The following is a 49,348-nucleotide window of genomic DNA, read 5'->3' as shown; positions in this document are numbered from 1 at the left end:
TCAAGGCGCACTGCCGGGGCCGTATCTTTATTTATTTCACCGGGATTGTAGGCAAAGACAGGCTTTTGCCCGGCCATGATGCTTTTATTCAGTTCATAATCCATCGCGGAGTACCTGTACTTTTGGTACCGCCGGTCGGCGGTCAGGATACGCTCATGGTATTCACCGGTTGCAACCTCATCGGAACGGAGGGGATACAGGTCAGCTATGGCCTGTGTAACTTCCTCCAAATGGCTGATGCTGTTTTTATTTTTTTCGATATAATCTTTTGCCCTCATGACCGCTTATAAAAAACAGGTTGTTAGATTGCAAATGTAAGGCTTTAATTTAAAATCATGTAAAACAGTACCCGTTATAAATAAAATATGTTATATCTTGCAACCGTTATTTTTGACGCTTGATTATGGCCGTACAGGGATGTCATGGAAAGGAAAAGAAAGGTAGTTGGTGGTATCGGAAAAGAAATGTATCTTTACAGACTTAATCTTTCCAGGCGAATGTTGTTTTCTGCATTTTTGTTACCCGGTTGTTACTCACTATTTTTAAAAAGCAGGCTTATGTATTTATTATCAATTGATTACAAATACCATTTACCTTTGTTACCTTTTTGACCCCGCTCGCCCAGACGTCCCGTCTGTGTGTTGCGTAGCAAACATTTTTGCCCTGTCAACAAGACACGGACTGGAAGTCCGCGCAAGCGGAGGAGTTTGACTCCGTCGATTTGCAATTCAATTGGCACATCGGCAAATTTACTAATCGGCACATTAGTTTTCTGTCAGATATGTCAGATTTTAACAAAATACCCGGTGCCGTCCTGTATTTCTCTGTATGACCAAAAACTCACAGAGTTTAATGGCTCTGCCCTTCCGGAGACCAAGAAGAAGAAACTTTACAATTCTTATGTTATTCAATAGCTGAACCATTACGTTAAAATATTGTTTTTATTATTATCTTTGTCTTAGTAGAATTTATCAAGCATTTTATGGCTCTAAAACAGTCCTTACAACTCAAGCAGCAACAGAAGCTTTCGCCTCTTCAGATGCAGGTTATTAAATTAACCGAGTTGCCTGTTATTGAGTTGGAAGAGCGAATAAAGCAGGAGCTCGAAGATAATCCGGCTCTTGAAGAAGGTCTTGAAGCGACAGATGACACATCGGATTTCGATGATGAGTACAATTCGGAAGACGATGGAAATATATCGCAGGAAGATCTGACTTTAGGTGACTATATGAATGAAGAAGAGATTCCTGATTATCAATTACGGGACAGCAATAGACAAGCCTCGGGTAAACAAGAAGAAATACCGTTCTCGGTAGCCGCTTCCCTGCACGAATACCTGATAGAGCAATTGGGCGAATGTGAATTGGAGAAGAATGATGAAAAAGTAGCCGAATATATTATTGGAAACATTGATGAAAACGGTTATCTTGACAGGTCTCTTTCTGCAATTTCGGATGACCTTATTTTTCAGCAGAACCTCGACATTTCCGTCTCTAAACTCGAAGAAATCCTAAAGATAATCCAGGACTTTGAGCCGGCAGGTATAGGAGCACGGAATCTGCAGGAATGCCTCCTTTTGCAATTAACCCGGAAAGAAAAATCAGATAATACAGAATTAGCTATAAAGATAATTGCAGATTATTTCGAAGAGTTCTCTAAAAGACATTATGATAAGATCATCAGGCAACTGGATATTGATGAGACTGGGCTGAAAGGTGCGATACAGGAAATTACCACGCTGAATCCCAAACCGGGGAATAACTGGGGAGATTCCATGTCCATAACCCTGAGTACCATCATTCCCGATTTTATCGTGGAAACATATAACGGAGAACTTCTGCTAAGCATGAACAATCGCAATATTCCCGACCTGAAGGTAAGCCGTGAATATTCCGACCTGCTCAAAGGGTATGCCGATAATAAGGAAAGCATGTCCGCCGACAGTAAGAATGCTGTTTTATTCGTAAAGCAGAAGCTGGATTCCGCCCGCTGGTTCATTGATGCTATCAAACAGAGGCAGGATACACTCCAGCGTACCATGCAGGCGATAATGGATATGCAGTACGACTTCTTCCTTACAGGGGATGAAGCCCAGTTGAAACCAATGATACTGAAAGATGTAGCTCAACGTACAGGATACGATATATCCACCATATCACGGGTGAGCAACAGTAAATATGTACAAACCAGTTTCGGGATTTACCCGCTTAAATACTTCTTTTCGGAATCGATGCAGACCGACACGGGCGAGGAAATTTCTTCCCGCGAAGTGAAAGCCATATTAAAAGAATGTATCGAACACGAAGACAAGAAGAAACCACTTACAGACGACAGGCTTTCAGAGATACTGAAAGAGAAGGGGTATATAATTGCCCGCCGTACTGTAGCTAAATACCGGGAACAGATGAACTTGCCTGTTGCCCGATTAAGAAAGGAAATATGATAGAAGAAACAGACAATGTGCCGGAGATAAGAAACAATCCCGCTAATGCCGGCGATAAGTACGGCTCCGGTAAATCGCCGTTCTCATATGAACCACCAAAAGAAAAAGAGCCACTTCTTGCCCGGATAATATCTATTATCCTGCATCCCTTTTTTATGGGAGTGTATAGTGTCTCACTTTTGTTTCTGTATACGGATTTCAGGCTGATCTTTGCCGGACAGTTCATGCGGTTTATCACTCCCGTATTTTTCCTTACATGCGTGATTCCCGCGAGTAGCATATACTTTTTGAGAAAAGCCGGGCTGATAAAAGATTATGACCTGAAAAACAGGAATGACAGGTTTATTCCTTTTGTCGCGGCGTTCTGTTCTTACGGCTTATTGATATACTACTTTGTGTCGGCCGGATTATATGCATGGTTTATCGGGATACTGGTTGCTCCTCCCGTTCTGATCGTTATAGCTGCCGTCACAACCAGATATTGGAAGATCAGTGCACATATGATGGGGATCGGAGCGCTGATTGGTTGCACTTTGTCAGTTTGTTACTACGTTAAAGGGCTGAATCCATTCATTTTGTTCATCATTTTGTTTATCTTAGCAGGGTGTTTGGGCGTGTCCCGGCTGACGCTTCAACGGCATACTCCCGGACAGGTATATACGGGCTTCTTGGTTGGTCTTATCGTTTCATACCTGTGTGTACTGGTGGGGGCATATTGGGGTGTTATCATGTTTATTAAGAACTTATAATTTATTAATACATAAATAAAGAGATTATGAATTTTCCTGAAAATCTGAAGTATTCAAAAGATCACGAGTGGATCAAAGTTGAAGGTGATAAAGCTGTAGTTGGTATTACAGAATTTGCTCAAAGCGAACTGGGTGAAATCGTTTATGTAGATGTTACTACCGAAGGGGAAACAATCGACAAAGACGGAGTATTCGGCAGCGTAGAAGCTGTAAAGACCGTTTCTGACCTGTTGATGCCTGTATCCGGAGAAGTACTCGAAGTAAATGCCGATCTGGAAGACAAGCCTGAATTGATTAACGAAGATCCATACGGAAAAGGCTGGATTATTAAAATTGCTGTAAGCGATGCTGCCCAGTTGGACAGTCTGCTTTCGGCAGCAGATTACAAAAAACTAATTGGTAAATAATTAAATGAAACCTATCGTAAGTATAATTATGGGAAGTACATCCGACCTTCCCGTAATGGAAAAAGCTGCAAAGTTTTTCGATGAAATGGAGATTCCATTCGAGATAAACGCTTTGTCGGCACACCGTACTCCCGAACGTGTAGAGGCTTTCGCTAAAGCAGCCCACGAACGCGGAATCAAAGTTATTATCGCGGCCGCCGGCATGGCAGCCCATCTTCCGGGTGTTATAGCTTCCATGACATCTATTCCTGTTATCGGAGTCCCTATCGATGCTTCGCTCGACGGAATGGACGCATTGCTGGCTATCGTGCAAATGCCTCCGGGAATACCTGTTGCCACAGTGGGTATCAATGGTTCCCAGAATGCAGCTATCCTTGCCCTGCAAATGATAGCTACGGGAGATGAAGACCTGCATAAGAAACTGATCGCTTACAAAGAAACCTTGAAAAGTAAAATTGAAAAGGCTAATGAAGATTTAGCCAAAGTTCAGTATAAGTTCAAGACGAATTAAGAAGCGGTCTCGTTCGAAGTAAAAGAAAGTAGAGGTGTACTTTCGGGTACACCTCTATTCTTATCACAAATCTATTACTTACTTATGCTACCTCCACCCGACTTGTGGGCATTGATAGTTTCGTATGTCAGTTTTTTGATATCAACATCGGCTCCCCCACTGCAACTGACAGAGATAACCTTCACCTTTCCCGATAGTTCTACATCGGCTCCGCCACTAACGGAAAGGCTTACGTCATCTGCACTGCCGATATTTATATTTGAATCGCTTCCGCCTGATGCTGCTATCTTGAGCTTATTCGCTCTTAAATCCTTGATATCAGAGTCGGAACCTCCGGAGAAAGCAAAATTTGCCTCATTTACATTCAACCGGTCTATCTCTATATCCGCACCGCCTGATGCTGCGATAGACAACGCTCCTTTATTATTCAATTCTTTCGCATTGAAATCCGAACCACCCGATATGGCTATCGCATCTAATGCAGGGGCAGAAACATAGGCGTATATTCTGGAGTTTTTCTTAAAACGCTCGCCGTCTTTCCGCTTCAGTTCGAGATTGCCATTACTTACTGTTATTTCAATTTTCGGCATATTCTCCGCATCGGTTTCAATCTCCAATGAGTGCGAGTTGCTTTGGGAAAAATAAATGTCTATACCTCCACTTACGGCAATCTTGTTAAATGAACTTACCGGTTTCTTTTCTTTTACAACTTGTGCCGATATACCTAAAGATATCACACAACACACTGCTAACAGGATAATACTTTTTACTTTCATAGTTCTTTCTGTTTTTAAGGTCACAGACCTATTTATTACTTTCAGCAATAATCAGTTACTATTTAATAATATTACATTAAACACCTTCTTTTGCTTACCTTATATCAATATCTGCATAATTATTGGACACTACTATAGTTGCAGTAGGCGTACCGCTTCCTATCTGGCCTTTCTTAGTCACCTTATTACTCTTTTCAATGGATTCGGTATATTTTACAGTATACTTTTTCGAGATATTGAGATCTCCGTATATAAGGCTTGCGTCAAATGTTGCAGACATATTCAATGGAAAACCTATTGAAACATCGCAGTAACTGCCTTTTACATTTATCGTTTTCACTTTAGGCGACATTCCCCTAATCGTGACATCGCCATAAGAACTGCGAATGTCGATATCGGACAGCAGGTTGTCTATAATTATATCTGCATACATCAGCTGCCCTGTCATACTGCCGATAGTACCTATTTTCATATCACCGTATGAGGAGGATTTAGGAATCACAAGGGTTTGTACGTTATTGAACCGGCAATCGTTATAGTTACCAGACGACTCTACTCTCTTTGCCTTCTCTATCCTGAAATCCGAATAAGATCCCGATATGTTAATATCCTGTGCTTCTCCTATTTTCACATCACTATACCGTGCTTTTACTGAGGCAGCCTTATTTAAAGCCTGTGCCGAGAGATCACTGTACGAAAGGTTCGCGTCGAGACTTCCGTTTAGTTTATCCAATTTCACATCGCCATAGTCCAGATTAATATTCAGAGATATATTTTTAGGAACAGCTATTATATAATTAATCTGAGGTTTCGAATTACTCCTGCCGGTATTATTCGTAGTGATGGAAAGAAGCTTATTGCTTGTTGTTATATTACATGAAGCGGATTGATCCCTCTTATCGAAATATTGTATCTCCAGATCTATCTGACTCGAATTTGATTCCTTGACTATTATATTTCCGTATTTATGGAAGAATTCGATCTCGGATATATTCGAAAAGCTCTTCTTTTCTATACGGGTAGGTGTACCTTCAGCACGTTGTTTAGTCCCTTTACTATCATAGCTAAAGGCATAAGCGGTGTATCCTTTGCCATCAACATTGAGATTCCTGAGACTTGACTTCGCTGTTTTAATACCCTCTTTTGCAGCGTTCATGGCCAGTGCTGTGATAGAATCTGTGTTTATATTGATGATGAAGTCGTTCAATGCCGTGATAGAGTCCATATTAAGATCGAGATTGGGTCCATTTAATTCCATGAACTGGCTTGAATCTATGTCTATTCCATCCAACACCTTATCCAGATTGAGATTCAGTTTCTTTTTGAATACTTTGACAGAGTCCTGAGGCTGATTACCTGTGCTTTCATTCGCAAATGTATGAAAGAGGGTAAGGCAGCATAAAACCGTTAATAATATATTCTTCTTCATCGTGTGTACATTTTTAGCATTTTGTGTATTTACCTAATTTTTCGTTTATACTTTCCAGTTTTTGTATATTTGTTTTATAGTGTTTCACCAGATAGCGTATTGCCATTTCCTGATTTTCATTTTTTGACATCTCATCCACAAAGGCCGTATTGTTGCTCATTATCTTCTCTATATCGCGAGTCAGCTGTGCCTGGTTTTCGGTATCGGTATAGGCCAGTTTACACATGATATCCGCAATCTGCTCCTCCATTTGCTGATTGTAATAATCGTTTGTCGCCCTGAATTCATCAGTTGCTATGGAGCTTTCAGTTGGCGGAGCCACTTCCAAGCTTTGTGGCGCATAGAATTTGACGGCTACTCCAATTAATATCGCAATGGAGGCGGCAATCGAAATATAGCTTATCAGGTTTACTCTTTTAGCAGGTTTCTTTTCAGCTTCCTGAATACCCATCTGCTTGTTAAGCAAAGCTTCGAATCGTTCTGTATGACCTGCCGATGGCTCCTTATCGTCAAATAGTTCTCTATTCTTTTCTATATATTCTTTTCTATCTTTCATCTCTCTCTCCTTTCAGATAAGTTCGATTAATCTTTGTTTTGCTCTCATATATTGTATACGGGCCGTACCCGGTGCTATGTTTAGTATTTCAGCGATCTCTTCATGATCATAACCCTCTATCAGATACAAATTTATAACCAGACGGCTCGATTCCGGTAATTTATCTATTGCTGACTTCACCTGACCTACTTTTGCCATTATTTGCTCCCAATCGGCATTATCGTCCGTGTCGGCAATGTCATAATTCATATTATCATGCAGCTCTGTCATTTCCATATTTCTCCTCCTCAGCTTGTCGATGGACGCGTTAATCGCTATTCGTACGAGCCAGGCCTCGAAAGGAACAGAGTCATTGTAATTATCCAGTCCCGAAAAAGCTTTCAGAAAAGCGTCCTGCATCGTATCTTCAGCCTCGGCAGGGTTACGGAGTACACGAAAGCATGTGTTGTAAACCCTTTTGTAAAAGGTTGTATACATTTGCATTTGCGCCCTGCGTTCGCCTTTCCTGCACTGCTCGATTATACCTGAGTCGAAACTTATCATTTACTAATCCTGTCACCCTTTCTATTTAGGTCTCACATCTGTTTACTGACGTCCTAAGCATAATAACAACTGATAGTTAACTCTGCTGAATATGGCATTAAACACTTTCCTTTAATTATATGTACGCAATAAAAAAAGAAGTGTTACAAATGAACTGATTTTTTTTAAGAAAAATAAAAATCCCTTACCTTATTCTTTCTATATAAAACCTGCCATGATATCAGTTCTCAGCTGATTGCCGTTACCTGCCCGGCTCCGGATATCACGCAAACTGCTTTTTCAGGGAGATTTATATCATCATAAATAGAGCAGAAAAAGAATAAAAACCCCAGGCTGTCATTAGGCCTGGGGTTTTTCAATGTTATAACTTTAATGTCTGTGTGAATCTACTATATTACTCAGGATTATTTCAAAACTTCAGAGTATTCCCCATCTCTTGTATTATTTAGCCCAAAACAATTTTATATAGGCATTATCTGTTCCACCCATAGCCTGTATCTGTGCATCATAATTTTTTGTATTATTACTTCTTTCGGAATCCGGATAACGAATCCGGAAAGGTAATGTTTTCAATAATTGAGCCGCCTGATCTTCCGGATAATATAACTGGGGGTATCCTGTACGACGCACTTCATTCCAAGCCTGGAACGGCTGCATATAACCAAAATTCAGCCATTTCTGAGTAATGATGGCTTCTTCTTTGTTAGAGGCGGCATCCCATGCCTTTTCTGCATAAGCCTGAATAACCGACTCTGCCGGCATGTCCATCTTTGTTCCGGTTTTGCTCGGGCTGATGGCATTCTCTTCGAAATAGAACTGTGCGGAGTGTAGAATCCCGTCAACAAACGCCGCTTTTGCATCGCCGCTGGCCCATCCTTTCTGATATGCTTCGGCTTTCAGGAAGTCTACTTCGGCCGCTGTAAAGATCGGGCTTATAAACTGTGTATTGTACATCACTGTAGTAGAGTCGATACGCGAATATACGCGCTCTGATTCCGGCTTCGCGGTGTTTACCTCTTGTTCGGCATACGTTTCGCGAGTAGAGAGTCCTTTATATTCTCCTGCCGCGTTCTTGGAATACATGATAGGCAGGCGCGGGTCATTTTCTCCCGAAACGGCGTTTGTTAATACATCTAACATGGCTTGTGATGCACGGCTCTGGTCAATATAGCCTGTCCGAAGATCATCCGGATTGAAAAAAGCTCCGGTATCTTTATCATTGGAATCCAGTTTAATAGTTTCGTTCAGGCTGGATACGAGGGGATAGCCACCACCCAGGATTTCAGCTATCACCTGCTTTCCTTTGGCAGATAAGTCACCCTGTGAAGCGACCCGTACGGCAAGGCGCAGGCGAAGCGAATTACAATACCTTTCCCATTTATCCAGATCGCCGTAATTGATAAAATCCTGCTTAGGCAAGGATGCAGACGCCTGTTTGTCCAGATTATCTTTTAAACTATGTATATCTGTATAAAGTTCGCCCAGACGGTCGAGCATCGTAGTATATATGTCCGTAGCCTTATCGTATGCCGGATAGCTGCCGGCCACATCACTGGTAATGGCAAGAAAACCGGCCTCTTTGAACGGCGCGTCGCCGAAAGTATCCACTATCTGCGATAAATGATCGTAAACAAATACTTCGGATAAATTCTTGAATACTCTATATATATCTTTTTCGCTGTCGCTTAACCCTTCATAGACATTCTGAAGTACACGAAACTGTGTCAGTGTATTATAGAAATGTATCCATCGGTCGTTAGCATAGCTGTCGTTAGCCGAATAAAGGGAACCTTGCGAATTCATAAATCCGAGTGTCTGGGCATATTTTCCCGTAACGGTATTATCCCATGTGTACATGCGCCAATAAGAATTGAACGTATAAACACGCCCTGTATAAAACACACCTGTCATCAGTTTGTCACAGGATGCTATATCGGTTTTTGACGGATCAGGGTATTTATCCGAATACTCGCTGTCGGCGCAGGAATAGAATGTGAGCGCCGCAACCAATACAATGAGAAATAAATATATTTTTTTCATATTGTTCTTTTTTTATTAATTAAAGAATTAGAAGCTGGCTCGTAACGAAATACCTACCGAGCGGGTTGTCGTAGTAGAACCTCCCAGGCTGGCCTGTGTTATCCAAGATGTACCGTCTGCTGCTTCAGCGTCCAGCATCGGCATGTTCTTGTAAACATAGAACAGGTTACGTCCGAATACGGATACCATTAAACTCTTACACTTGACTTTAGAAAGTATAGACTTCGGAAGATTATAACCTATTGACAATTCGCGGCATTTTACATAGGTATTATCAAATACGCCATGAGAATAATAAGTTACATCTGTCGGATCATAACCACCCCAGTTGTAAGTCCAATATGCCAGCTGGTCACCCGGAATCATTGTCGTATTAGCGCTTCCATCCGCTTTAACTCCTTGCAATATCACACCGTTATCATAAATCCTCTCTCCGTTAGGGCCTGCAGAACCTGTGAAAGGAACGACGTTACGATTGGCATCGAAGTAATAGGTCAGCCCTTTACCTTCTCCATCATGATAATCCAGACTTTCTTTAATCGCTCCCTGTCCCATCATATACTGGTAAGGCATATTCATTACCGCACCGCCTATGCGGTAATCGAACGAAGCATCGAGCACGAAATTCTTATAAGAGAAAGTAGTGGCGAAACCTCCGACCATCTTCGGCATGGCATTTCCCACTTTAACCGGTTTATCGGTCAGTTGATAGAAACCATCTTCACGGATAATATAATTACCTTTGTCATCTTTCTTAGGCGCCAAAGCATATATATCTCCGGCTGGTTCTCCTAATTTTGAATAAAGATACGCGGACCCGTTATCCCAGTTTGTATGTGTTATCTGGTCGATACCTTCCGCCAGCTTAACCACGGTATTTTTATTCCATGCAAAATTGGCGCGCACATCCCATCTCAGGTCACGTGTCAGAACCGGCGTACCGTACAGGGAAAGCTCAACGCCTCTGTTCTTCATGTCGCCGATATTTAATGTCATACTTGTTGCACCGGAAGATGCAGGCATGGTAGCATCCAAGATCATATCCTGTATTTTATTGGTATAATAAGAAAGTTCGAAACCTAAGCGATTGTTAAAGAATTTACTTTCCAATCCGAATTCCCATTCGAATTTCTTTTCGTTGCGGAGGTTGTAATTGCCCACTTTAGGATCGACACTATTATATATCCACTTACCGCCGACTGATTTTTGCGTATAGGCCTGAACGGCGTAATACGCCGGCGGTGGATTGCCCACAACGCCGTAAGAGGCGCGGATCTTGCCATAATCGTACCACGAAGGCATTTTATCTTTAAATAGTTCGGTGTAAATAATACTTCCACTCACAGATGGAAAATAGAATACATTCTTCTTGGGTGCCAGCGTGGATACTTTTTCCTGACGGAGTGTTCCTTCCAGGTAAGCCCAGCTATCGTATGACAGGTTTAATGTTCCGAAGTACGCGGTCTTCAACAGATTTAATTTACGCATTTCAGAAGATTTCGGTTCATTGCTGGCATTCAGGTGAAACCAGTTTTCTACCGAAAGCCCACCATTGGTATTGGCCCAGGTATTGAATTCTTTTTCCGTACGTCCCTGCCAGCCGACCATAGCGTTCATACCCAACTTATCAGTCAGGTTGGTATCATAATTCAACATAATGTCACCGTAGAAGATTTCATAGCGATTGTTACGCGCCATATAGTATCCTACGTTTTCGTTGATCAACCGAGAGTTCGCCGCCTGCTCTTTTTGCTCGATCTTTTCGGCAGTATAATCTGTTGCTATACGCCCTTTCAGAGTAAGACCCTTTACAATTTGCCAGCTTGGAGTAACATTTGCCAACAAGCGGTTGGTATTATTCAGATATTCCTTACTCAGGATATTCCAAAAATATTCGTCTACCAATGCATAAGGAGCCGGAGTCCATTCGAATCCTTCATCCGGAGTAATTTGATTAGCATCAGAATAAATCCGGTTCAGGTATCCTAAGCTTGTTCTTGTATGCTCGCGCAGGTACTTAACATCATCGAAAGGCCCCGCCATACCGCTAAAATTAGTCAATGTACGGCTGAGACGGTAAGGCGGATTTTTTTGGTCCTGGAGTATATAATTAACACCGTAACCGACTGAAATATTTTTCGTTACGTTATAATTACCTGTCAGGTTAAAATTATGCTTATGAAACGTGGAATTATACTGCGTAGGCAAATTGTCTATATAAGTATAAGAAAAGCGGAGATTGCCCTTTTCAGTAGCGTTTGTAACAGCCAGGTTGTATTGTTGGGTAAAGCCTGTACGGAATATTTCCGACCATGGATTATCATTTATCGGAGAGTACTTGCGTACTGTTCCGTCATAATAGATTACATCTTTACCATCATATTTCGGCCCCCAATACCTTGTCGTTGAAGACGCTCTTCTGTGGTTTACGCCATGTCTGTCATCCCAGCCATTAATCCTCCATCCTTCTTCATCGAGTCCGTTTGCCGCAGTGCGTTGATACCCATTAGCTCCCGGGCCATATTTAGTCTGATATTGGGGCATATAAGCCACCGGGTCCCATGTCAGACTGGCATTGAAGTCCACACCCAAACCCGTAGAACCCTTACCTGTTTTGGTCGTAATCATCACAACGCCGTTGGTCGCCTCCGAACCATACAAGGCAGAGGCCGCAGCACCTTTCAGTATAGACAGGCTTTCAATATCCTCGGGATTGATATCTGCCAAACCATTAGACGATATCCGCTGATTATCCCAGTAACCGCTCAGGTTAGCATCACCGTTATGGATAGGTACACCATCCACCACGACCAGAGGCATATTGGTCAGGTTCAGGGAATTCAGACCGCGTATATTGATAGAAATGGCACCTGCGATACCTCCCGGGGCTGTCTGGATACGCACGCCGGACGCTTTTCCATAAAGAGCGGCACCTAAAGTAGGCGCTGCCGCTTTTGTTAAGTCGCCTGCACTTATTGTACTGACCGAGTAGCCCAGTGCTTTCGCTTCTTTTCTAATACCCAAAGCTGTCACCACAACTTCATCCAGCTGAAGGGCATCTTCCTCGAGGGCCACATCAATTACCGATGAGGTTACAGTTACTTCCTGTGACTTATAACCGACAAAGGAAAAGACCAACACTGAATTTGTACCTGCTGATATAGCATACTTTCCGTCTATATCTGTCAAGGTACCATTAGTCGTTCCTTTCACTGTGACACTTGCCCCTATAATAGGCTCATTATTTATGTCTTTAACTACACCCGTTACTGTTTGAGCCTGAGCAAAGACATGGGAGCATAATAAGATACCGCACAACAGCAGTGCTTTACATACGCTCTTACTAATTTGGTTTTCTTTTAAGTAAACATTCATAATAAAAAAATTAGAGGTTACTCATTAATAATAGAGAAGTAATTACCGAATAAATCGTTTCTGAATCTGTAAAAATCTGTATCGACCCTACCTTACGTAACAAAGATCTTACCTTCTGAATGGAATACAGAAGGTAAGATCTTTGTTATCATATATATACATGCTAAAAAACCCGAATAACAATAATTCGAGTTGTATATCTTTAGGTAAGACTTGACTACTTATATTCTCTCTCTCTCTCTCTCTCTCTCTCTCTCTCTCTCTCTCTCTCTCTCTCTCTCTCTCTCTAGTTTATTTGCGTATAAAAACAAATCTAAAATGTTAAATTTTAAAGGTTTAACGTTTTCGATATGTAATCGATTAACCGTTATTATTGATTGTGAAATACAGGATATGAAACAATCCATCCTTTATTCTTATTTTTAAGGTTAATTCATTAATACAAATATACAAGTTAAATATGATTAAAAATAACAAATTATCGACAATTTACTAACACTATTTCGACATGAGTCATTTGCATAAAATCTGGCATATCTGGCAGAAAGCTAATGTGCCGATTGAATTGCAAATCGACGGAGTCAAAATCCCCCGCTGGCGCGGACTTCGATTCCGTGTCTTGTTGACGGGGCAAAAATGTTTGCTACGCAACACACAGACGGGACGTCTGCGCCAGCGGGATAAATATACGGGCCTCGGTCTAAAAAGCATAGATTCCTTAAAGCAACGCTTTGCCCTGTTGGAAAAATGCCTGCCCTATACGCATATCACACGCCCGCCCAGGATAAAGTGGGTTGAGTTCATTCCTCCCGAAGCGAGTAATAATGATGAATATTAAGCAGGGTTGATTTATACTTATGACAGGATTATCCATAGAAATTCGTGTTAAATCACATATACCAATAAACAAAATATCAGAAAAATAATGTACCTTTGTGCGCATTAAAAACAATAACTTATACTTGTTATTTTTATGCAAGAGAAAATCATTATCCTCGATTTCGGGTCACAAACCACCCAATTGATTGGTCGCAGAATCAGAGAATTAAATACTTACTGCGAAATTATCCCTTACAACAAGTTTCCTTTCGATGACAAAAGCGTAAAAGGCGTAATCCTGTCGGGAAGTCCTTTTTCGGTAAACGATGCTACCGCCTTTAAACCAGACATCAGCCAGATAAGAGGTAAATATCCGGTATTGGGTATTTGTTACGGAGCGCAATATATGGCCTATACATCGGGTGGGAAAGTGGAAAAAAGCGATTCCCGCGAATACGGACGGGCACATCTGACAAAGATTAAGTCCGGCGTTGCCCTGTTTGACGGAATATCTGAAGGTACTCAGGTATGGATGTCTCACGGAGACTCTATCACAGTAGTGCCGGAGAATTTCGAAATAGTAGCTAGCACAGCTGATGTACCGGCAGCAGCATATAAAATAAAAGGAGAGGAAACATGGGCCGTACAATTTCATCCTGAAGTTTACCATACTACAGACGGCACACGACTTTTAAGTAATTTCCTGAATATCTGCCATTCGAAAAGAGGATGGAGCCCTGCTTCTTTCATCGATTCCACAGTGGACCAATTGAAAGGGATGCTTGGAGACGATAAGGTGATCCTTGCCCTTTCGGGAGGTGTAGACTCTTCGGTCACTGCCGTTTTGCTGAATAAGGCTATCGGAAAGAACCTGACCTGCGTATTTGTAGATCACGGATTACTTCGCAAAAACGAATTTGAAAATGTATTAAGGGATTATGAACATCTCGGACTGAATGTAATAGGCATAGATGCCAAACAGCGTTTCTACAAAGAACTGGCCGGCGTGACCGACCCCGAACAGAAACGTAAGATCATAGGTAAAGGCTTTATTGATGTATTCGACGAAGAAGCGCATAAGCTTAAAGATATAAAATGGCTGGGCCAGGGAACTATTTACCCTGATATTATAGAGTCGCTTTCCATCACAGGCCATGTCATCAAATCGCATCACAATGTAGGCGGGCTACCGGAAAAAATGAACCTGAAGCTGGTAGAACCTCTGCGCCTGCTCTTCAAAGACGAAGTGCGCCGTGTAGGTCTGGAACTGGGCATGAAGGAAAACCTGATAAAACGCCATCCATTCCCTGGACCGGGGCTTGGCATCCGTATATTGGGAGATATTACTCCGGAAAAAGTAGAAGTAGTTCAGAATGCCGACGATATCTTTATCCGTATGCTTCGTGAACAAGGCTTCTATGATAAAGTATGGCAGGCGGGAGCAATTCTGTTGCCGATCAAATCGGTTGGGGTAATGGGTGATGAACGCACCTATGAAAATACAGTAGCTTTGCGTGCTGTGACTTCTACGGATGCGATGACTGCCGATTGGGCACATTTGCCATATGAATTTCTGGCTAAGGTATCAAATGAGATTATCAATAAAGTAAAGGGTGTAAACCGTGTCGTTTATGATATTTCATCAAAACCTCCTGCCACTATCGAGTGGGAGTAAAAAAACACAAGATATTTTCCTTAAAAAGTGTCTCCTGCAAAGGGGACATTTTTTTTTAAAAGCATCGGACTTAAAAGGTTCAGAGCTTCCTTTTCACCTGTTTATTTTGGACGGAATCCTAATATTTGTTTCATAATTCAATTTTTTCTTATTAATTTTAGTGTATTAACCTACACACTTGATATTCCATGACAAATTTAAAGAGGATCAGTCTGGTAATTATACCTGTATCAATACTCAATCCATATGGCTATGGACAAAAGGAACAAAATAAATCCCGTCCCAATATTATACATATAATGACAGACGATCATTCGTTCCAGACAATCAGCGCATATGGGCATCCGCTATCGAAAATAGCTACTACTCCCAATATAGACCGTCTCGCAAATGAAGGAATGTTATTCCGGCAAGCCTTTGTTGAGAATTCGCTGTCAACTCCCAGCCGGGCATGCCTTATGACTGGTTTATACAGCCATCAGAACGGACAACGCCAACTGGGAGCAGGCATTGATACAACTAAGATCTTCTTTTCCGAATTATTAACTCAGGCAGGTTATCAGACCGGAGTTGTCGGAAAATGGCATATGCAATGCGAGCCAAAAGGATTCAATTATTATTGTGTATTGAACGATCAGGGAGATTATTACAATCCCAGTTTCAAGACGAAGGAGTCTCAAGGTAAATATGTGCGTGAAGAGGGTTATGCAACTAACCTTATCACTACCCATTCCATAGAATTCATAGAAACCAGAGATAAAAACAAGCCTTTTGCCCTTTTGGTGCATCATAAAGCTCCCCACAGGAACTGGATGCCGGAAGCCAAATATTATGACCTGTATGAAGATGTAGAGTTTCCAAAGCCGGAAACATTCTATGATGATTACGAAAGCCGTTGTTCTGCGGCTAAGACTCAGGATATGACAATCGGCAAGACAATGACATTTATTTATGACCTTAAGCTGATTGAATTGAGAAATACTACCCCATATAATAAAGAGTGGAATAACGGCGGCCTACAACAAGCGATGAATCAGATGACTCCTGCACAACGCGAAGCCTGGGAAAATGCCTACCATCCCAAAAATATGGAATTTATCGACAGTAATCTATCCGGAGACGATCTGCTTAACTGGAAGTATCAGCGTTATATGAAAGATTATCTTCGATGTATAAAATCGATTGACGATGAAGTCGGACGTCTGATAGACTATCTTGAAAAAGAAGGGTTGATGGATAATACCATCATAGTCTATACCTCGGATCAGGGTTTCTATATGGGAGAACATGGATGGTTTGACAAACGTTTCATGTATGAGGAATCATTCAGAACTCCGCTTATCATACGTTATCCCAAAGCTGTCAAAGCAGGTACGAAGACCGATGCCCTGGTTCAGAATATAGATTTTGCACCTACATACCTGTCTTTGGCAGGAATAAAGAAACCGGCTGAAATGAGCGGTGTATCCCTTGAGGCTTTATTTAGCGGAAAAACGCCTGAACATTGGAGAAAAGATTTATACTACCATTATTACGACTATCCGGCAATCCACAATGTCCGCCGGCACGATGGAATCAGGACAGACAGGTATAAACTCATCCATTTTTATGGTAAAGGCGAAACCCGGAATGATGAAGACATTGATTGTAACGAATTATTCGATCTTAAGAATGATCCGAATGAACTGCATAATCTCTATGGTAAAAAAGGATATGAAAAGATAAGCCAGGAATTACAGGCTACTTTAGATAATTACAGAAAGAAGCTTAAAGTAGATGAATTCTAAGAACCTGTTTAAACTTTCCATCAAATTTTTACCATATATGAAGATGTATCACTCTACTCCCTGAAACTTAAAAGGTTCGGATGTTACAAAATTATCAGCGGTATTTCCCGCATAAGTTTTACCCCCGACCAAATCCAGTTTTCTTACAGGGGCTTTCTCCGAAAAATCGACATTCTGAAAATCTACCCAGAAAACATTCGGATATAAAGCAGACTCAAAGTAATATACTTTATGCTTCTGGTCTGCTACTGTTCTCCACCTGGTAGATGAAATGTTCGGTTCGTCAGGTGTACTTATCCCAAAAGGAACCGATGTATTCCGTATGACGCTGAATACGCTGGCAACAGCCAGTCTGGTATCATCTACTTTCGGAATTACGTTTATATAATAAGAAGCCCTTACAAATCTGTCGGCGGCACGGTTAGTCCCCGGAAGAAAAGTCAGGCCTCCAATACTTTTCCAGTATTCATTCAATGCCAGTTGCTGGTCGAATACGGGCGAATTCGTCATCACCTGATAGGATTTATCGTGATGTATCACCAACTTTCCGTTTATATATTCAAAAATAGCGCTATCACCGTCCGAATCTGACAGGGACAGGTGGAGAGTAGCCATTCTGGAACCATCGGGCATCATATCCGAAACGACTTCGAATGTCCCTTTTTCCATATATGCTACGGCTTCATTTACAGTAGCGAAATTGTCGAGTATATACTGCACCCATGCAGCGATCGACAAGCCCGGCTTCTTCTTATCCCATTCCGGATATGCCGACTCTGCAAGCCAGAGAAGATTGGCTACAAGACCTTTCTCGTTCATCCCGTCTGTACTGGCAATATCGTATGCAGAAGTAATCACGCTTCCATATTTCGATTTCCACTTCAAAGGGTTGCTGCCCACTTCACCGTTCCGTTCCATACCTCTGGGGAAGATCCACAGGTTACTCCTGCTGTCCTCTTTCCAGTCCATAGTTCTTGCAGTCAGTACCGTATTATTGAGTCCGTGATAGACTATACGGGTGCAAGCCTCGATTGCGCTGAATTGTGTAAATGCCAGAACCGCTGCCAATAGAACGATTCGTGTAATAGTTCTCTTCATAAATCTTTTAATCTGATTTGTTCATACTTTATATAGAGGAACAATCCCTGATGGCTAAAAGTTTATAATTGCAGTAAATATCCTATCTGTCGAAATGTAATCTTTCCCCTCTCATGTCGTAAACCACACCATCTTCAAAGGCAATCTTTCCATTCAGGAAAGTCTTTTCTATCGAAGTGGAGAATGTCTCCCCTTCCAGCGGCGCCCATTTACATTTATACAGGATATTATCTTTAGTGACAGTATAAGGTTTATTGGGATTCACCAATACCAAATCGGCAAAATATCCTTTACGGATATATCCCCGCTTATCTATCCTGAACATGGTGGCTGGCGCATGACACATTTTATTCACCGCTTGCTCTTTTGTTATTTTGCCTTTCTTGACCAACTCAAGCATCATTTGCAGCGAATGCTGAACCAAAGGTCCTCCCGACGCGGCTTTCAATGCACCGCCCTGTTTTTCTTCCAACAGGTGGGGTGCGTGGTCGGTCGCGATTACATCCAGTTTATTCTTCAGTAGTCCCTGCATCAGAGCACCCCTGTCCTGTCTGGTTTTCACCGCGGGATTCCATTTTATACGCGCGCCGTATCTGGAATAATCTTCATCCGAAAACCAGAGATGGTGAACACAAACTTCTCCGGTGATCTTCTTCTCCGTCAAGGGTTTTATATCGAATAAACTTATTTCTTTCTCGGTGGAAAGGTGTAAAATATGCAAACGGGTCTGGTATTTATCTGCCAGCTCGATAGCTTCGGCAGACGAGCGATAGCAGGCTTCGGCGCTACGGATAAGTGGATGATACTGAATCGGTATATCCTCTCCGAACTCGGATTTATATTTAGCCAGATTCTCCCGTATTATTTCTTCCTTTTCGCAATGGGTGGCAATGAGCATATCCACTTCGGCAAAAATGGATTGCAAGACCATTTTGTCATCCACAAGCATATTCCCTGTCGAAGAACCCATAAACACCTTTACCCCGCACACTTTTTTCGGATCGACTTTTTTCAGTTCTGTAATATTATCATTTGTAGCCCCCATATAGAAGGAATAATTGGCGAATGATTTTTCGGCAGCCAATTCAAATTTCTGCTCAAGGAGTTCAATTGTTGTCGTTTGCGGCTTAGTATTAGGCATTTCCATAAACGAGGTAACACCTCCGGCAATAGCCGCGCGACTCTCGCTGGCAATATCTCCTTTATGTGTCAATCCCGGTTCGCGGAAATGTACCTGATCGTCTATTACTCCGGGCATCAGCCATAATTCCCTGCCGTCAACAACCGTTGCATTGTTCAGTAGCCGGTCGGGAATCTCTTCCGTTCTGAATATCTCCGCTATAACATTGTTTTCTATCAATACCGAACCGATGAAAGATGTTCCTTCATTTATAATGGTCGCCTTGTGAATGAGTATCATGATTAAAAAAAATAAATGGTTTGATGCAAAGGTAGAAAAAAGAGTTTGTCGATGTATACGAAATATGCTAATCAGTTGAGATTAGAAGAACATTAAAACCCAACTACTGACCCGCACTGGTAAGCAATGAGTATTGAGTGACAAGTGAATTAAAGATCGGCAGAGCCAAAAGTGTAGAATGAAAAATGTTTTTTGCACTTTAGCGTCTTTGCGAGAGGCTTTTCACCACGGAGTAAAAGTTGTCATACTTACTTTTGACACGCCGTCCTCTCTACTTTTTCCGTTCATCACTTATGGCAGGCTGCTTGTTCACTGCCGTTTGAGTCGAATCAGCCGGTAGGGCAGGAGGTGTTTGTTGTTCTGCGGGGCTTGTTGCGTTCTGTTGCCTTTGTATTTGATCCTGATCCTGCTGAGCCTCGTTCCGTCTGAACCTTCTCGGCTTAAATGACTGGAACAGGCGCTTCAGTGTCGCCGCTTCTTTGTTGTAAATAATACCCACACCCTGTGTTGTAGGCGCCTGGCGGTAATATTTATCGTTGGTATGGCTATATGCTCTCAATGTCCATATTGTATTCAATTTATATTCCAGGTCGAAATTCCCGATAAAAGTATTATCTACACTCGATTGATCTGTGCGGTAGCCTAAGTCTGTTTTCAGTATCAGCCTGTCATCCCAGAAAGTACGGGAAACGTTTACCTGCATGTTCATGTCAGATAATGTACCGTCGTTCGACTCCACAGTAGCGCCTACCTGCCATTTATCCCCCAGCATATTACCTACCAGAGACGACATAACACTGGATAGGGCACCACCGGCGATACTGGTCCATATACCGTCGCCAAAGTTTGCCCCGCTACTCCCCGAACTCGAATAAAATGTACCCATAGCAATCAGGGATGCAAATTGCTTTATTTTTTGCTCGTCAGTGCTGATATAGGTGTTTACTCTTCGCTGTACATCATCATTTGCATCGGGTAAACTGATATTGTATGTCAGGTCCATGTTATCCATATTTCCTACGATACCCAGTACACAGTCGACAGATATTTTTGATGATGAATTATCCATCGCAAAACTGGGGTCCAGTGTCTCCAATGCCGCCCTGACCCTCCTGTAAGCTGTGATTTCGAAGCGGGTCTTCATCGGGTCTCCTATGAAATGCAGCTTGCTGCCGTTCTGTATTTTAAAGTCCAGTTTCTTTATATTTTGCAGGTTCAGTTTCACCGTTCCGTCTGTCAATGAATAATCGCCATATGCCGACATATTCTCATTCAGCATATTATAACTGAACGTAATGGAACCGTTTCCTTTTGCTTGCAACTCATCTCCCGTTACCGGATCTATGATGATGCCGATTGCCAGATCGGGGGTCACATCGAGTTTTACGGTCAGCTGTATGGGTAATGGTTGATCTTTGGCCCTGGCAACGATATCTTTGAGCGAGTTTTTCAGTTTTTCTTCCGGTACGTTGATATATACCACACTCTTATAGTCTGTCGCTTCCGAATGTTGAGGTAAAAGGATATTCAATATGGAATTCTTGTCATTCTTTATCTGCAAGTTTATATTGATACCGTCGTTAGTACCATCTATCTTTACATTACCTGAAGCGTAAACCCGCCCGTAGAAAAGGCTGTCAGTCCTGTGTTCGGTATTCAGCACCATGAGTTTGTCCATCCGCATATTAAGCGAATACTTCATGTTGTCGAAATTCTTGTGTGTAACGGTTGCGCTCACATTTGCCGTGTTCCCCTGGCTGTCTTTCAATATCAGATTGTCAAACCCTATTCTGTCGGGGCTTACCCTGATGGTATCGGATATTGTATAGGTTACATTGGTGTAATCTATACCTATCTGTGTGTCGTTAAACCCGAGGAATCCCCTCACAAGCGGAGCTTTGGTGTTACCTTCTATCATCAGGTTGGAACTGATGGTGCCATCTACCTTGTTGAGCATGTCGGAAACGAAAGGTTGCATCCAGCGCAGAGGCATCTTTTCCATCCTCAGCTGGAGGTCGAGTGAGTCCTGATTGGTATAGATAGTCCCGTCTATCTCCGCAAGGGTTTCTTCTGCCCTGACCAGCGCCGCCTGCATGGCCACCCCCCCGTATTCGTTGCTCCAGTGGCTGTCGAGGTCTATTGTGCCTAATGTGTCGGAGAAGATAACGATATCGGCTATCTGGAAGCCTTCTGTATATAGTTCTGGTTGGTCGAGTATATTTGTGAGCAGGACATCCCCGTGGATACATCCCCGGATGTTCTTCACATCGAATGCCTCGAGCAGGTCTCCTATCTCGGCATGGGTGAAGTAAACCCTGAGGCTATCGCTTTTTTCTCTCGAAATTACCCCATCTATATTGAAATACGGTTTTTTGTTCACACCCAGACCTACATTATGTATTTCGGTTCGCGTTCCTTCGTTCAGTATCTCGGCAGGCAGCAGGTTGAGAGCCAGCCTGTCCACCATGATGTCTGACGGAGTTATCTTGAGGGAAGATACAAGTTCATTCTTCTCATTCCTGCTAAAATCAGCCAGGGCTTCGATGTCCCCTTTTATATTTATATCGGTACTATCGCTGGTTACACTTACGAATGAATATATTGTGTCGCTCTGCCCGGTTGTATTAAGGGCGATATTATACTTGCCTTTGTTCATCAGTACACTACTGCCTCCGGAGATATTAAATTCCGTATCCAGGTTCACGACATTTATTATAGTGTTTTTGATCTCGGTTTCACCGAAGCGGAGATGCGGAATATTTCCTTTAACCGATAATTGCTTATCGATCGTATTGATCCGGCCGCTTATTGTGGCAGGGGTTATGACATTGACAGGCAATACGAATATTTCACCGAGTTTCTCTGTATTATTGGCAGTGATATTAAAGGTAAAGTCATTTTGTTCCTTCCTGACGTGTTTGGTTGCGGGGAAGATTGCAGGCAGGTATCCATTCATCAGATTTGAAAATTCATCGGAAAGGGACATAAATGAGTACCGGCCCGTAATATTCGCGGTGAACAGCGAAGAGGTCAACGCTATATATTTACTGTTATCCTCTTTTTTGCCGGCTTCCAACGTAAATTTTCCGGGTGTAAACGAAAAATTATCATCATGAAAATCAAGACTGTCGATAGTAGCCGTCCCTGTCATATTATCAATATCCAGGCCTTTGATGCTGCCATTCAGAGCCATGGTCAGACGGGGATTTACCCAGTCGGGATTTTTATAGAAAGGGTCTATCTGTAGCGAGTCTAGTCTGACCCGTACATTGATGTCAGGTACTTTAGCCTGGGACATATCGGCATCAACGAATATTTTTCCTATTTTCCAGTCGGCGCGGGCAGTCAATCCCATTTTTTGAGCATTGTAAAATCCGTTGAAAGGAACATTCTTCATCGTTTCTTTTTCTATTTGCAAAGCATCTATATTTCCCTGCATCTGTGCAGAGAGAGACTCTTTCTCAGTTTGCCTTGCTCTCAGGTCTATATGGGCGGAGAGGCTACCCAGTCCTGCCGTACCTCCGAGCAACCTGCCCAGATTGAAGTTACGTGTTCTCAGCCCGGCATTTACATTGAAGTTGGTAAATGTTGTATCCACACCACCGGTAGCGAGGAGCGAGACGAGCCCCTGCCTGCACCATGCTTCGGAATTGAGCTTAAACTTATTCAGTTGCCCTGTCAATGTTCCTTTCAGGAATATGTCTCCCATGTCTCTCAGTATATCGGGAGTCACAAATGTGGAATCGCCCAGTTTGGCAAAATCGGAAATTGCTTTGGGCGACGCTTTCAGTTTGTTGATTGAAAGATTTATATCCGAATTGCCGTATTGTTCATAACTGCCCAGACTGGCCAGCCCTTCAAGGACAAAATCATCGCCATAGGTGAGGTTTATATTTTCGATATTCACAGCAGGCAGCGTTCCCGATATATTGGTTTTCAGTGAAAGTCTGTTTCGCAGAAATTTGAGATTCGGCAGGAACGCGATTAAGTCTCCGGCTGATAATTCCGTGTCGTCGGTGCCTATTTCGAAAGCGCTGTTCGATAGGTTATATCTTACTTTAGTGGTTATCAGGTGAGAGTTAGGTAAGTTTAAGGAGAGGTTTTCTACCCAGAGTTGCGACTTGTCGGAGTATAAATGCCCTTTCAGGCTTTTGATTTCAACTCCCGACTTTTCTTTTGCCGACAGACTGTTGAGCGCGATGTCGAATTTGTCGGCATCTATCGAGTTCAGGTCTGCATTGGCATTTACATCATATAGTGATATATGCGATGCATTGAACATCTGCGGTGTCTCCGGCACAGACAATACGTCATAATTCAATCGACCGCGTTTCAGACTGACGTCTTCGAAGACCACTACCAGCGAGCTTTTGGTCGTATCCACTTTGGTGGTGTCGGCGCTCGAAAATGCATCTATTACAAACTGGAAGTTAAAGTCGCTTATGCTATCTTTCTGATTTACATTTATCAGGAAATTGTCTACCGTGATTCCTGTAATCGCCAGTTTATTGCTTTTGATAAATTCCCAAGGGCTGAGGCTTACGCTCAGGTCCTGCGCATAAAGCAACGTATCCCTGGCCTGATCTTCTATATAGATGCCTTTAAGGCTTACATTATTGAACAGACTTAGGCGGATCTCATCTATCGAGACCTCCGTTTTCATCGTCTCTTTCAGTTTGTTTACTGCAAAGTCCGCAACTTTTTGCTGCACATACGGTATGGAAAGGAGAACATATAAAAGCACATTAAGCCCGATAAGTCCGAGGACTATATACAGGAATATCCTGAAAAGCTTTTTAATCAGGCTTTTCTTCTTCGGGGTCTTTTGGGGTACTTGTTTTACGTCTTCTGTTTCCTCCATGCAGGACTATTTATTATTTTAGCCTTTCAGACCATTCTTCTTCATTGAATCCTACCAGTACAAAGTCATTCCCGATAACCAGCGGCCGTTTTACAACCATTCCGTTGGATGCGAGTATATCTATCAATTCACTCTCGGATGCGGACTTGACCTTTTCTTTCAGATTCTCTTCCTTATAAATCCTGCCTGAGGTATTAAAGAACTTTGCGATAGGCAATCCGCTCTTCTTTATCCATGCAGCCAGTTCTGTTTTTGTAGGGTTATCGGTTGTTATATCACGGCTTTGTACGGTCACATTGTTTTGTTTTAGCCACTTGGCCGCTTTCTGGCATGTGCCGCATTTTGGATATTGCAGGAATAGTTTTGTGTCCATTCTGATTTCTTTATTTTATTTTGACTAATTGCAAAATTAAGGATTTACTAATGATTAACGCAGATTGTACATTTAAAGTTCTTGTTTTTTAATAGGAACGTATAATATTTGTGTATTTTTGTGCCTAAATCTAAAATTAGCAGCATGATACAATCAATGACAGGTTTTGGAAAAGCCACAACCGAACTTGAAAAAAGAAAGGTTACAGTAGAAATAAAATCCCTTAACAGCAAACAACTGGATCTATCGGTCCGTATGCCAAACCTATACAAAGAACATGAAATGGAAGTCCGCAATATGCTTTCCCGTGAATTGGAACGTGGAAAAGTAGATTTCCTTATATATGTGGAGAATATCGGCAATGAAACAGCAAACCAGATCAACCACAATCTGCTCGAAGGATATTATAACCAGATAAAGGAATCGGCCCGTAAACTGGGAATAGATACTCCTGCCGATTGGTTTTCGACTTTACTTCGTTTACCGGACGTATTAAAATACGAATCGCAGGAAGTGGATGAAGCCGAATGGGCTGCCGTTTCGAAAACAATAAGTGAAGCGAAGAAGCAATTGCTTTCTTTCCGCAAACAGGAAGGGGCTATGCTGGAAAAACTGTTTGAAGAAAAAATAGCGAATATATCACGGCTTCTGACTGACATAGAACCACATGAAGCCGAACGTGTGGATAAAATAAAAACCCGTATTACAGAAGCCCTGCACAAAATAGAGGACTTCGATTATGACAAAAACCGTTTCGAGCAGGAAATGATCTATTATATCGAAAAACTGGATATAAACGAAGAAAAGGCACGTCTGACAAATCATCTGAGCTACTTCCTCGAAACAATGAAATCCGGTTCGGGTCAAGGCAAGAAGCTGGGTTTCATTTCTCAGGAAATGGGACGTGAGATAAATACAATGGGTTCGAAGTCGAATCATGCCGAAATGCAGCAGATAGTTGTACGCATGAAGGATGAACTGGAGCAGATCAAAGAACAGGTATTGAACGTATTATAAAGGTCACTTATAAAGTTAATGGGTAAATTAGTCATATTTTCGGCTCCTTCAGGTGCGGGTAAATCTACAATCGTCAATTACCTGCTTTCGCGGGATTTGAACCTTCAGTTTTCAATATCGGCTACCAGCCGTCCGCCAAGGGGAACAGAAAAGCATGGAGTGGAATACTATTTTCATAGTCCCGAAGAATTCAGGGAAAAAATCGCCAATGGCGAGTTTCTCGAATATGAAGAGGTATATACGGATAAGTTTTATGGCACGCTGAAAACAGAGGTGGAACGTATTATGAACGGCGGAGGCAATGTGATTTTCGATGTGGATGTAGTAGGCGGCTGTAATATAAAGAAATATTACGGAGAGAAAGCTTTATCTGTGTTCATAGAACCACCTTCCATAAATGAACTGCGTTGCCGTCTGGAAAAAAGGGGAACCGATTCGCCCGAAGTTATCGAATCCCGTATAGCAAAAGCCGAATATGAAATGACATTCGCATCCCGGTTCGATGTGGTGATACACAACGATAATCTGGAAGAGGCGAAAGCAAAAGCATTGAACGTGGTAACTGATTTTCTGAAGGAATGAATATCGGCATCTTTTCAGGGTCTTTCAACCCGATACATATCGGGCATCTGATACTCGCGAATTATATAGTGGAGTTCACAGAAATAGAAGAGGTGTGGTTTCTGGTAAGCCCGCAAAATCCGTTAAAATCGGAGAATGAGCTTTCGGATGAACATATACGTCTGGAAATGACAGAACTTGCGCTGGCAAAATATACAAAGTTAAAAGCCAGTGATTTTGAATTTTCAATGCCCACCCCATCTTATACGGTGAATACCCTGGACGCTTTGCGGAATGAATATCCCGGATATAATTTCACGCTGATTATCGGCGCCGATAACTGGAATGTATTTGAGAGTTGGCGGGAATATGACAAGATCCTCGAAAATTATAAAATCAGGGTATATCCGCGATTAGGTCACCGTATCACCATTCCTACGAAATTGAGGGATAAGGTGGAGGCACTGGATTCCCCTATTATCGAGATTTCATCGACATTTATCAGAGACAGCATTGCCGAAGGAAAAGATGTAAGGGCTTTTTTGCCGGATGACATATATGATTATATTCTGAATAAAGGATTGTATAAATAAAGATTATGAACAACAAGGAAGCATTGACAAAAGATTTGGAGATTCGCTGTTCCCGTCTGCAGAAAGCAATGCAGGCGATGGAAGTAGAAGCTTGTATATTGAGTACATCTGTGAACGTATTTTATATGACAGGCATGGTTTACAATGGTTATTATTATCTGCCGGCCGGGGGTACCCCTATACATTTTATTAAGCGGCCCGAAGGTATCGCTTTTGAAAATACGATCTATATCCGGAAGCCGGAACAAATTACGGAAGAACTTCAAAGCAGGGGCATATCATTGCCCAAGACATTATTATTAGAGACAGATGTCCTTTCCTTCGGTGAATGCGCCCGTTTGATGGGAACATTTAATATAACCAAAGCTGCTAATGCTTCAACTCTTATGCGTAAGATACGCAGTGTGAAAACGGATTTCGAACTGGAACAGGTGAGGGTCTGCGCCCGGAAACACGAAGCTGTTTATAAGCTGATCCCATCCGTTTACAGGCCAGGTATGACTGATATAGAATTGCAGATAGAGATAGAAAAACTGATGCGTTTGCACGGCTCTATGGGCATCTTCCGCAGTTACGGCGACAATATGGATATCTATATGGGAAGTTTGCTGGCCGGAGAGAATGCAGAAGCTCCGTCTCCTTACGATTACGCTTTGGGCGGAGCAGGTAGTAGTCCTACTTTACCTCTGGGCGCATCGGGACAAAGGATAGAAAAAGGGCAAACCATTATGGTGGATATGGCAGGAAATTATTCGCCTTGGATGACCGATATGACACGTGTATTTTCGGTAGGAAAGACATTAGATATCGCTTATCGTGCCCATCAGGTATCGATAGATATTCATAACCATATAATGGATGTTGCCAAACCCGGAACCGCTTGTGCCGAACTGTATAATATCCCGATGGAAATGGTCGTAAAGAATAATCTTGAACCATACTTCATGGGTACGAAACAACAGGCTAAGTTTGTCGGACACGGACTCGGCCTTGAAATAAACGAGCCTCCGGTATTGACTCCCCGTTCGAAAGAATTACTGGAAAAGAATATAGTTTTTGCGCTGGAACCGAAGTTTGTGATTCCGGAAGTAGGGGCCGTGGGAATAGAAAACACATATGTGGTGACTGAAACCGGAATAGAGAAACTGACCGTATTGGAAGAGGGGATAATAGAGCTGTGAGGGATAGGGAAAAAGGGCAAACCACTATCGGAGATAATTAACCCTTCGTTTGCGGGTTCGCAGTGTGAGTACTGCTCATAGGGCAAATCTTTCTACTTTTTTTAAGTAAGACGCAGTTTGTGAAACCGCGCCGATGGGAGGAAGGCAAATTCTTATATTACCACATCTTTTACCGTGTTATTTCTCATCTCCCAGCTAAGGCCGAAGGTAATTCAACATGACAAAGAGGAATATATCTTAATTATTATTCATTACTCAATTCAATATATACTCTAATAAACTAATGCATGGAATTTATTTTACTTATCAGACTTTTTAATAAGTACGGATTCTATCAATTCTTTTGCTGTAAAATTCTTTAATTGGATTCCATTCGAAGCCACTGCCGCCCTGACCTCCATAGCTTCATCTCCGGATAGCTCTTCCAATAAATATTCGGGGCAATTCGGATTTCCGGCAAGTGCCGCACGAACCCTGAAATCCTTATCTCTGGATAAAACATCCATGATATTTTTATGTAAGTTGGGATTCGCTCCCACAGAACAGCGGATCGCACTGTTTCCGGATACGGATAATCTTTCCAATACCGCGCTCGGACAATTGGGATTTCGTGTTATGGATAACTGCATGTTAACGTCTTCATAGCTGACAAACTTATCCAGTATTTTTTTCGGACAGTTCGTATTTGACGCGACAGTGTGAAGGACTTCAACGGATCTGTCACCTGAAAGCTTTTGTAACAGTTTTTCGGGGCAATTCGGGTTCGAAGCCACGCCCAAACGGACTTTTACATTTTCATCCCGGGATAGCTTATCCAATACATCTTTTTCGGTAGAAGGATTGGCTGCCACGGCTGCGCGTACATTAAATACCTTTGACCGCGAAAGTAATTCGAGTAGTTTCTCCGGGCAATCAGGGTTGGACGCGATTCCTACGCTGACCTTCTGATTGTCATTTTCATAAAGGCTCAACAAAATATCCTTCGGACAGGTGGGATTTGAAGCCATGGCACAAAGGATGTCCAAAGATCCCGTAGCATGGAATTCTTCAAATAATTCCTTCGGACAACTCGGATTTGAAGCCACCGCGATACTGAAATAGGGAGCGTTTAGCGCCAGTTTGCGCAAAAGCTCTTTGGATGTATTGTGATTCAGCGCGACACCCAAACGGATTAGATTATCCGCGCTTTCTGAAAAGAGTAAAAGCAGGTCTTGCGGGCAACCGGGATTTTGAGCGACCCGGGAAACCACCTCAACATTTTTATCCCTGGACAAGCGTTCCAATGTCCATATATACTCTTTTGTGTACTTTCTTTTATAATTGTAGTTTCCGGGGGAAACAGCGGAGCATAAGCCACAACTGAGATAAAGTATAAATAACGATACAATAAAATGTTTCTTCATGAAAAAATACTCTGTAATTGACATTGTTGCTATTTTTTATAATAATTACTTCTTTAAGTTTTTGATCGCGATGATACGAACATTCTGGTCATTGTCCTCAGCCAGCTTTTTTAATACATCCCAAGGGGTGTTCGGGTTGTTTGCCACTCCCCAACGAACATCCGTATTTGCATCTTCAGCCAGTACGACGAGTATTTCCCGTGGCGTATTCGGATTTTCGGATACGATCCAACGTACATTTTCACTCCTATCCATTGATAAAAATTTTAGTACGTACTGAGGAGTATTCAGATTCTCTGCCACATTCCAGCGAACCTCATTGTCTTCATTTTCGGCAAGTCTGGCTAATACCTCTTCCGGTGTATTTACGTCTTTGGCTATTTCCCATTCGGTAAAGCTGTCATTCTCTTCTGATAATCTCTTTAATATTTTCTCCGTTTTATTTCGATTGGCTGTAAGAGCCGCCATTTTTACTTCTTCAACAAGGTTTGTACCTGAACTCACTCTTTGTGTAAACTCATTCCTTGTTTTCTTTCCATAATCCTTGGCAGTATTTTTACTTTTATACATATCCGCATATTTTTGAGCGAAAAGATCGTAGGAGTCTGCCATGCCATTCATGGTTCGGGTCACAGCCCACGTGACATACAGGTTGTTATCCTTTGACAGGGTTTCCAGTATCTGAGGGGAAGTATTCGGGTTTTCGGCAACTCCCTTACGGACGTGATAATTAGGGTCAGTCGACAGTTTAGTCAATATATCCGGTGGGGTATTCAGGTTACGCGCCACACCGTAGCGGACATTCCAGTCGCTGTTTTTGGATAAGCGGCTCAGACTGTCTGTTTTAAGTCTAGGATTCAAGGCTATATCCAGGCGAATGTCGATATCATCCCTGCGATCATAATTTTCCCGTGTATTATCATCTGCGTATAAATTCCTGAATAAGTCAATTGTCCCATTCATGGTCCGGGTCACAGCCCAACGCACATACAAATCGTCATCTTTCGACAGGGCTTCCTGTATTTGGGGAGGAGTTTTCAGGTTTTCGGCAACTCCTTTACGGACACGGTAATCAGTGTCTGCCGACAGTTTACTTAATATATCCGGTGGAGTATTTATGTTACGGGCCACACCATAGCGGACATTCCAGTCTTTACTTTGGGATAATTTTCTCAGGGCGTCTGTTTTAAGGTTGGAATTCAAGGCTATACTCACACGGATATCATCATCATCTTCCCTGAAAAGCCCTTCCGCAAACTGACCTTGCGTATGAAATAAGGATGACCGATAAAACGAAGACATATCGTTCCTTCTTATACTATGCGCTCTGCAACAAATTGTTGAAGCAGATAATATAAAGACTGCACACAAATTCGAATACTTCATTTTTTCAAATCAGATAAATTAAGTTTAGTTTTTTCAGATAAAAATATCACTCAATTTTGTAGAATTTTTGAATTTTTCGAATAAATGGTTAATTTTTTCATTTTCTCATACTTATCGGAAATACAGGAGTCTTATAAATAGGAAGTATAAATATTTTCTTATCTCCTATTACCGTTGAAGTCTAAAAGTTTAGCAAAAATATTATTATAGGTTCCTAGACAGACTCTGAAAAATCCTAAAATTCCATATAAATAAAAATCTTATTTATCTATATCAAAAAACGGCTATGGCAAAATATGAAGCAAAAACCGATGGAAGAAATATTGGAAACCTGTATTGTGGCAATCACGAAGTACCCTCCGAAAAACGAACATATAGAAAGGGAGATGAAAGAGCTGGCTTCTTCCCAAGAAGAAAAGGCGGACATAAAAAGAAGAAAAGTATGACAACCGAAAAAAAAAGTGTAAGATCTGTCAGATTTTAACAATTTGGCTAAGCCGGAATAAGGATGGGTAAGCTGATACTGTAACAAAAAAACACTTACTTTGTATCCATATTGAAAAATGTTAGGTTTATTCGTAACCTGTTTACGAAACCCTATAAGAAAATCCGATGAAAACAATCAATATTAAAGGAGAGCTAGTAGATCTGTCTTATCCCGTTGTAATGGGGATACTGAATATTACTCCCGATTCATTTTATTCCGGTAGCCGCAAAGAAACCGTGCAGCAGATTATAGACAGGGTTTCGGAGATACTTTCTCAGGGAGGAACAATTGTAGATATAGGAGCGCAGTCAACCCGTCCTTCCTCGACTTTACTGTCTGCGCAGGAAGAAATAGAGCGGCTGAAGTTTGCTTTGCCTCTTATCAACAGGGAATTTCCCGATGCTGTTCTTTCAGTGGATACTTTCTATGGGGATGTGGCCCGTTTTTGTGTTGAGGAACATGGAGTATCCATTATAAATGATATATCGGGAGGTGAAATAGACAAAACCATGTTCGATACGGTTGCCCGGCTTAATGTGCCTTATATATTGATGCATATGCGCGGTACGCCCCAAACGATGAAGGATTTGACCGGTTATGATAATCTGATTCAGGATATTTTCTATTATTTCTCTAAAAAGATAGCGGAACTGCACTTACTCGGGGTGAACGATATTATTATCGATCCGGGGTTCGGGTTTAGTAAGACGATGGATCAGAACTATGAGTTAATGGCTGCGCTGCGTGGCTTCTCTGTTTTTGAATTACCTCTTTTGGTGGGGATCTCGAGAAAAAAGATGATTGCTAATTTGTTAGATACCACATCTGCTGATGGCCTGAACGGAACAACGGTTCTGAATACTTTCGCCTTACAGAACGGAGCTGATATTTTGCGGGTACATGATGTAAAAGAAGCGGTGGAAGCTATAAAAATAGTGAGTAAGCTGGGGGAATATAAATTCTGAAAGCATTGATCTGTAGGATATAATTTATATACACATGTCGTTCTGGTGTTTTTTATAGAAAGAGTGTTAATTTTAGTATTTGTTAAAAATCTTCTTTGTATCTTTATAATTCTAATAGTATAAAATGCCAAAATCTTATTATTATGAAAGCAATATTTAATATTTCATTCATCCTTATTATTTCCACATTATTCTTTAGTTGCAGCTCTGAAGATACATCTGAATTTGAAGTGCCGGAAAAGCCTTTTAACACATTAACATTATCTATCAACCAAAATAAAATCCATTCAGTTGAAGATGTGGATGTTGAGTTCGAAATATTATCAGGCAATGGAGAATATGCAGTAACATCGTCGGATGAGAAAATCGCAAAATCAAGAATTGAGGGAAACAAAGTGATTGTAAACTTCATCAGTAACGGATTCGTGGAATTAGATATAACAGATAGTAGAGAGCAAACTGCAAAGGTAAGAATGAGCATTTATTCAAAATCGCTCATTCCCTCTTCACACACTCTCATTACTGAAAAAGGATCAATATATACTATTGATGATTTGTCTTTTGGTGTAGGTGATTATAGTCTGGAAGATATAAAAGGTACAAGTGCCGAAGTGCTTATCGAGAATGATATATTGAAAATAAAAGCATTAGATCATGGAAATACCTATTGCAAAATAGCAGATAAGAGAGGTACAGTAATGGATTTCGAAGTGATGGTAGCGGCAATGGCCAATCTTACATCTGACAGACTTGATATAGAAATGAAAAGAGATCAGAGAACATCCGTTCTGTGTCTTTGGGGCAAAGATTGGAAGATAACTTCTCCGTCTGAAGCCTGTGATGCTGTGATTATCTCAAATGCCAAACCGCAAAATGTTGATATTCTACAGATTGATACCAAATCAGATATATGGGGGAGTACATCCATACAGTTACAAGATAAAGACAATAATTTTGCTACTGTAAACATTAATATAAAGTAAGGAACAAATTATTTATAGAAGCGACAGGGATTGAAATCTATCTCAGCTCAGGACATGTAATGTATGACAGGCAACCAATGCTGCCGTTTCGGTGCGCAAGCGGCTGTCTCCCAAAGAAATGGGTTTGAATCCATGGTCTATTGCCATTTTGACTTCCTCTTCTGAGAAGTCACCTTCCGGCCCGATAAGAATAAGAGCATTACTGCCTTTTTTATAAATGTCTTTCAGCAGTACTTTTTCCTGCGGATAGCAATGGGCGATGAACTTCTGTCCGTCATATTCCTGTTTGATGAATTTCGAGAAAGATTGTATGTCATCCAATTGAGGCAATAAGGCTTTTTGGGATTGTTTCATTGCTGAAACAAGTATTTTTTCTATCCGTTGGGCCTTTATCTCCTTCCGTTCGGAATGCTGGCAAAGAATAGGGCTGAGGCGGTCGATCCCTATTTCCGTGGCCTTTTCTGCAAACCATTCTATGCGGTCGATATTTTTTGTCGGGGCAAAAGCTATTTGCAGGTTGAAGTCCCAGCCTTTAGGCTGTTCTATGGTTTTGAGGATGTTTACTATACAATGTTTCGGGTTAGCCTGCATTATTTCGGCATCATAAAAAAAGCCCTTTCCATCGGTAAGTAGTATTTCATCGCCTTCTTTTTTACGCAATACTTTTATGCAATGCAGAGCTTCCTCCACCGGCAGTTCAAGATTGGAGAGAATATCAGGGGTAAAAAAGATTGTTTTATCCATTGCTTAATCTTCGAAGATGATCTTATTATCACCCAGTTCCTTGATTTTAGCCAGCGACTCTACGTGGATACCGAGTTCGCGCAGACGCTGTCCTCCGTCCTGGAAGCTTTTCTCAATAATAAAGCCCATGCCGTAAAGTTCGGCCCCGGCTTCTTTTATCAGGTTGTATATACCGATGGCCGCGTTACCGTTAGCCAGGAAATCATCGATGAAAACGACTTTGTCGTTCGGATTCAGGAAATCTTTGCTTACGCAGATTGTATAGTCTTTGTCTTTAGTAAAAGAATGGGCAATGGTCGACACCATATTTACCATTGTTTTCGGTACTGCTTTTTTTACAAATACGACTGGCAATTCAAGCAGGTAACCCAGCATGATAGCAGGGGCAATGCCACTGGCCTCTATTGTTATAATTTTATTTATCGGCAGATTCCCGAACTTACGGACAAATTCCACTCCTATCGACTTCATCAGGATAGGGTCCATCTGGTGATTGATAAAGCTGTCTACTTTAAGGATTCCTCCGTCAAAGCTTTTTCCATCCTTAAGGATACGGTCTTTTAATAATTTCATATTAGTTAGTTACGAGTTGCAAGTAAACAAGTTACGAGCTACTTTGTATTATTTTAAATTTTTCACTTTCCGTTTTTCACTTATATTAGTCTTTGATACGGATAATCACATTAGCCAGGATAGCAACAACACCTCCGGTCGTAATTCCCGATGCAAAGATTCCTTTTATAGCTGTCGGCATTTGGGAGAGGATATCAGGAACCAGTTCCACGCCGAGCCCACAGGCAAAGCTGACCGCAAGTACCAGTATGGCTTTTCTGTCGATGTTTTGCGATGCAATGATGCGTACTCCCGATGCGGCAACAGTACCGAACATCAGCAATGTGGCGCCTCCAAGTACAGGCTCAGGCATGATAGAGAATATACCGCCGATGAAAGGGAAGGCACTCAGTATAATAAGGAATGCTGCGATATAGTAACCTACCCGGCGGCTGGCTACCCCTGTCAACTGGATCAGTCCGTTATTCTGCGCGAATATCGAATTAGGGAAAGAGTTGAATATTCCGGCAATAGCCGAATTGATGCCGTCGGCCAATACTCCACCTTGTACACGCTTCATAAATTTAGGGCCTTCTATAGGTTCTCCGCCAATCATCGAGTTTGCAGTGATATCACCGTATGCTTCGATAGAAGTGATAAAATAGATAAGAGCTACGGCAATGAAAGCAGAGAGATCAAAGCCTAGTCCGTATTTGAATGGCTGGGGAATAGTAAATGCTCCTATTTCACCCATATTTGAAAAATCTATCCATCCCATGAAGTATGACACGACATAGCCGATCACAATACCGATAATAATGGAACTCATACGGATATACTTATTCTTTATACTGTTCAATATAAGGATGGATATTAGGACAAGGGCTGCGATACCCAGATTCTGCGGGCTGCCGAATCCTCTTTCTCCTTCAAGTCCCATGGCTCCGAATCCGCCGCCACAGGATATAATCGCTACTTTAATCAGGGAGAGTCCTATCATTGTTACCACAATGCCCGAAACAAGCGGAGTGATGATCTTCTTTGTATATTTCAGCAAGCGGCTCACAATCATCTCCACAGGAGAGGCAGCGATACAGACTCCGAATATAGCGGCAAGGATGGCTGCCTCCGTCATATCGCCTTTAGCTGCGAAACTGGCAGTCAGCGCACCGATGAAAGAAAAGCTAGTTCCCTGTATACAGAGTAAGCCACAACCCACAGGGCCGAAACGACGGCACTGTATAAATGTAGATATACCCGAAGCGAGTAATGCCATGGAAACAAGGAAGCCGGTTGTTTCGGCACTGAAATTTAATGCCCGGGATATAATTAACGGAGGGGTTATAATAGCCACAAAGATAGCCAGCAGGTGTTGAAATCCTGCGAACATGGCCTCGCTGAAAGGCGGTTTATCCTCAATCTGATAAATCAGGTCTGTTTTTCGTATCGGTTGGATAATTTCATCCGCTTCTTTCTCTGTGACTTGCATAAGTATTATTTGTTTTATTATATTATCCTAGTGTATTTTTCATTTCCATATTGAAGTTATAAACCTCTTCTACAGGTATAACCTTCTTCGTTATTTTATTTATATCTTTCCCCTCTTTAGTCCAGAGGAACGGGAAAAAGTTATAAGAATAATCGGGATTCAGTACTGCAATATCTTTCTCCCAGTCTTTCCAGCGCAGCCCTTCATAAAAGTCGTTCATATCCGTTTCGAAACAAAACAGAAGGAACTGGCTATATCCGATTTCCATGGGCAGCCAGCGTAACAAGTCGGGTGCAAAATAATACATATTACCAGCGTCTTTTCCCAGAAAGCCTGCGTTAATAGCATAGAATCCGCCGATAGCATCATCTGCCACCAATAGATATGGTGTAGGTTCTCCGAATTCTTCAAATGTTTTGCCCTGATTCCAGTCCGGCAGGGTTCTCTTCATACGGTCGCTACCTGAGCCCAGGATTCGTATCCAACCATTGTCGATGAGCAGGCCGCCTGTTTCGTAGATGATTGCTCCCATCAGGGAACGTGTGGTGACTTGGGTATTTACCAGAGCATTTTCGGCTCGCTCGCGTTCGCAAGGTAGAATTTCCACCTTGTTTTTGGCCATACTTATCCATTCCTTGATAACAGGCCAACCCGGATCTTCCGTATTTACAAGCTCTTGTAGTGTACGCATAGGTACAGGTTTTAGAATAAGGTGCAAAATTAGTATAATTATAGATATATGCTAAATAATGTAGTGAGAATAATGTAAAAGTCAGCGTTAAATATGACATTTTGGAAAAGGAAGAGAGCTTCATCATGAATCCGGCCGCCAACAGTGAATAGTAAACAGCGGTTGAAGTAAAATCTGACATATCTGACACTATTTACAGTAAACAGTTAGCAGTAAACAGTAAACAACCCGTAACTGTTAAAAGGTAACAGATATATCAGTTAACAACTTGTATCTTGTATCTTGTTTACTTGTAACTCGTAACTGCCCAAAGGGCGAAGTAACTCGTAACTTTCTTAAAAGGTAACAAAAGTAACAGTTTTTTAGCCTTTGTGCCCTTTGCGACTCCCTTCGTGTACTTAGTGGTTAAAACTCTTTGCCACAAGGGACACAAAGATTTACACAAAGAACACTATATATTCAGTTAACAGTCAACAGCATTTCCCGCAGAGACGCTAAGGCGCAAAAGGTAACAACCAACTGCCACGGGAATATAGCCTATGTAAAAGTTACCCCTTTTTAATTTTTAAATCTAAACCTTTCTGATATTTCAAAGAACGTTTTCATTGCCAAATTCGCTAATCGACACATTAAAATGATATAGATAATTATTTTCCGTTTTGTTGATGAATTTACCCACTTCAAATGTCATAGAGCTAGAAAGATTATCTCCTCAGTCAGACATTCATATTTTTAATTAATTGTTATATTTGACATCAATTTCTAATCGCATAATATAAGACTTATATGCTGATACAATTCCTCTTTGTTCTCACAGCCATTATTATCGGAGCCCGTATACAAGGCATCGGATTAGGAGTAATGGGAGGATTAGGGCTTGCAGTCCTTGTCTTTGGTTTCGGACTGGAGCCGACCTCGCCACCCATAGATGTCATGTTGATGATAGTTGCCGTTATTGCGGCGGCAGGTTGTATGCAGGCCGCAGGAGGACTCGATCTGATGGTGTCGATGGCAGAGAAACTCTTGCGGAAGCATCCGCAACGTATTACATTGCTAAGCCCGATAGTCACTTATCTGTTTACCTTTGTTGCCGGAACAGGACATGTCGCTTATTCCGTATTACCTGTAATAGCGGAGGTTGCCCGTGAGACAAAGATACGTCCCGAGCGGCCCCTCGGCATTGCTGTAATTGCATCTCAACAAGCTATAACTGCCAGTCCTATCTCGGCGGCCACAGTAGCTTTGCTAAGTATGCTGGCAGGATACGATATCTCCCTGCTTAATATTTTGATGATAAGTATACCATCGACCCTGATCGGAGTATTACTGGGTGCTGTATTCAGTATGCGTGTAGGAAAGGAATTGCATGAGGACCCTGAATACCTCCGGCGGGTAGAGAATGGCATGTTTGCTAAAAGTACCTCGATAGAAAAAATAGATTATAAGTTGAAGAGTAAAGCGGGATTGTCTGTCCTTATATTTATTCTGGCAACTGTCTTTATCATTCTGCTCGGATCGGTAGAAAGTTTGCGTAAAATAGGAGGCAATACTTTGAATATGCCCATTATTATAGAAATATTGATGCTATCTGCCGCCGCCCTTATCCTGCTTACTACAAATACAAACGGGATAAAAGCCGCGCAGGGTTCTGTCTTTATTGCCGGAATGCAGGCCGTAGTTGCCATATTCGGAATAGCGTGGATGGGGGACACTTTTATCAATGGGAATATGGAGCAGTTACGCGCTTCCATCGAAGGAGTCGTGACTTCAATGCCCTGGATATTCGGAATCGCTTTGTTTGTAATGTCTATTCTGCTATATAGTCAGGCCGCTACTGTACGGGCGCTGATGCCTCTGGGGATTGCATTGGGAATATCTCCGTGGATGCTGATAGCTCTTTTCCCTACTGTAAACGGATATTTCTTCCTGCCGAACTATCCTACTGTGGTAGCGGCTATTAATTTCGACCGTACAGGGACTACCCGTATCGGTAAATGGGTTTTGAACCATTCCTTTATGTTGCCCGGACTGGTTGCGACTATCGGAGCCGTGTGTACGGGCTTATTGATGATTATGCTATTGGGAAAATAATACGCTTATCCTGTTATTCAATAGTAAAGGTGCTGAGTACAGCCCTGTGATCGGATGGATACTTATTAAACTTTATATTGCTCAAAGGACTTTCTTCTCCTACAATCTGGGAATTCTCCAGTTTGATATTGTCCCCTGAGAAGAATACAAAATCGATACGATCCAGGACTTCTGTATATGCCTTTGTCTCAGGCAGAGTTGTCCATGTATGTCCGGGATCTTTGACTTCATCCGGATATTTCTCCCGATAAGAATCTTTTAGTCCGGCATCTATAAAGGCTTTCGTCGATGGCCATGCGACAGCTATCTTGCACAGCTTTGCTTTTGCAGCCTTGTCTGTCCAGTCCAGACAGGATGGCTCGTTAAAGTCTCCTGTTAAGAATACCGGATACCCTTCTTTCTGAACGGTTAGGATATCTGCTATATTAGATTTAACCTCTTTTTCGCGGGAGTTTTTCGCAGATTCAATCGCTTCAGTCCCTGTGGAAAGAAACGGAGCTTCACAATATTCGATTCCGTTCAGCTGGTATGGTTCGTAAGGGCAATGTATCAGATGAACATTGAACATCCACACAAAATGGCTGTCATCTATCTTTATTTTTACTCCTTGCTTATTCTCCGATGTGTCTACAATTGGGTATTTACTAATGATGGCTGTACTTCTTCCATATACATAAGAATGCCAGTTCAGACTGTCTGCTATCTGCTTTGCCGTATTCTGGTCTTTACGCGTGGCTTCCTGTATGCCTATAATATCGGCACCGCTGTTTACCAGCACTTCAGCCGTGGCCTCGATGGATTTACCTCCACCCTTCCATATATTAAAACTCATTACGTTCAGAGATACAGGTTCGGAACTTTGCTTGTTGCGACAAGATGCTGTTGTTACAAGCAAGATAAACGATAATAAAATCAATCCGGATATGTTTTTCATACGATATTGGGACTACATGTTTTTTTGAGGATACAAGATACATCTTTACTTGGATACTGCAAAATAAGAAATGATTGAAAACTATTTCGTATTTTTGTTCCCTCTAAAAGTTTTGAGGTCGCGGACCTGTTTATTATTTTGGTAAATAAAGCAACAATAGTCAATTATGATTCAAAAGCGTATCATTAACTCTATCTGTTACTAAATGATTAATTATGGAAATTGCAAGTAAATACAATCCTGCAGAAGTAGAAGACAAGTGGTATAAATACTGGTTGGAAAACAGGTTCTTTCATTCCGAACCCGATAGTCGCGAACCTTATACGATTGTTATCCCTCCGCCTAACGTCACCGGTGTGCTGCATATGGGACACATGCTGAACAATACTATTCAGGATATACTTGTACGCCGTGCCCGCATGATGGGTAAGAACGCCTGCTGGGTACCGGGAACCGACCATGCCTCCATTGCAACCGAAGCAAAGGTGGTGGCAAAACTTGCGTCCGAAGGTGTAAGTAAATATGATCTTACACGTGACGAATTCCTGAAACATGCATGGGATTGGACTCACAAACACGGTGGGATCATCCTGGAACAGCTAAAGAAACTGGGAGCGTCGTGCGACTGGGATCGTACGTGTTTCACTATGGATGAAAAACGGTCGGAAAGTGTAATAAAAGTATTCGTAGATTTATATAATAAAGGACTTATTTACCGCGGCATCCGTATGGTAAACTGGGACCCTGCCGCCAAAACGGCGATTTCAGATGAAGAAGTTATCCATAAGGAAGAGCATGGAAAGCTGTATTATATAAGGTATAAACTAGCCCCCCTGCCCCCCGAGGGGGGTGTGGCTGACGCACCAAAATATCAAACTGCAAAATGGGATAATTATAATTTGCTAAAGGAGCATGCGAAGGATATGCGGAAGTTTTCGACTGAGGCTGAAAGTGCTTTGTGGGAGATGTTAAAGAAAAAGCAATTAGGAGACAAATTCAGAAGACAACATGTTATAGAGAATTTTATAGTTGATTTTGTTTGTCTGGATAAGAAAATTATTATCGAAGTTGATGGAAAATACCATAATGAACCGGAAATTGAAGCAGCGGATAAATTAAGAGATGAGATTCTAAACGATTTGGGATACAGTGTTCTCCGCTTTACAAACGAAGAAGTGATAGCACATACTGAATCTGTCTTATCAAAAATACAAGACTCTCTTAGTAGCTCCCCCTCCGGGGGAGTTGAGGGGGCCGATTTTGTGGTAATTGCTACCACCCGTCCCGAAACTATTTTCGGTGATATCGCTGTATGTATCAATCCAAACGACCCGAAAACAGCTTTTGCGAAGGGGAAGAAAGTTATTGTACCTATCGCCAATCGTGTTGTACCTATTATAGAGGATGAATATGTGGACATGGAATTCGGGACAGGATTTCTGAAAGTTACTCCAGCTCATGATGTGAATGACTATATGCTGGGAGAGAGATATAATCTCGAAGGTATCGATATTTTCAATGATGATGGTACATTGAATTCATACGGGCTTCAATATGAAGGCATGGATCGTTTCGATGTGCGTAAGAAGATAGAGAAGGATTTGCAGGAGTTGGGTCTGCTCGAAAAAGCAGAGGCATATACCAATAGTGTCGGATACTCGGAGCGTACGCATGTACCTATCGAACCGAAATTGTCGATGCAATGGTTCCTGAAAATGGAAAACCTGGCAAAGCCTGCACTCGATGCAGTTGAAAACGATACAATCAAATTCTATCCGGCCAAGTTTAAAAATACATACCGCCATTGGATGGAAAATATTAAGGACTGGAATATAAGCCGCCAATTATGGTGGGGACATCAGATCCCGGCCTATTATATCCAAGCCCCCCTCAGTCCCCCCGAAGGGGGAAGCTGGGGCTTTGTGATTGCCGAAACTGAAGAAAAGGCACAAAAGCTTGCAATCGAAAAATATCCATCCTTAAAGGAGAGTGGTTTCCAACTCGTTCAGGATGAAGATTGCCTCGATACATGGTTTTCTTCATGGTTGTGGCCGATATCTGTTTTCGATGGTATCAACAAGCCCGACAATGAGGATATAAAATATTATTATCCGACTAATGACTTGGTAACAGGCCCGGATATCATATTTTTCTGGGTAGCCCGCATGATTATGTCCGGATATGAATATCGTAATAAGGCTTGTTTCGAAAACGTTTATTTTACAGGGATTGTACGCGATAAAGAGGGGCGTAAGATGTCGAAACAATTGGGCAACTCTCCTGATCCGCTCGATCTGATTTCGAAATACGGAGCAGACGGTGTGCGCATGGGATTGCTGCTCACTGCTCCGGCGGGTAATGATATTCCGTTCGATGAGGCTCTTTGCGAACAGGGGCGCAACTTCAATAATAAGATATGGAATGCTTTCCGTCTGGTAAAAGGATGGGAAGTGGATAAGAATATTGAACAACCCGAATCGGCTAAAATAGCGATAGAATGGTTTAAGAATATATTGGCTAAAACAACCGCGGAACTCGACGATTCTTTCGGTAAGTATCGCTTGTCGGAAGCTCTGATGGCAGTCTATAAACTATTCTGGGATGAATTCTCATCATGGTATCTGGAAATGGTAAAACCTGCTTACCAGCAACCGATAGATGCTAAGACGTATGAGGCTACGCTTGGCTTTTTCGATTCGTTGCTTCGTCTGCTTCATCCGTTTATGCCGTTTATAACAGAAGAATTGTGGCAGGTGCTGGCCGAAAGGAAAGAAGGAGAGAGCATTATGGTTTCCGATATGCCAAAAGAGGCTTCATTTGATAACGGACTGCTCGAAGCCTTCGAAAAGGTAAAAGAAACCATTGCGGGAGTGCGTACCATCCGTTTGCAAAAGAATATACCGAATAAAGAGGAATTATCGCTTGAGGTTATCGGAGAATACAATACGGCTTTCGATAGTGTTATTTCCAAAATGGGTAATCTTACTGCAATAAAGACTGTAAGTGAAAAAGATGTTACGGCGGTATCTTTCTTAGTTGGTACAACTGAATTTTCCGTACCTTTGGGTAATAATATTGATATAGAAGCCGAATTGAAGAAACTGAACGAAGAACTCGTTTATCTGGAAGGTTTCCTTAAATCGGTAGCAAATAAACTCGGCAACGAAAAGTTTGTTGCTAACGCCAAGCCTGAAATTGTAGAAAACGAGCGCAAGAAGCAGGCAGATGCGGAGAGCAAGATAAAAACGATAAAGGAAAGTATTGCTAATCTTAGCAGGTAATTTCCCTAATCACCTGAAAAATAACAGGGAGGAGCTGCATTTGTAGCAGTTCCTTTCTTTTTAACCCCAAAAGATAAATAATATGGCTCGTATTTTATACTTTCCTTACCAGTGGTTAATATTTGTTCCATTGCTGATTCTGTCTACCATTTGGTGTACGTTGACTATTATAATAGGCTCTGTCATTGGCAATAACAAATTCTGGGGATATTACCCCGGAGTGATCTGGGGTAGGTTTGTATGTACGGTTGCGTTATTAAGAATTAAAATTAACCGGAATAAAAATCTCGATAAAAATCAGTCGTACGTCTTTGTGGCCAATCACCAGAGCGCGTTCGATATTTTCCTGATATACGGTTATTTGGGGCATAATTTCAAATGGTTGATGAAGCAAAGCCTGAAAAAGATGCCTTTAGTAGGTTTTGCCTCCGATAAAGCCGGCCATGTCTTTGTAGACTCCACCTCCCGCAAGGGAATAGTGGATACGATGCGAAAAACAAAAGAGACGCTCAAAGATGGTATGTCTACTGTTGTTTTTCCGGAAGGTCACCGTTCTCCGGACGGGAAAATGGCTGAATTTAAGAAAGGAGCCTTCCAGACGGCGCTTAGCCTTAAACTGCCGATAGTTCCGCTTACTATCGATGGAGCGTATAAGGTATTGCCTATCCATTCGTGGATAATGAATCCTGTGAAGATAACGCTTACTTTCCACGACCCGATAGAAACCGCCGATCTCAAGCCGGACGACTTGCCGGAGTTGATAGATAAAGTATATGCTATTGTAGGATCGTCGTTACCTGAGGAAAGTAAATGAGGCGTGGTCTTTTAAGAGCCGGATATATTTATCAAGATTTGTAATAGTGAATGAAATATTGATTCGTCCCATAGAGGAAAAAGATAACAAGGAGCTTGCCGCTTTAATCAGGGCTGTGTTTGAAGAATTTGGCTCTGAAAAAGTGGGTACGGTATATAGTGATCCGGAAACAGACGCTCTTTTCCGGTATTTTTCCGAAGCAGGAGCCGAATACTGGGTTGCAGAAGAAAATGGGTCACTTATAGGGGGATGCGGCATATATCCAACGAAAGGATTACCTGACGGATGCGCCGAGCTAGTCAAGCTTTATTTATCACCTTCAGCCAGAGGAAAAGGTCTGGGGCTCCGGTTGTTTGATAAATCGGTAAAGAGTGCTATTAAACTGGGTTATAAACAACTATACCTCGAATCGTTTCCTGAGTTTTCCAAAGCTGTGTCCATGTACGGGTCTTTCGGTTTTAAACAGTTGGATTATCCTCTTGGCAGCTCCGGACATTATGCCTGTACTATTTATATGATTAAAGACCTCTGAATATCACCGTTATGCTCAATAAGATAAAGTCGTATATGATGCCTATAGCCATGATTACAGGGATTATACTGCATCGGTATATGGGGGCGCTTTCTTTTCTTACCCCTTACCTTATTGTCGTAATGCTGCTTATTACTTATTGCAATATTTCTTTCAGGGATATTCAGTTCACACGCCTTCATCTTTGGCTGATACTGATACAGGTTACCGGCAGTATCGCCGTTTATTTACTCCTGTTCCCCGTACATCCGATAATCGCGCAGGGAGCCATGATTTGCGTTCTTGCACCTACAGCTACATCGGCACCTGTCATTACAGGTATGTTGGGTGGTAATGTAGCCAGCCTGGCGGCATATAGCCTGCTCAGTAATATGACAATAGTTGTTGTCGCCCCTGTTATATTTGCATTTACCGGGGAAGTGAATGCTACGTCTTTCGCCGATTCGTTATGGGTTGTCTTTCAGAAAGTATTCATATTGTTGTTCCTGCCGTTCTTCGGAGCTCTTCTTCTGCAAAAGTTTTTGCCAAGAGTACATTATGAGATACAGAAAGCCAAAAGCCTTTCTTTCTACATCTGGTCTGTCGCACTGGTAATTATCACAGGAAAAACCGTTCAGTTTATTTCAGACCAGGAAAGTCCGAATTACCTTGTAGAGGCAGGTGTCTCATTCGCGGCTTTGGTGGTTTGCGTTTCTCAGTTCTTAACCGGACGTAGGCTGGGCCGCGTCTATGATGATACTGTTGCCGGAGGACAAGGACTCGGACAAAAAAATACCATCCTTGCTATCTGGATGGCGCAAACATATTTGAATCCTATTTCATCAATTGGTCCGGGGGCGTATGTGCTCTGGCAAAATATGGTAAATTCTTTTCAGGTATGGAAAAACCGGAAGAACTTGTGATAGGTTAATTTACGCTGGCCTTTGGTTGCACAAAAATATCTGATGGAACCAGTACCATATTTTTCAGATATTCAAATTCCAACTCAAAACATTCGCTGAATATTTCATCTGCAAAACCGTTTTCGAGTTGTTTTATTGTCCAGAATTTACCGTTCATCTTTCCATTCCTTTTTATTAAATCCTCATCGTCGATATTAGCCGTGAATAAGAATATCAGGCGTCTTGTGGCGTCATTCTCGAAGACATATTTCAGCAGGAACTTAATGGAAAACTCTATCTCATCACCTACCATCTTACGGATACTGTTGCGTGCAGCCAGATTGATTTCATGGTTGAATAGCATGTATTTTTCGAACGGGTAGTCGAGTTTTCCCGGATTTAGAATGTCGTTCAGAGGTCTTTCCTGTAAATACACTTTAGAGTTTGAAATCAATGCTACTCTGACTACAGGATGTAAAAACTTATTTTTCATATTCATGGACACATTCTTTGCTATTTTGCCGGTAACTTCACCTTTCTCCGTAACGATAGGTATCCATTCTTCTTTTCTAAGCCTGGCAACCAGATTACTGATTTTAAGAACCTGATAGATGCCTATCAATAGGATGATAAAGACTGGTAATATAGAGAAGATAATAATTTCGGATATATAAACGTTCTGACTGCTTACTGTAAATTGGCGGTACAGCATTATACCGAAAACATGGAGGGTGAGCCCATATTGTATCAATGTCGCCGACTCGTAAAACTCATTTAAGAGGGCCTTTTGAATCGGATTCTTCTGACGAAAAAAGTGAGCGGACATATAGGTCTTACTGGCTCTGAGCAGCATGAATAAGCAAATTATGGAAATTTCACAAATGACAATATACGTGTTTTGCTTTTCCACATAGGGATGAGTGATTAGCCATACTATGAGGCTAATCAGGATCGACACTCCGGAAATATAGAATGTTGCGCTGAAAGCCCGGCTTTTATAGTACATGCGGAAGACGAATTCACCAATGACAGCCAAGGCAAAGCCTGCACATAATGCGAATTGTTCCATTACGTTCATTGTATGTAAAATGATGAACAGGATGAATGGGAGGAGTCCTATTACAGAATTTGAAGCGTGCTTTCTTAAACCTTTACTTAGCATTTTTTTTTAATTCTATTATCACGAGAATGGTTATGTGAGTTTGTTTTTTCAAGTAATAGCGCTTTAAATACAATAAAGCCGGTTCATTAGGCGTAGTCTTGTCACAATTTATTATTCTCTTTAGTATTTAAACAAACGATGCGAAATTTTGTTTGATTAAATCCCTTAATTGTTCTTCAAGAAATTGCTTTAGATTATTTTTCATGTTCTTTAAATGTGAAAAATTTATTTATGGCAAATTGTATGGCTGCGACAATGAAAATAGCAAATACTTTTGCCAGCATATCGTCTATTTTCATAATACCGATAAATAAAGTGAGTAACATCGAACTAATGACCATACCTACTATAGCAATGGAGGCAAAAGACATGAAGCGCTTCAGTTTTTTATCTGTAACCTTGAATGTGAAATAACTGTTGAGGATGAAATTGTTTATAACGGCCAGAGTCTGGCTTATTATATTGGATATGAGTATATCCAGCATGCCTATGGACATATTCCCTTTCAGCAATGAACTTATCGTTGCCGAAAACGGATAATGTACAGAGAACTTATTTACCAGCAGGTAAAATATGCCCATATCTATTGTTAATCCTACAACGCCTACCAGACCATATTTGATTAATTGTCTGATGGCTTTTCGTTTAGCCAGTCCGGTTAACTGATCCTTCATGTGTGCTTTTTAAGTTTGTCTGAATATGCTATTTCTTTTTCTCTATTTTGAAAAAGAGTATTTCATTTTTATTTTCATTCATCTTGTCGCTCGATTCGAGTAGTGTAAACTCATACTCTTTGTACTGTTCTTTTATTCTGTCTATGTCCAGTTCCAAGGCGATAAAGTAGCCATAATCGGGCTTTTCTTTCTCTATGTTCTTAAAACTATTGTGCATGGAAAAGTTGAGTGAATAAAGGTTCCTGTAATTTTTCAGGTAGTTGGTTACATATACATTGTCTTTGAGGTCATATTTCTTTGCAAGAAGTTCAGCGAACGGGCGGGTCGAATACGCGTCTTTGTAGCCGGGCAGTAAATATGAGTCCATAAATATATTTATGGACAACATGAGTCCGAATCCGGCCATCAGTATTTTCAGGTTCATCTTTTTTCTCAACAGATAGAAAGTATTCACGATGGCGGCGAGCAGCGCTGTTATCCCCAATAAGCCAAGCCATCCGGGGTGCCGGAATAGCGTGAAAAAGACATGAATGTCCCGTAAAGTCCTTTCCCTTTTCGACAGGGACCGCGCCATATCTTCGGTTATTATATCCGTATATGCCAACAGTACAACCAACAATGCCAGTATGCTTACAGTTAACAATATCGAGGTAGATATGCGTACTGCCATTGGTTTGGCATCTGTAAGAAAGATAAAGAAACGGGCAATAAAGATGGCGATAAACGGATAAGTGAGCATAATATATGTGCTCCGCTTTGAAGCGGGAACCGTAAAGAAGATTAGGGTTACAACCGTTACAAGCAGGCTGAACAGAAGTAGCTTATCCATCGACAAAATCTTGGATATGAAGGATCTTGCCGTCCCCGATGGTTTTTTATACCGGATGAAAAATAAGGATATTGCCAGCAATATAGTCCAGGGAAGGAATCCGGCCATAAGGGAAACCGGATAGTAATACCACGGGTTCTCCACTCCCAATTCATAATCTATATCCAGGCTTGTGGAATCGAGACGCAGAAACCGGCCGAAATTCTCAGCAAACACTTTATCCAGGAATGCGTCTCCCTGAATCTGGTATGCCGCGTAGTACCAAATTAGCGGGACTACGAGGGCCGAGGCTAATATGGCGAGGCATTTTAGTGCGGATTTAAAGAAGTTTTCGTGTCGGGTGAGCAAGAATATCCCGAAAATAAAGCAAGGTAGCAGGGCGCCTACAGGCCCTTTTGCCAAAGTGCCCAGGCTAAGGAAAACCCAAGCCGATGCAAGCAGCCCGAACCGTCGTTTTTCATACCATGTGTATAATTGAATCAGTGAGGCGACCATCAGGAATGTGAGCAACATGTCTATCCGCGTGGTCATAGCCGCCCGGTGTATTTCGAAACACGTAATCACTATCAGGCAGGATATAAAGGCTTCGAGAACAGGACGGCGACGGGCAAAAAACATAAAGCAAATCCCGATCATGGCAATAAAAGCCAGAGCCGATGGCAGGCGCGAAGTGAATGGAGTCACTTCCCCTTTGTTTATAGCGAGAGAAAACCCGGAAATCAACCAGTGGTTCAAAGGGGGTTTGTATGCAAATTCATCGGCATAGCTGGATGGGATGATCCACTCCCCTTTTTCGATCATAGATATAGCTAAAGCTGCCTCGCGGGGCTCCCCTTTCGTATAGAATTCTCCAAGGCCGATCCACGGTAAAGTAGATAATGTAGCGATGAGGAGAATAAGCAGCAGAGGTTTTTGCAAGTATAGCGTTTGCAGGAAATGGGATCTCTTCATATACCTATCATTCATTTTTCTTTGCAAAGATAAGTTTTTATTTTTTTGGTAATCATAATTCACAATTAAATGCGAGGTAAACTCATGAAAAAGCAGTGAATAGCTATCAGTTAATGATATTTCCCCTGTAACTCTGTAAAAACCCACGACTTGTTAAAACCTGACAAAGTTGACACTTTTTACAGTTAGCAGTAAACAGTAAACAACCTGTCACTGTTAAAAGGTAACAAAGGTAACAGATATATCAGTTAACAGTAAACAGTTATCAGTTAACAACCCGTATCT

40 protein-coding genes are annotated in these 49,348 nt (G+C 41.7%); 19 read left to right on the top strand and 21 right to left on the bottom strand.

All coding sequences use genetic code 11. From position 1 onward, the window contains the following. A partial coding sequence (locus ACFO6W_RS13765) for a hypothetical protein (protein ID WP_379997376.1) occupies positions 1 to 278 on the bottom strand: 278 nt, incomplete at its 3' end. A 704-nt stretch (positions 279 to 982) separates the two neighbouring features. Between ACFO6W_RS13765 and rpoN the strand changes: the two genes are divergently transcribed. Genes rpoN through purE form a run of 4 tightly spaced genes read left to right on the top strand, consistent with a single transcriptional unit; the run spans position 983 to position 4,110 of the window. Continuing rightward, positions 983 to 2,443, top strand: a complete 1,461-nt coding sequence (gene rpoN, locus ACFO6W_RS13760; protein ID WP_379997374.1) for an RNA polymerase factor sigma-54 — start codon at positions 983 to 985, stop codon at positions 2,441 to 2,443. Next, positions 2,440 to 3,192, top strand: a complete 753-nt coding sequence (locus ACFO6W_RS13755) for a phosphatase PAP2 family protein (protein WP_379997372.1) — start codon at positions 2,440 to 2,442, stop codon at positions 3,190 to 3,192. Before rpoN ends, ACFO6W_RS13755 begins: the two co-directional genes overlap by 4 nt. Positions 3,193 to 3,218: 26 nt before the next feature. Further along, positions 3,219 to 3,599, top strand: coding sequence for a glycine cleavage system protein GcvH (gene gcvH / locus ACFO6W_RS13750; RefSeq protein WP_006800830.1), 381 nt, complete (start codon positions 3,219 to 3,221; stop codon positions 3,597 to 3,599). A 4-nt stretch (positions 3,600 to 3,603) separates the two neighbouring features. After that, positions 3,604 to 4,110: a 5-(carboxyamino)imidazole ribonucleotide mutase gene (gene purE, locus ACFO6W_RS13745; RefSeq protein WP_379997370.1), complete on the top strand. Its 507-nt coding sequence runs from the start codon at positions 3,604 to 3,606 to the stop codon at positions 4,108 to 4,110. Positions 4,111 to 4,184: 74 nt separating this feature from the next. Here purE and ACFO6W_RS13740 read toward each other — a convergent pair whose 3' ends face one another. From ACFO6W_RS13740 to ACFO6W_RS13715, 6 genes are all read right to left on the bottom strand, one after another. Continuing rightward, positions 4,185 to 4,886 carry a GIN domain-containing protein gene (locus ACFO6W_RS13740; protein WP_379997368.1) on the bottom strand — a complete coding sequence of 234 codons (702 nt, stop codon included), beginning with the start codon at positions 4,884 to 4,886 and terminating at the stop codon, positions 4,185 to 4,187. Between the two features lie 94 nt (positions 4,887 to 4,980). Continuing rightward, positions 4,981 to 6,315: a DUF4097 family beta strand repeat-containing protein gene (locus tag ACFO6W_RS13735; RefSeq protein ID WP_379997366.1), complete on the bottom strand. Its 1,335-nt coding sequence runs from the start codon at positions 6,313 to 6,315 to the stop codon at positions 4,981 to 4,983. Positions 6,316 to 6,328: 13 nt separating this feature from the next. After that, positions 6,329 to 6,871: a hypothetical protein gene (locus ACFO6W_RS13730; protein WP_379997364.1), complete on the bottom strand. Its 543-nt coding sequence runs from the start codon at positions 6,869 to 6,871 to the stop codon at positions 6,329 to 6,331. A gap of 12 nt (positions 6,872 to 6,883) precedes the next feature. Continuing rightward, positions 6,884 to 7,414: an RNA polymerase sigma factor gene (locus ACFO6W_RS13725; RefSeq protein WP_379997362.1), complete on the bottom strand. Its 531-nt coding sequence runs from the start codon at positions 7,412 to 7,414 to the stop codon at positions 6,884 to 6,886. 441 nt (positions 7,415 to 7,855) lie between these two features. Next, the gene (locus tag ACFO6W_RS13720; protein WP_379997360.1) at positions 7,856 to 9,454 is read right to left on the bottom strand and encodes a SusD/RagB family nutrient-binding outer membrane lipoprotein; all 1,599 of its coding nucleotides are present in this window, start codon (positions 9,452 to 9,454) and stop codon (positions 7,856 to 7,858) included. 27 nt (positions 9,455 to 9,481) lie between these two features. After that, positions 9,482 to 12,829: a SusC/RagA family TonB-linked outer membrane protein gene (locus ACFO6W_RS13715; protein WP_379997358.1), complete on the bottom strand. Its 3,348-nt coding sequence runs from the start codon at positions 12,827 to 12,829 to the stop codon at positions 9,482 to 9,484. A 508-nt stretch (positions 12,830 to 13,337) separates the two neighbouring features. Between ACFO6W_RS13715 and ACFO6W_RS13710 the strand changes: the two genes are divergently transcribed. From ACFO6W_RS13710 to ACFO6W_RS13700, 3 genes are all read left to right on the top strand, one after another. Further along, positions 13,338 to 13,667, top strand: coding sequence for a hypothetical protein (locus tag ACFO6W_RS13710; protein ID WP_379997356.1), 330 nt, complete (start codon positions 13,338 to 13,340; stop codon positions 13,665 to 13,667). Between the two features lie 135 nt (positions 13,668 to 13,802). After that, positions 13,803 to 15,323, top strand: coding sequence for a glutamine-hydrolyzing GMP synthase (gene guaA, locus ACFO6W_RS13705; RefSeq protein ID WP_379997354.1), 1,521 nt, complete (start codon positions 13,803 to 13,805; stop codon positions 15,321 to 15,323). A 188-nt stretch (positions 15,324 to 15,511) separates the two neighbouring features. Next, positions 15,512 to 17,110: a sulfatase family protein gene (locus tag ACFO6W_RS13700; protein ID WP_379997352.1), complete on the top strand. Its 1,599-nt coding sequence runs from the start codon at positions 15,512 to 15,514 to the stop codon at positions 17,108 to 17,110. A gap of 48 nt (positions 17,111 to 17,158) precedes the next feature. Here ACFO6W_RS13700 and ACFO6W_RS13695 read toward each other — a convergent pair whose 3' ends face one another. From ACFO6W_RS13695 to ACFO6W_RS13680, 4 genes are all read right to left on the bottom strand, one after another. After that, a complete protein-coding gene (locus tag ACFO6W_RS13695) occupies positions 17,159 to 18,208 on the bottom strand; it encodes a linear amide C-N hydrolase (protein ID WP_379997350.1) in 1,050 nt (349 codons plus the stop codon). A gap of 82 nt (positions 18,209 to 18,290) precedes the next feature. Continuing rightward, positions 18,291 to 19,628, bottom strand: coding sequence for a dihydroorotase (locus ACFO6W_RS13690; RefSeq protein WP_379997348.1), 1,338 nt, complete (start codon positions 19,626 to 19,628; stop codon positions 18,291 to 18,293). Positions 19,629 to 19,899: 271 nt separating this feature from the next. Beyond that, positions 19,900 to 24,489, bottom strand: a complete 4,590-nt coding sequence (locus ACFO6W_RS13685; RefSeq protein ID WP_379997346.1) for a translocation/assembly module TamB domain-containing protein — start codon at positions 24,487 to 24,489, stop codon at positions 19,900 to 19,902. Positions 24,490 to 24,502: 13 nt separating this feature from the next. Beyond that, entirely contained in the window at positions 24,503 to 24,862 is a 360-nt protein-coding gene (locus tag ACFO6W_RS13680; RefSeq protein WP_379997345.1) for an arsenate reductase family protein, read from the bottom strand. A gap of 144 nt (positions 24,863 to 25,006) precedes the next feature. On the opposite strand from ACFO6W_RS13680, the gene ACFO6W_RS13675 reads away from it, so the two are divergent. From ACFO6W_RS13675 to ACFO6W_RS13660, 4 genes are read left to right on the top strand one after another with little or no spacing between them, the layout of a single operon-like run. Then, a complete protein-coding gene (locus ACFO6W_RS13675; RefSeq protein WP_379997344.1) occupies positions 25,007 to 25,879 on the top strand; it encodes a YicC/YloC family endoribonuclease in 873 nt (290 codons plus the stop codon). 18 nt (positions 25,880 to 25,897) lie between these two features. After that, positions 25,898 to 26,461 carry a guanylate kinase gene (gmk, locus tag ACFO6W_RS13670; protein WP_379997343.1) on the top strand — a complete coding sequence of 188 codons (564 nt, stop codon included), beginning with the start codon at positions 25,898 to 25,900 and terminating at the stop codon, positions 26,459 to 26,461. Next, a complete protein-coding gene (nadD, locus tag ACFO6W_RS13665; RefSeq protein ID WP_379997342.1) occupies positions 26,458 to 27,033 on the top strand; it encodes a nicotinate (nicotinamide) nucleotide adenylyltransferase in 576 nt (191 codons plus the stop codon). The genes gmk and nadD overlap by 4 nt, the downstream gene beginning before the upstream one ends. A gap of 5 nt (positions 27,034 to 27,038) precedes the next feature. Then, positions 27,039 to 28,214, top strand: a complete 1,176-nt coding sequence (locus ACFO6W_RS13660; RefSeq protein WP_379997341.1) for a M24 family metallopeptidase — start codon at positions 27,039 to 27,041, stop codon at positions 28,212 to 28,214. 299 nt (positions 28,215 to 28,513) lie between these two features. Here the strand turns inward: ACFO6W_RS13660 and ACFO6W_RS13655 are convergent, their stop codons facing one another. Next, positions 28,514 to 29,617: a hypothetical protein gene (locus ACFO6W_RS13655; RefSeq protein ID WP_379997340.1), complete on the bottom strand. Its 1,104-nt coding sequence runs from the start codon at positions 29,615 to 29,617 to the stop codon at positions 28,514 to 28,516. Positions 29,618 to 29,662: 45 nt separating this feature from the next. Then, entirely contained in the window at positions 29,663 to 30,919 is a 1,257-nt protein-coding gene (locus ACFO6W_RS13650; protein ID WP_379997339.1) for a hypothetical protein, read from the bottom strand. Between the two features lie 370 nt (positions 30,920 to 31,289). Here ACFO6W_RS13650 and ACFO6W_RS13645 point away from each other — a divergent pair, with 370 nt between their 5' ends. From ACFO6W_RS13645 to ACFO6W_RS13635, 3 genes are all read left to right on the top strand, one after another. Further along, the gene (locus ACFO6W_RS13645) at positions 31,290 to 31,487 is read left to right on the top strand and encodes a hypothetical protein (RefSeq protein ID WP_379997338.1); all 198 of its coding nucleotides are present in this window, start codon (positions 31,290 to 31,292) and stop codon (positions 31,485 to 31,487) included. Positions 31,488 to 31,615: 128 nt separating this feature from the next. Beyond that, positions 31,616 to 32,455, top strand: coding sequence for a dihydropteroate synthase (folP, locus tag ACFO6W_RS13640; RefSeq protein WP_379997337.1), 840 nt, complete (start codon positions 31,616 to 31,618; stop codon positions 32,453 to 32,455). Between the two features lie 143 nt (positions 32,456 to 32,598). Then, on the top strand, positions 32,599 to 33,438 hold the full coding sequence (locus tag ACFO6W_RS13635; protein ID WP_379997335.1) for a hypothetical protein: 840 nt from the start codon (positions 32,599 to 32,601) through the stop codon (positions 33,436 to 33,438). A 42-nt stretch (positions 33,439 to 33,480) separates the two neighbouring features. Here the strand turns inward: ACFO6W_RS13635 and ACFO6W_RS13630 are convergent, their stop codons facing one another. The 4 genes from ACFO6W_RS13630 to ACFO6W_RS13615 all read right to left on the bottom strand — a co-directional run bounded on the left by ACFO6W_RS13630 (position 33,481) and on the right by ACFO6W_RS13615 (position 36,914). Then, the gene (locus ACFO6W_RS13630) at positions 33,481 to 34,182 is read right to left on the bottom strand and encodes a 16S rRNA (uracil(1498)-N(3))-methyltransferase (RefSeq protein WP_379997333.1); all 702 of its coding nucleotides are present in this window, start codon (positions 34,180 to 34,182) and stop codon (positions 33,481 to 33,483) included. A 3-nt stretch (positions 34,183 to 34,185) separates the two neighbouring features. Next, on the bottom strand, positions 34,186 to 34,755 hold the full coding sequence (xpt, locus tag ACFO6W_RS13625; protein WP_379997331.1) for a xanthine phosphoribosyltransferase: 570 nt from the start codon (positions 34,753 to 34,755) through the stop codon (positions 34,186 to 34,188). Positions 34,756 to 34,840: 85 nt separating this feature from the next. Then, on the bottom strand, positions 34,841 to 36,223 hold the full coding sequence (locus ACFO6W_RS13620; RefSeq protein WP_379997329.1) for a nucleobase:cation symporter-2 family protein: 1,383 nt from the start codon (positions 36,221 to 36,223) through the stop codon (positions 34,841 to 34,843). Positions 36,224 to 36,245: 22 nt separating this feature from the next. Then, positions 36,246 to 36,914 carry a DUF2625 domain-containing protein gene (locus tag ACFO6W_RS13615; protein WP_379997327.1) on the bottom strand — a complete coding sequence of 223 codons (669 nt, stop codon included), beginning with the start codon at positions 36,912 to 36,914 and terminating at the stop codon, positions 36,246 to 36,248. A gap of 786 nt (positions 36,915 to 37,700) precedes the next feature. Here ACFO6W_RS13615 and ACFO6W_RS13610 point away from each other — a divergent pair. Then, positions 37,701 to 39,005, top strand: a complete 1,305-nt coding sequence (locus ACFO6W_RS13610) for an anaerobic C4-dicarboxylate transporter family protein (RefSeq protein ID WP_379997325.1) — start codon at positions 37,701 to 37,703, stop codon at positions 39,003 to 39,005. Between the two features lie 13 nt (positions 39,006 to 39,018). Here the strand turns inward: ACFO6W_RS13610 and ACFO6W_RS13605 are convergent, their stop codons facing one another. After that, positions 39,019 to 39,939, bottom strand: coding sequence for an endonuclease/exonuclease/phosphatase family protein (locus ACFO6W_RS13605; protein ID WP_379997323.1), 921 nt, complete (start codon positions 39,937 to 39,939; stop codon positions 39,019 to 39,021). A 215-nt stretch (positions 39,940 to 40,154) separates the two neighbouring features. Between ACFO6W_RS13605 and ACFO6W_RS13600 the strand changes: the two genes are divergently transcribed. The 4 genes from ACFO6W_RS13600 (at position 40,155) to ACFO6W_RS13585 (ending at position 45,468) form a co-directional block, all read left to right on the top strand. Beyond that, positions 40,155 to 43,220, top strand: coding sequence for a valine--tRNA ligase (locus ACFO6W_RS13600; RefSeq protein WP_379997321.1), 3,066 nt, complete (start codon positions 40,155 to 40,157; stop codon positions 43,218 to 43,220). Positions 43,221 to 43,302: 82 nt separating this feature from the next. Continuing rightward, the gene (locus ACFO6W_RS13595; RefSeq protein WP_379997319.1) at positions 43,303 to 44,034 is read left to right on the top strand and encodes a lysophospholipid acyltransferase family protein; all 732 of its coding nucleotides are present in this window, start codon (positions 43,303 to 43,305) and stop codon (positions 44,032 to 44,034) included. A 46-nt stretch (positions 44,035 to 44,080) separates the two neighbouring features. Continuing rightward, positions 44,081 to 44,566: a GNAT family N-acetyltransferase gene (locus ACFO6W_RS13590; RefSeq protein WP_379997317.1), complete on the top strand. Its 486-nt coding sequence runs from the start codon at positions 44,081 to 44,083 to the stop codon at positions 44,564 to 44,566. Positions 44,567 to 44,577: 11 nt separating this feature from the next. Next, positions 44,578 to 45,468, top strand: coding sequence for a bile acid:sodium symporter family protein (locus ACFO6W_RS13585; protein WP_379997315.1), 891 nt, complete (start codon positions 44,578 to 44,580; stop codon positions 45,466 to 45,468). Positions 45,469 to 45,472: 4 nt separating this feature from the next. Here the strand turns inward: ACFO6W_RS13585 and ACFO6W_RS13580 are convergent, their stop codons facing one another. The 3 genes from ACFO6W_RS13580 to ACFO6W_RS13570 form a co-directional block, all read right to left on the bottom strand. After that, complete coding sequence (locus ACFO6W_RS13580; protein WP_379997313.1) at positions 45,473 to 46,516, bottom strand: NUDIX hydrolase; 1,044 nt, start codon at positions 46,514 to 46,516, stop codon at positions 45,473 to 45,475. A 287-nt stretch (positions 46,517 to 46,803) separates the two neighbouring features. Further along, the gene (locus tag ACFO6W_RS13575) at positions 46,804 to 47,283 is read right to left on the bottom strand and encodes a GtrA family protein (protein WP_379997311.1); all 480 of its coding nucleotides are present in this window, start codon (positions 47,281 to 47,283) and stop codon (positions 46,804 to 46,806) included. 28 nt (positions 47,284 to 47,311) lie between these two features. Next, the gene (locus tag ACFO6W_RS13570; protein WP_379997309.1) at positions 47,312 to 49,063 is read right to left on the bottom strand and encodes an ArnT family glycosyltransferase; all 1,752 of its coding nucleotides are present in this window, start codon (positions 49,061 to 49,063) and stop codon (positions 47,312 to 47,314) included. Positions 49,064 to 49,348: the final 285 nt, after the last annotated feature.

The organism is Dysgonomonas termitidis (genome assembly GCF_042654545.1).
Taxonomy (GTDB): Bacteria; Bacteroidota; Bacteroidia; order Bacteroidales; family Dysgonomonadaceae; genus Dysgonomonas; species Dysgonomonas termitidis.
Note: the sequence above shows the minus strand (reverse complement) of the source record. Positions and strands in the feature narration are given on the sequence as shown.

Coding starts and splice junctions, on each gene's coding strand:
- ACFO6W_RS13685 (WP_379997346.1), bottom strand. CDS start 24,489: ATGGAGGAAACAGAAGACGTAAAACAAGTACCCCAAAAGACCCCGAAG.
- ACFO6W_RS13675 (WP_379997344.1), top strand. CDS start 25,007: ATGATACAATCAATGACAGGTTTTGGAAAAGCCACAACCGAACTTGAA.
- ACFO6W_RS13645 (WP_379997338.1), top strand. CDS start 31,290: ATGGCAAAATATGAAGCAAAAACCGATGGAAGAAATATTGGAAACCTG.
- ACFO6W_RS13740 (WP_379997368.1), bottom strand. CDS start 4,886: ATGAAAGTAAAAAGTATTATCCTGTTAGCAGTGTGTTGTGTGATATCT.
- ACFO6W_RS13660 (WP_379997341.1), top strand. CDS start 27,039: ATGAACAACAAGGAAGCATTGACAAAAGATTTGGAGATTCGCTGTTCC.
- ACFO6W_RS13655 (WP_379997340.1), bottom strand. CDS start 29,617: ATGAAGAAACATTTTATTGTATCGTTATTTATACTTTATCTCAGTTGT.
- ACFO6W_RS13755 (WP_379997372.1), top strand. CDS start 2,440: ATGATAGAAGAAACAGACAATGTGCCGGAGATAAGAAACAATCCCGCT.
- purE (WP_379997370.1), top strand. CDS start 3,604: ATGAAACCTATCGTAAGTATAATTATGGGAAGTACATCCGACCTTCCC.
- ACFO6W_RS13615 (WP_379997327.1), bottom strand. CDS start 36,914: ATGCGTACACTACAAGAGCTTGTAAATACGGAAGATCCGGGTTGGCCT.
- ACFO6W_RS13715 (WP_379997358.1), bottom strand. CDS start 12,829: ATGAATGTTTACTTAAAAGAAAACCAAATTAGTAAGAGCGTATGTAAA.
- ACFO6W_RS13620 (WP_379997329.1), bottom strand. CDS start 36,223: ATGCAAGTCACAGAGAAAGAAGCGGATGAAATTATCCAACCGATACGA.
- ACFO6W_RS13575 (WP_379997311.1), bottom strand. CDS start 47,283: ATGAAGGATCAGTTAACCGGACTGGCTAAACGAAAAGCCATCAGACAA.
- ACFO6W_RS13720 (WP_379997360.1), bottom strand. CDS start 9,454: ATGAAAAAAATATATTTATTTCTCATTGTATTGGTTGCGGCGCTCACA.
- ACFO6W_RS13725 (WP_379997362.1), bottom strand. CDS start 7,414: ATGATAAGTTTCGACTCAGGTATAATCGAGCAGTGCAGGAAAGGCGAA.
- ACFO6W_RS13700 (WP_379997352.1), top strand. CDS start 15,512: ATGACAAATTTAAAGAGGATCAGTCTGGTAATTATACCTGTATCAATA.
- folP (WP_379997337.1), top strand. CDS start 31,616: ATGAAAACAATCAATATTAAAGGAGAGCTAGTAGATCTGTCTTATCCC.
- ACFO6W_RS13605 (WP_379997323.1), bottom strand. CDS start 39,939: ATGAAAAACATATCCGGATTGATTTTATTATCGTTTATCTTGCTTGTA.
- guaA (WP_379997354.1), top strand. CDS start 13,803: ATGCAAGAGAAAATCATTATCCTCGATTTCGGGTCACAAACCACCCAA.
- ACFO6W_RS13695 (WP_379997350.1), bottom strand. CDS start 18,208: ATGAAGAGAACTATTACACGAATCGTTCTATTGGCAGCGGTTCTGGCA.
- ACFO6W_RS13635 (WP_379997335.1), top strand. CDS start 32,599: ATGAAAGCAATATTTAATATTTCATTCATCCTTATTATTTCCACATTA.
- ACFO6W_RS13610 (WP_379997325.1), top strand. CDS start 37,701: ATGCTGATACAATTCCTCTTTGTTCTCACAGCCATTATTATCGGAGCC.
- ACFO6W_RS13585 (WP_379997315.1), top strand. CDS start 44,578: ATGCTCAATAAGATAAAGTCGTATATGATGCCTATAGCCATGATTACA.
- ACFO6W_RS13730 (WP_379997364.1), bottom strand. CDS start 6,871: ATGAAAGATAGAAAAGAATATATAGAAAAGAATAGAGAACTATTTGAC.
- ACFO6W_RS13570 (WP_379997309.1), bottom strand. CDS start 49,063: ATGAAGAGATCCCATTTCCTGCAAACGCTATACTTGCAAAAACCTCTG.
- ACFO6W_RS13600 (WP_379997321.1), top strand. CDS start 40,155: ATGGAAATTGCAAGTAAATACAATCCTGCAGAAGTAGAAGACAAGTGG.
- gcvH (WP_006800830.1), top strand. CDS start 3,219: ATGAATTTTCCTGAAAATCTGAAGTATTCAAAAGATCACGAGTGGATC.
- xpt (WP_379997331.1), bottom strand. CDS start 34,755: ATGAAATTATTAAAAGACCGTATCCTTAAGGATGGAAAAAGCTTTGAC.
- gmk (WP_379997343.1), top strand. CDS start 25,898: ATGGGTAAATTAGTCATATTTTCGGCTCCTTCAGGTGCGGGTAAATCT.
- rpoN (WP_379997374.1), top strand. CDS start 983: ATGGCTCTAAAACAGTCCTTACAACTCAAGCAGCAACAGAAGCTTTCG.
- ACFO6W_RS13595 (WP_379997319.1), top strand. CDS start 43,303: ATGGCTCGTATTTTATACTTTCCTTACCAGTGGTTAATATTTGTTCCA.
- ACFO6W_RS13650 (WP_379997339.1), bottom strand. CDS start 30,919: ATGTCTTCGTTTTATCGGTCATCCTTATTTCATACGCAAGGTCAGTTT.
- ACFO6W_RS13690 (WP_379997348.1), bottom strand. CDS start 19,628: ATGATACTCATTCACAAGGCGACCATTATAAATGAAGGAACATCTTTC.
- nadD (WP_379997342.1), top strand. CDS start 26,458: ATGAATATCGGCATCTTTTCAGGGTCTTTCAACCCGATACATATCGGG.
- ACFO6W_RS13710 (WP_379997356.1), top strand. CDS start 13,338: ATGAGTCATTTGCATAAAATCTGGCATATCTGGCAGAAAGCTAATGTG.
- ACFO6W_RS13630 (WP_379997333.1), bottom strand. CDS start 34,182: ATGGATAAAACAATCTTTTTTACCCCTGATATTCTCTCCAATCTTGAA.
- ACFO6W_RS13680 (WP_379997345.1), bottom strand. CDS start 24,862: ATGGACACAAAACTATTCCTGCAATATCCAAAATGCGGCACATGCCAG.
- ACFO6W_RS13580 (WP_379997313.1), bottom strand. CDS start 46,516: ATGGAACAATTCGCATTATGTGCAGGCTTTGCCTTGGCTGTCATTGGT.
- ACFO6W_RS13735 (WP_379997366.1), bottom strand. CDS start 6,315: ATGAAGAAGAATATATTATTAACGGTTTTATGCTGCCTTACCCTCTTT.